Genomic DNA, 57671 nt, shown 5'->3' on the forward strand with positions numbered 1-57671 from the left:
GCGGGTGTAGTTTAGTGGTAAAACCTCAGCCTTCCAAGCTGATGATGAGGGTTCGATTCCCTTCACCCGCTCCAAAACTAGGGCCTATAGCTCAGCTGGTTAGAGCGCACGCCTGATAAGCGTGAGGTCGATGGTTCGAGTCCATTTAGGCCCACCATAAGTTCGTTTTTACTTGTTCCGCAGTAGCTCAGTGGTAGAGCTATCGGCTGTTAACCGATCGGTCGTAGGTTCGAGTCCTACCTGCGGAGCCATTCTTATTGCATAAGGAATTATTCAAGAGGCTAAAGAGTTACATCTATCAATAGTATAGGCAGAAGTCGAGCGGATAGTTTAAGTCACTTCTTTCTATTAAATATTACATAATTTTAAAAAACTTACCGAAGAACTAATCCGTATAGGGTTAGTTCTTTTTTGATTTTGAGTAATCGATTTACTAAATAAAATAGTTTAATGTAAACTGAAGTTACTTGATTATTTTGAAAGAATATCGATTTGAGCAACAGAGAAATTTTATCAATCAATTTAAAATAATAAAATAAGGTGGAGTTCCATGACGAAAAAAGAGTTGTCATTAGAGCAAGGTGAAGAGTTACTCAAAGTATTAAAAGTGCGTTTTGAGAAAAATATGAACCGCCATAAAGGCTTTGAATGGGGTGAAATACAAGCAAGATTGGCTGAAAATCCTGAAAAACTGTGGTCACTCAATGAAATGGAAAAAACTGAAGGTGAACCTGATGTTGTTGGTTTTGATGAAGAGAAATATGAATATATTTTTATGGATTGTTCAGCAGAAAGCCCTAAAGGTCGTAGAAGTGTTTGTTATGACCAAGAAGCACTAGAGTCAAGAAAGAAACATAAACCTGAAAATAGTGCAATTAATATGGCGACTTATATGGGGATTGAACTTTTAACTGAAGAGCAATATCGAGAGTTGCAGAAGCTTGGAAATTTTGATATAAAAACTTCAAGTTGGGTGCAAACGCCTACTGATATTAGAGAACTCGGTGGGGCACTTTTTTGTGATTTTCGCTTCGGTCACGTCTTTGTGTATCATAATGGAGCGGACTCTTACTATGCTGTTAGAGGATTTCGTGGATCACTTAGGATATAATCTATTGGGTATATGGAAGAGGGAAAGATCAGTAGAGATACTGGTCTTTTTTTAAAAAAATTCTAAAAATATATTGGGATTTACTTAAATACCTATTATAATAAAAGTTGTAAGTACAAGATTCGTTTTGTTCAGAAGAATCTTGTAAGTACATGTTATGTTAGTTTTCTCTATTATTATATTAAAAATTCATACATTAGATTTAACTTCAGCAAAGGAGAGTATCCATGACAAAAATTAAAAATAGACTCATTGCTCATTATCGTTTTAATGATGCAGAAAATATCGGAAAAGATCTCTCAGGTCTTGGGAATGATGCAGTACTAGAAGGAACATCAAAACCAATAATAGAATCCGTAGGTGGGAGATTAGCAATAACGCTTGCAGGAGGAGAAAATGGCTCTTCTTATATGAAACTTCCGGCAGGTTTTCTAAGGGATATAAATGATGCTACAGGAATTACAGTTTCTACCTGGGTTTACTTAAAAAAAGGAACAAATGTATGGGAGAGGCTTTTCGATTTTGGTAAAAATGCATCTGGACCATACCTTTTCTTATCACGAAATTTACGCGGTGTTTGTTTTTCAGACGGAGATCTCGTGGCTGATGCCGGGAGAACTTACGCTTCTGGAGAATGGATACATGTGGCAATGTCGGTAAAAGGAACAGAAGGCGGAACATTGAGTAGCGCTGGACCTGTTATATACGTAAACGGTGAAGTAGCTGCGGATGGAACGATCAGTCAAACTTCGAGTGGTACATATAAAAAATTACGGAACTGGTTCGAAACGTTCTCAGATCCAACAGGCTACGGCAATAATTTTATTGGACGTTCACAGCATGAAGTGGACCCAGATTTTAATGGTTCTTTAACAGATTTTCGCGTTTATAAAGCCGGTTTAACGCAAGATGAAGTCATTGAAGTTATGTGTGAATCTCTTACTGATGGTGAAATCGTTCAACTTGCAAAAGACAAATATTTATCTTTTCCTATCACAGTTGTTACAAAGGACGTTTCTTTACCATCATCACTTATGGGTGGGAAAGTTTCTGTATCTTGGAACTCAAGTAATCAAGCTGTCTTATCAAATGAAGGTGTAGTAGGGGACGTTACCATTCCAAAAGGTGTGACATTAACAGCCATTTTAAACAAAGGAGATGACACGACTGAAAAAGCTTTTTCTGTATCAGTACTTCCTAAAGGGGTTCCTTCACACCATCTAACCATTGACGGAAGCCAAGATGTGATAGATATTAGCAAAACATTATATGGATTGTTTTATGAAGATATCAACAATGCAGCTGATGGTGGTATTTATGCCGAGCTTATTCAAAATCGCTCATTCGAGTCATTTGTATTTGATACCTATTCACATGCTTCTGGTGAGTGTGGCTGCTCTTCAGGTAGAAACCATGAACCATTGCATGCTTGGTTTGGTGATATTGAAAACGTAATCGTTAACAATACGGGAGGTTTAAACGAATTCTTTGGGATTACCGACCAAGATGTGAACTCTCATTATATAACCGTACCGAATGGTAGCACGATAACTAACAGAGGATTTACTGATTCTAACAATCATTGTGCTATGTTTATTAGAAAAGAGAATTTATACGATTTTACGATCTGGGCTAAATCTGAACATGGAGGATCCATTACACTGCAGCTACAAAATCAGGATGGTGATGAGATTAGTGATAGTATAACAGTCCAAATAGAAAGCGGTAACAATTGGAAGAAATACGGTGTTGAATCCAAAATTTCATTAACTGGTAGCAAAACAGTACTAGGTCAGCTTGCTTTAACTTTTTATGGTGAGATTTCCATCGATATGGTTTCCTTAATGCCTAGAGATGTGTGGGGAGCTGGTGAGGAAGAACGATCAACTACAGCTCATACAAATTATAAGGGAAATCCAAATTATCGATTAAGAAAAGATTTAGTGAATGCTCTAGTAGACTTACATCCTACATTTCTACGTTTTCCTGGTGGCTGTATATCTGAAGGCTCCTATATTTGGGATAATGTATATGAATGGAAAGATTCTGTAGGCGATATTGAGTTACGGAAAGAGAACTTTAATGTATGGGGTTATATGATGACGATGGGGTTAGGATATATGGAATATTTCCAATTAGCTGAAGACCTTAATGCAACTCCATTACCTGTTATGGCTTGTGGTGTACTTTGTCAGGCACGTTCAGATTATGTCCATCCTGCTGGTGGAGAGCTTAGAGATACGTTTGTTAAAAGTTTTACAGATTTAATTGATTTTGCAATCAATACTGATTTTGAACAGAACGAATGGGCAGCTTTACGTAAAAGTATGGGTCATGCAGCACCGTTTGATCTTCATTATTTAGGTGTTGGAAATGAGAACTGGGGTACGGAGTTTTTTGCGAACTTTGAATACTTTAAAGCGGCTATTGATGAATATATGGACAAGCATTATCCTGGCTATGAATTGCATATTCTCTCAACAGTCGGGGCACAAGCAGATGATGATGCTTATCAAGACGGTTGGAAGTTTCTAAGTGGAAATTTATCCGGATCTGCAACCGTGAATTTCACAGACGGTAAGACGGTAACAGAAGAAAAAGTTACTTGGTATGAAAAACAACCGAACTATATGGACACAATAGCTGACGAACATTATTACCGTTCTAATGAGTACCTGTTAAACAATGCAGATCGATACAATTATTATTACAGAGCTTATCAGCCGGACGGAAATCTTGATGAAAGAGAGACCTCGAAGGTATTTGTTGGCGAATTTGCTTCAACAGATAAAAATACATTAGCAGGAGCGATTGCTGAAGCAGCGATAATGACTGGGTTTGAAAAGAATTCAGATGTGGTAAGATTAGCTGCCTATGCACCGTTATTTAACAAAGTGTTAACAGACGGAACATATCGCTGGACACCAGATTTGATTTGGTTTGACGATGAAAGTGTTTGGTACACGCCGAACTATTATGTTCAGCATCTGTTTGCCAAATATCTTGGTGATAAATTGCTTGGTACTTTGTTTTCGTCTTACCAAAATGGACGTCTAACAGAGCTCACTCCACGTGGAGGTATTGAAATTGCGGCAGGTAATGCTGAAGTCCATGTGAAGAGTGTAAGAGTGATAGATAATAAGAGTGAAAAAATACTTCTCGATCATGACTTCACAAAAGACTTGAATGCCGCATGGGAAATCATTCCTGGTTCAGTTGGTTACAAAATTGACCGAGAAAAAGGGTTGGTTTTACAGGCTCAAAATGGTGGATTAAACGGGTTATATATCATAAACGAAAGTTGGACCAACTATAGAGTTGAAGTGAATGCAACAAAAGCTGGTGGTTCCGACGGTTTTTATGTAGGGGTAGGTCTTACAGATATTTCTCCTGAGAAAAAGAATGTTCTAGAATATGCTATAGGTTATAACGGAAATGCTACTGGTGTGAAAGTTTATAAAGAAGGCGTTCAAGGGTATATGCTAGGTGACTATTCATCAAGTACAGCAGCTGGTAATTTGCGATCAAGCTGCTATGAAGAGCTGACAGATCATACTCCATACACTATTACCGTTCAATATGGAGGTGAAACAGGGGACCGACTTATCTGCTCATACACAGATGGCACGTTTACAAGTAAGGTGCTAGATTATAAGTTAGAGGCTTATAACAGTGATATTTTCAATTCGGTTACAAAAGATGACCAACATGTTTATGTTAAATTAGTAAATGCCGATCCATTTGAAAAAACAACGAAGATTTCATTGAAGGACATCCATGTAGCGGCTGATGGAAAAATGGTAACAGTGACAGGAGATGAATCTCTTGTTCACACACCAAATGTTAACAAAAAGAACGCTGAGAAGGTTGTGCCATTTGAATCAACCATTAAAATTGATAACCACTCTACCGTTGTTACGTTAGCAGCAAATTCAGTTAATATCATTGTATTAGATAAACTATAAACAGTATCAGAGGATATGATGTTCCACCTAAGAGCATCTATCCTCTTTTTTGTTCAAAAAAAGAGAGGAACAATCCTCTCTTCTAATCAATTGTTATCTGCCAACTTCGGCATAGCCTTCATCGCTTCTTTGCTTTCAATAATATCATCTGCTTGCTTCGCTCTCTTAATGAAGAATGCTAAGAAAAGGGCAAGTGCAGCAATAAATACGGAAATATAGAAAGCAAAGTTAATACCGTCTAATGTTGATTGCATCATAATTTGTTGTTTCATTTGGGCAATTTGCTCAGCTGTTGGCTGTGTCGTCATGCTACTAGCATTTTTGGTTGCTTCTTCAGCTAGCTCTTGACCTCTTGTTTCAGCACGATTTGACATGGCTGTAACAAGGAGTGCTGTCCCAATTGCACCTGAGACTTGTTGAAGTGTATTGTTCATCGCAGTTCCATGTGGGTAATACTTTGCAGGTAATTGATTTAAACCATTAGTTGATACTGGCATCATAACCATAGACATACCGAACATACGAACTGTGTAAAGAATGACTAAATTTGTGTATGTTGTTTCTAGTGTTAACTGACTAAAGAAGTAGCTTGTTATGACAGTAATAGTTAAGCCGATAATGGCTAAAACACGACCGCCATATTTATCAAAAAGTCTTCCGTTAATAGGTGACATCACTGCCATCATAATGGCACCTGGCAATAACATTAATCCAGCATCAAATGGTGTGATACCACGTAAGTTTTGTGTATAAATTGGCAATAAAAGCATCCCAGAAAACATGGCCATTGTTACAACCATTGAAATGGATACAGACAGTGCATACATTGGGTATTTGAATATTTTAAAGTTCAACATCGGCTTTTCTTGTCTAATTTGTCTTAAGATAAACCATGCTAAGCCAATCACTCCAGCTGCGATTGTTCCATAAACATATGGACTGTCCCAGCCTTTGTTTCCTGCAGAGCTAAATCCGTAAAGTAATCCCCCGAACCCTACGCTTGAGAGGACCACAGAAAAATAATCCAACGTAATATTTACTGTTTGCTTTTTGTCTTTAATTAAAAATATACCTAATAAAAACACGATTACTGCAATTGGAGTAACAAAGTGGAATAACATTCTCCAATTATAATGTTCTACAAGCCAGCCTGATAATGTTGGTCCAATTGCTGGAGCTCCCATTAAGATCAGTCCGAATACTCCCATTGCTGCTCCTCGTTTTTCAACAGGGAAGCTTACTAACATGACATTCATTAATAGTGGCATTAAAATGGCCGAGCCTGATGCTTGCGTCATTCTCCCTATTAATAAGATTGAAAATTCATGAGCAACCCCAGCTAAAATTGTTCCAGTTAAAAATAAGCCTAGCGCTGCAATAAAGAGCTTTCGCACGGAATATTTTTGAATTAAAAAAGCTGTTGTTGGAATTAAAATTCCATTTACTAGCATATAACCAGTTGTTAGCCATTGAACAGTTGAAGCCTCAACCTTTAAATCGTTCATAATCGATGGCAGGGCAATATTCAATAGTGTATTATTTAAAAACGCTATGAATGCAGCAACCATTAATACAGCTAATAGGCCATATGGTGGTCGTTGTTCTTGTTGTTTATTTACTGTTTGTTCCATACTTTCCTCTCCTATACAATCAGTATAAATAGTTGAACCGTTTGTTCACATAGACTATATCTTATTACATCTAATCTATTTTTGTCTACAAAAATGTTTTTATGAGTTTGTGTAAACGCAATAATTAAGATAGGATAAAAAAGATGTAATTATTTTTGTTTTCTAAAAGGTGATAAAATGAATGAACGAAAAATACGGGTGATTAAAAAAGCGCATCAATTATTTATTGAAAAAGGATTTCAAGCAACATCCATACAAGATATTTTAGATTTCAGCAATATTTCTAAAGGAACATTCTATAATTATTTTTCTTCCAAAAACGAATTGTTAATTGCGATTTTTTCATCTATTTATAAAAAAATTGAAGAAGAGAGAAGCTCCTTATTAATTGGAAAAGACCCAGCAGATCTTGAAATCTTTATCGATCAAGTAAAGCTTCATATGGAAATAAACCGAAAAAATAATCTCTTCAAACTCCTTGAGGAAGTTACGTTCATTAAGGATGAGGAATTAAACCAAGCAATTAAAAAGGGACAATGGCTAACGATAAGATGGACGTACAAGAGGTTTATCGAGTTATATGGGAAAGAAAAACAACCTTATCTATGGGATTGTGCAATTATGTTTTTGGGGATACTTCAACAAAACATGAGGTATTATTCATTAGCCTATGAATCAAACCGTGATTATGATTTTGTTGTAAGGTACAGTGTTAAGAGAATGAAATCAATAGTAGATGAAGTATATGAAAAGAAAGAGCAACTATTTAAGCCTGAACTAGTTGAAAGGCTAATAGGAGATAAAAATAACAGTAAATATTCACAAGAATTACTAATCCAAACTATTTCAGACTTGAAGAAAATAATCCAAGTGGAAGAAAACCATAATAAATACACCGAGCTTCTCGAATTCATACAAGAGGAATTAACAGAAGCAAAACATCCAAGACAACACCTAATCGCAATCTCTCTCGATAACATAAAGGCAAACGAACAAATTGCACAAACAGAAGAACTCCAAACACTAGAAAAGTTTATAAAAGGGACATAGGGACAGGTGAACTGTCCCGTTTTTAATCGAATTTCAAAGCCTAATAATCCCTATGCTACATTCAATTGAATACTTATTTGCTTTTAATTACTTTTTATATATCTTAAATTGGTTTTAATAAGTTTGAGAGGTTACTATTTTCATAAAATATATAAAATTATGGGGGAAAATAGTGAAAGGCTGTAAGAACGTTGTTACTCCGAGATTTTTATTTAGGTTTATTTTTTATATAGAGTAAAAGTTTATTATTGTAAAATTAAGTAGTGAAAGCGCGTTCAAATTAAGTTTCAGAAAATTAAAACTGTTTGTTGACACCTATGATTTATGGAGGTAGAATAAAAACAATTAATAAACGCGTGTTCACGAGAGAAGGGAAAGACATTGAAAAGAAACAATAAAATAAACAGCACACAAATTGCTCAACTTGCAGGTGTTTCCAGAAGTACTGTAAGTAGAGTCATAAACAATTACAAAAGTGTTCCACCAGAAACAAAGGAAAAAGTAATGAAAGTCATTAAAGAATATAATTACTTCCCAGATATGTCTGCGCAAGTTCTTGCAGGCAAAAACATGAGGAATATTGGATTATTTATTATTGATAAAGGCAGTGTTTCGAGTGATCCAACAAGCAATACTCTAATTACTAGTGTGATAGAAGAAGCATCGTCTCATGATTATTATGTATTAACCAATATAATACAAGACTGCAAATCTCCCAAAAATATCGAACGAATCAAAACCGTTTTTTATCAAAATCGAATTGATGCGGGTATTTTTATGGGTGCTGATAATCATGAACCTTTCATTGAAGAACTGATTGCAGAAGGGTTTATTATCGGAATTGTTGATCAAGATTTACCAGGCCGTAATGAACCAAATCGTATTGTTTATAGCTTTGATAATGAAAGTGGTGCTATGAAAGCAGTCGACTACTTAGTTAGTTTGAATCATCAGAAGATTGGCATTATCAATGGTGATATTAAAAGGCACGCCGGATTAGCCCGATATGAAGGCTATCTTAAAGCGATGAAGCAACATGGTTTACCGATTAGAAAAGAATGGATTTTACAATCTGACTTCAGCAGTACAAGTGGCTATACAACAATGAAAAATTTCTTAAACACAAATCCTGAATTGCCGTCTGCGTTTTTTGCAGCAAATGATAGCATTGCATTCGGGGCCATTCGAGCTCTTAACGAAAAAAAGATCCAAGTACCATCAGATGTATCCATTATTGGTATTGATGATCACGTGTTAAGTCAGTTATATCATCCTCCATTAACAACGTTTAAAGCAGATTTTACTGGAATGATGCAAAGACTTACTCAAGATGTAATCACCACAATTGAACAAGATAATAAAGAGGGGATTAAAGTGGTAATGGGTTCTGAGTTGATTGAAAGAGAGTCATGCATTACTCTTTAATCTGCATCCTTGCTAATAAATGTATGCGTTTACTTTTTAATTAGCAAGGACTCTATCTTTGTATACAGTAATCTCTACACCCAAAAATAAACGCGTGTTTACAAAAACTTTAAAGGGGGTGTTTACTGGGGAAACATAATTTTCTTGTAAACAATGTCACTTTTGTAATGTCTGGGGGAAATTTTTTCATAAAATAGGGGGTTTAGTCATGAAGAAAATCGTCTCAATGAGTTTTATTTCGTTCCTTGTCTTTATTTTAGTCCTTTCAGGTTGTTCGAGTTCAGATTCTTCCTCTTCATCAACATCTAACGAAAACTCCAAAGAATTTACATACTGGTATCCGTGGGGAGGAGATTCTGAAAAATGGGATAAAGATCGAATAGCAGCATATGAAGCAGAAGAAGGAGCAAAGGTGAATGCTGTATATGTTCCAGACGGTATAACAAATGGAAAGCTGTTATCGGCGATATCTGGAGGAAATCCACCGGACTTAGTATTAGGAGATGGAAATGACTATCAACTTGCTTATAGTCTAGCAGCTCAAGGTGCTTTAGAACCACTGGATGATTATTTAAAGGAAGCAGGTTTTGATGAAAATAGTGTTTTAGATGGATTCAAAGATTTAATGAAATCATCTGATGGAAAAACATATATTCTTCCACAAGACTCCAATGTAAACTTACTCTACTATAATGTTGACATGTTTGAGGCAGCAGGACTAGATCCAGATAACCCACCAAAGACAATTGAAGAGCTTGATAAGGCTGCTGAAGCTTTGACGAAAGTAAAAGATGATGGAAGTTTCGAGACGTTAGGGTTTATTCCTTGGATTGATGCAGGTGAAGATCCGTACACATGGCCATGGGCGTTTGGTGCGACTATGTATGACACAGACGCGAAAAAGGTCACATTGAATGAGCAACCTATGGTTGAGGCATTTACATGGATGGACACTTATGCGAAGAAATATGATCCAGAGAAAATTAAATCATTCACTTCAGGATTTGGTGGGGCATTTTCTCCAGACCATCCATTCATGAAAGGAAAAGTAGCCATGACTGTGAATGGAAACTGGTTTGCAAATGCGTTGAAAATTTATTCTCCAGATACCAAATATAAAGTAGCACCAATTCCTAGCCCGCCAGATGGAAGAAAAGATGCTAGTGTGTTTGGAACAAACGTCTTTTTTGTGCCAAAAGGAGCAAAAAATCCACAAGCCGCTATTAACTTTGCTTTATATGGAAACCAAGACAAAGTCTTAGCGGATAACATTAATATTTGGCGATCCATTTCCATATGGAAAGAAAAATCAGATGCGATTGAATGGGAAAATGATCCAGTATATGATACCGTTCTAAAGGTTGCTGCATCCCCAGATTCAGGGCATCCTGCTCTCACATCAGTAGCAAGTGAAATGGGTGATGAACTAACTAGTATACGAGATGGTGTGATCTATAATCATGATGATCCTGCACAGCTTCTTCAAAAGGCTCAGGATAAATTACAAGAAACTTTAGAGAAAAAGTAAAGTAGAGCAACCGGATTTTGCTAACTAACTAAAATCCGGTGCTTTTTTAAAAACGGTAAGGAGGGAGACATTGAATTATGACACTTCCAGCGGCTGAAACAAATCATCAACGTGACGTTCACCCTAATCAACAGCAAGCAACCACACTAAGGAAAATGAATAAAAAGCTTAATAAGTTAGCAGTATACTTGATTTTGATTCTATTTTCGTTAGCGTTTATTGTACCATTTGTTTGGCTCATATCAGGCTCATTGAAAAGCAGTACGGAACTTTTTGCCGATCCCCCCATTTGGATTCCTGAGGTTCTAAATTGGTCAAATTATACTGAGGCTTTCACCGCATTCCCATTCTTTTTATATCTAAAGAATACACTCATCATTGTCTTTTTTACATGTATAGGTGCAGTTCTTTCTAATTCTCTCATTGCCTATGGTTTTTCAAGAATTGATTGGAAATATCGTGATGGCATTTTCATCGTCGTTTTAGCAACATTGATGCTTCCTTTTCAAGTTATCATGATTCCTTTATTCCTCTTATTCAAAGAAATTGGTTGGATTGGCACTTACTATCCATTAATTGTTCCACACTTTTTTGGAAACGCATTCTTTATTTTTCTATTACGACAGTTTTTCAAAGGCATACCAAAAGAATTATCTGAAGCTGCTAAAATGGATGGCGCAAATGAGTTTATCGTCTTCTGGAAAGTCATTTTACCACTATCAAAGCCGATTCTAGCAACAGTCGTGATCTTTCAATTTATTGAAGCGTGGCGAGATTTCCTTGGACCGTTAATTTTCTTAAGTGACAATAGCCACTACACATTATCATTAGGTGTTCAGCAAATTATGTCACAAAATGATCCACGATGGGGCTTACTTATGGCCATCGGTGTGGCTATGACTCTACCAATTATTATTATCTTTTTCTTCCTACAACGTTATTTTATTGAGGGAATTACATTTACAGGGTCAAAAGGGTAGAGGAAGGTTCCTGTTTAAAAGGGAAACGTCCGGAGGCAGGCGCAGTCCCGTGACCGTGGGTAATTTTAATTAGTAAACTCTATCAAAAAACAGGAGGTGTTATTTTATGAACTCACAAAAACGAAATATGAGAAATGGTTTGCTATTCATTTCTCCATGGATTATCGGTTTTCTCTGTTTTACAGCTTATCCCATGTTTAGTTCTCTCTACTATTCGATGACAGAGTATAACTTAATCTCTGACCCATCATTTGTAGGGTTCAACAATTATAAGCAGCTTCTATTTGAAGATGATTTGTTTATAACCGTTCTAGGAAACACCATGTATATGATTTTTGTGGGATTAACACTTACAACTGTCGTGACAATCTTTATTGCGATTCTATTAAACACAAAGGATATTAAAGGAATTTCATTTTTTAGAGTTGTCTTCTTCATTCCAACGCTTGTTCCATTTGTTGTTCTGGCTATTCTGTGGATTTGGGTGCTACAACCAGATTCTGGTGTGGTTAACTCGATTCTTGGTCTTGTCGGGATCGATGGGCCCGGATGGTTTTCAAGTCCAACATGGGCAAAGCCAGGGTTTATTATTATGGCGATTTGGATGTCTGGAAACATGATTTTGATTTACTTGGCTGCACTTGGCGATATTCCGAAATCGTTGTATGAAGCAGCTTCAATAGATGGGGCAAATGTTTTTCAAAAAGTGTTTCATATTACGTTACCGGGTTTACGACCAGCGATTTTGTTTAATTCGATAACAGGGATGATCGCCGTTTTTCAATCATTTGCAGAAGCGTTCATTATCACAGATGGAGGACCTGATAACTCAACGCTATTTTATTCTCTCTATCTGTACCGAAACGCATTTCAGTATTTCAATATGGGCTATGCTTCAGCACAGGCCTGGATTTTGTTAATTATCGCCTTGCTGATGACAATGACGTTTTTCAAACTATCAAAAAGATGGGGATTTGAAGATTAATGTGAATGACAATGGTATATTCCATTGTTCATATAAATGACTTTCAAAAGGAGAGAAAAAAGATGTCAAATAAAACTCAATCTCAAAATGGTGTGTTAGGTACAAATGTAATCGCTCAAATTGGTATTTTAGTTCATGATATTGAAACCGTTTCACAAGCTTATGCTGATTTCTTTCGAGTTGAAAAGCCGCAATGGAATTGGACGGATTCATTGGATAAGGCTCAAACAGAATTTGAAGGAGCGTTTTCTGAAGCACGTTCAAAGCTTGCATTTTTTGATATGGGATCTCTTCAGTTAGAATTAATTGAACCGGATGAACATCCGAGCACATGGAGAAATCACCTGAATGAACATGGAGAAGGACCACATCATATTGCGTTTGTGATCGATGGAATGAAAGAAAAAGTAGCCGTAATGGAAGGGCAAAATATGCCTTTAGTACAAAAAGGGGAATACACTGGTGGACGCTATGCCTATATGGACACGTTCAAAGATTTAAAGATTATGTTTGAGCTACTTGAAAATGACAAATAGGGGGATGCAGTTTTGAATAAAATAGAAAACAACAATTTGATAAAAATTGGTTTAGTCGTGGACGACATTCATGCTGCTGCAAAAAACTTTTCTAAACTATTCGGTGTTGAAATGCCAGAGATTATGCTACCACCTGAAGAGTACACTCCTGACCCAACAGGTGAAACGTACACGGTTTTCCGGGGGGAACATGTTCCAGCCCGAGTGAAATTAGCAAACCTTCAAATGGGCCCTGTTACAGTCGAGCTTTTAGAGCCACTGGACGAAGCAAGTCCTTATACAGAGTTTAAGCAAAAACATGGGCAAGGTGTTCAGTTTATTACGTTTACGGTTAATGGATTTGAAGAGCATATTAATTTTGTAGAAGAAAAGGGTGTTCCTTTAGTACATAAAGGAGAATATGGAGTTGGGCGTTATTGCTTCTTCGACTCGGTTCCACAGCTTGGTGTTATGTTAGGTCTGCAAGAACTAGGACGAAAATCAGGAACAAATTAAGGAGGCTTTTATGAATTTATTCATTACAGGTGCTAACCGTGGGCTAGGTTTGGCACTTACGACAGAAGCGGTAAAGAGGGGACACACTGTTTTTGCAGGTGTAAGAATTCCGCAGAAACATAGTGATGCCCTAAATCATCTAAGCTCTCTTTTTCCAAATAAAGTTCAGCTGGTACAACTTGATGTAGCCTATGAATCAACCTGTCAAGCAGCAGCGGAAAAGCTGAGAGCAGATCACATCTCGCTTGATGTGATCGTTAACAATGCAGGAATTTTAGATGAGCGTTCAAAAACGATTGAAGAAATTGATTTGAATAAGGTGGAACAGACCTTTAATATTAATCTTTATGGACCGATGCGAGTAATTAAGCATTTCCTGCCACTTCTCCACAAAGGACCAGATTCAACGATCATTAACATCTCATCTGAGGCGGGAAGTTTTCAAAATGCCTATGGTGGAGATTATCCATATGCACTTTCGAAAGGCGCATTAAACATGTTTTCCGAGCAGCTTAGAAAATACCTGAAAAATGATGGAGTTTCTGTTTATGCGGTCCATCCTGGGTGGATCAAAACAGATATGGGTGGAGAAAAAGCTCCGGGTACACCGGAAGAATCGGCTCATGGTATTATGGATATTATTGAAAGAAAAACGAAAATCATTCATAACTCTTCTTTTATTAACATTAAAGGAGAGGCAATGCCACAATAAAAGATTGACCCTCAAACACTGTTTGGGGGTCAAAAAATGATGATGGGAGGAATTAGGATGAAAAGAATTGTTGCCCTTTTAGGAGATTATTATCATCCAAAGGATAGGAGTAAAGCTTCTTTAAACAAGGCGTTAACGTTATTAGAAACAATAGAATGTAAGGTCATTCATACGGATGAGATCCTAGAAGAACTATCAAAAAAACCTGACGCTGTGATTTTATTTAAAGAAGATCGCCTTAATCCAACCGACGAAAACGTAGAAACTTGGATGACTGAGGAATTAGCTGAAGCCATTGTTCAATATGTCAACCAAGGAGGCGGTTGGTTAGCGTGGCACTCAGGACTTGCCTCATATTCAATCGAAAGCAGCTACACAAAAATGCTAAGAGGCCATTTTGAATACCATCCTGTTGAACATGCTCAAGTAAAATATACGAGTTTAGAAGGAAAAGAGTTATTTGGTTCTGTTACATTTGAAATTTTAGATGAACATTATTTTGTGAAAGTAGATGAAGAACATACAAATGTCTTTTTAAAGTCGAAATCAGTAGATGGACACTCAATAGGAGGCTGGTCACATGATTTTGGTGAAGGGCGGGTATGCTGTCTGACACCAGCTCATAACGAAGAAGGATTGGTACACGAAGACTTTATTCAAGTTCTTGCCAATACGATTAAATGGGTAAGTGGGACTTAGGGACAGGTGAACTGTCCCGTTTTTATTGAAATGAAATGACGAGCATCATTTAATTCTCTTCCAGCTTCCTCTGTTGCCAATACCTTTGAAATCTTTTGTAATGGTGATTTAAAGATTTCTATTATAGCTTATCAAAACACATCTCTATAAATAGATGTGTTTTTTTCGTTTTGACACACATATTAGAAATTGCTAATATATTGTTAATCAAACATATTAGAAATTTTTAATATGATGGGGGTGTCAAAATTGTCGAAAGAAATGAATCTTGATACAAAAGTGAAGTTTTTACAGGGTTTTGCCCATAAAATCAGAATTCAAATTCTTGAGTGCATTAAAGATGAGGAAAAAACGGTATCACAAATCGTAACGGATTTAGAAGGTAATCAATCAAATATTTCTCAGCATTTGGCGTGTTTAAAAGGCTGTGGGTTAATTGTTGGAAGACAAGAAGGAAAGTATATTTTTTATAGTATAAGCAACCAGCAAGTAAGAGATTTATTAAAAATGTTCGATAACGTTCTAGAAACCGTACAAAATGACGTTGCTTGTTGTGAAAACCATATCGTTTAGGGCGTGAGAGAAATGTCAGACAAATGTTGTAGTTCCAAAGAGAAAGATAGAGTAGAAGATAGAGAATCTACAAGTTGTTGCAGTGGAGATTCCAAGGTGGAGGAAACAACAAGCTGCTGTAGTAGTAACACAAAAGTCGTAGAAAACACCACTAGTTGTTGCAGCAGTAATAAGGAAGGCAGTACAAATCAAAACACTATTATAAAAGGGGAAAAAGCTGAATACCGTATTTACGGTATGGATTGCCCATCATGTGGTTTAACGATTGAAAAAGGTTTAAGAGGCTTAAAAGACATTCAAGAGGCAAAGGTCAATTACAATACAGCAAAGCTGACAGTCGTTGGAATGAATCACTCTGCTTTTGACAAAATTGAAAGTGAAGTGAGAAAGCTAGGATTCACAGTCGAACCGTTAAAGCAGAACAAAAATCTTCGAATATATAACGTCGAGGGCATGGACTGTGGAAGCTGTGCTAAAAGTATTGAAAAACATCTTAACACAATTGCTAGTGTGAAAGATGTGAGTGTTAACTTTTCGACGGGAAAAATGAAGGTTGAGCACGAAAACAGTGTAGATGATATTATTTCTGAGGTTTCTAAAATTGGCTTTAAGGCATCCCTTAATTCTAATGATCGTCAATCTAATCAAACACCTCAAAAGAAAGAAGGATATGGGTACATTACCCTTTCTGGGATATTAATCTTACTCGGTTTTATTGGATCTTTCACGGGTATTTCAGGTCTAATGGCCACAATCTTATATGCTGCAGCGATGTTTATAAGTGGCTATAAACCTGTTAAAAGCGCGTTTTATTCGATTAAAAGTCGTTCTTTAGACATGAACGTATTAATGTCTGCTGCAGCAATTGGAGCGGCACTTATTGGTGAGTGGCTAGAAGGAGCAACTGTTGTTTGGTTGTTTGCTTTAGGAACCACTCTACAAAATATGTCGATTGAGAAAACAAGAAATTCGATTCGTAACTTGATGGATTTGGCACCTTCTGAAGCTTGGATTAAAGTAGGATCAGAGTTAAAGAAAAAGCCAGTAGAAGAAATATCGGTTGGAGATATTCTTGTTATAAAACCTGGTGAGAAAATTCCGTTGGATGGAAAAATTATCAAAGGTGAGTCCAGTATCAATCAGGCGCCTATTACGGGCGAATCAATTCCAGTTGATAAAGAAACAGGAGACACCGTTTATGCAGGTACAATAAATGAAAATGGATCACTTGAAGTAAGTGTAACCAAGTTAGAAGAAGACACAACAATCGCGAAAATTATTCATTTGGTAGAGGAAGCACAAGAACAAAAAGCTCCTACACAAGCGTTTGTGGATAAATTTGCAAATATTTATACACCAATTGTCTTTCTATTAGCATTAGTTATTATGGTGCTTCCTCCTTTATTTGGTTTTGGAACCTACGGCGAATGGTTTTACAAAGGCCTTGAGATATTAGTTGTAGCTTGTCCTTGTGCACTGGTCATTTCAACGCCTGTTGCGATTGTTTCAGCCATTGGTAATGCGGCTAAAAACGGGATTCTTATTAAGGGCGGAACATTTTTAGAAAGAGCAGGTAGTATTACAGCGATCGCCTTTGATAAAACAGGAACATTGACTGAAGGAAAGCCAAAAGTTTCAAACATTAAATCGTTTACTACCTCAGAAGAAGAATTATTATCTATTGCGTTAACATTAGAAAACTATTCAACACATCCGATTGCAAAAACAATTGTTGAATACACAACTAACAAAGGAATTCAGCCTAAAGAAGCAGAAGCGTTTAAAAGCATCGTCGGCAAAGGTGTTCAAGCAACTATTAACAATGAGATATTCTACGCGGGTAATGCTAGGCTTTTTGAGGAACTAAATATTCCATTAAATACAGTTTTTTCTGAAGTGAGGGATATTCAAAGCAAAGGAAAAACAGTAGTAATCATTGGTACACAGCACGAAATTCTAGGAGTTATTTCGGTTGCTGATACAATTCGAACTACCACTGTGAATGCATTAAATGGATTAAAGCAAGTAGGAGTTAAAGAAGTTGTCATGCTTACCGGTGATCATGAAGGGACAGCGAAAATGATTTCTAAAGAAGCTAGTGTTAGCCGTTATTTTGCTGAGCTATTACCTGAAGATAAAGTAAATGCAATTAAGCAGTTACAAAAAGAAGGTCATAAGGTAGCCATGGTAGGAGATGGCATTAATGATGCACCAGCACTTGCAACTGCAGATTTAGGAATTGCTATGGGCGGAGCAGGCACAGATACTGCGATGGAAACAGCAGATATAGTGTTAATGGCAGATAATCTTGAAAAGCTTCCACACACAATTCACTTAAGTAGAAAAGCATTGGCCATTATCAAACAAAATATTTGGTTTTCGATTATAATAAAAGTCGTTGCTTTAGTCTTAATTTTTCCAGGTTATCTAACACTTTGGTTAGCTGTATTAAGTGATACTGGAGCCGCAATTATCGTTATTTTAAATGCTTTACGTCTCTTAAAGGTTAAATAAAAATGGTAAACTTACAAAAAAGCACATTTCTTGTGGGATGTGCTTTTTACTTATTCAATTAAATTTCATGGTTTATACCGTTAAAGAATTAAGTAAGGAGTGTTAAAAATGATTAGTGCACTATTGCTGTTTATTCTAGCAGGAATTGCTGAAATTGGTGGAGGGTATTTAATCTGGTTGTGGTTAAGAGAAGGAAAGCCTTTCTACTGGGGAGTAGGTGGAGGGATAGCTTTGGCTTTATACGGTGTTATTGCAACTTTTCAATCCTTCCCATCATTTGGAAGAGTGTATGCAGCGTATGGAGGTGTGTTTGTGATTCTGTCTGTCCTATGGGGATGGGGAATTGATAAAAAAACACCTGATGTCTATGATTGGGTTGGTGCGGGGATATGTTTAATAGGAGTTTCCGTGATGTTACTTGCACCTCGTCATTAATATTGATGTATTCAGATAGTCTCCCTCAAAAGTAGGTGACTCTTTAACATAAATTCAAATAAGAGCATTCCTTGTACTTAGGATGCTCTATCCTTTTGCTTGAATTTAATTTGTATAGTAATACTTATTTGAACCTACCTGAAAAATTCCGTCAAACAAATCATTGTAATAAATCCAAAAATAAAGGTAATAGTTGACGCTCTTTCATTACCATCTCCATGACTTTCTGGAATTAATTCCTTGTAAACTACAAATAACATAGAACCTGCCGCAAACGCTAATCCATATGGTACAACAGGTTGAAAGAATTCACCAAATAAATAACCGAACATTCCCGCAAATAATTCTATTAATCCGGTCACAGCAGAAAACAAAATAGCTTTCATGCGATTTATACCTTGTGTAACCAAGAATAAAGCTACTAAAAAACCTTCTGGAATGTTTTGTAAACCTATTGCAAAGGCAACTAAAGATCCTACCTCAACATTACTACTTACATTAGATATTCCAACAGATAATCCTTCTGGGAAATTATGAATCGACATAGCGATCATAAATAATAACACATGAGCTTGTCCTACGGGATGTTTAGAGTGGTCTAAATCCGTGTGAGGAATTACACTTTCTATTAAAGTAAGAACAAAGGTACCTATTAAGATACCAATAACTAAAGTCGTAATATCTGAGAGCTTTATAGCAGATGGAATTAACCCATATGATGAAGCCGCAACCATGATCCCAGCCGTAAAAGCTAATGTCACATCTTTTCCTTTATGTGAGATGTTTTTAATAAACAAAACTGGAAGAGCTCCAATGCTTGTACAAATGGAAGAAACAACGATAGGCAAAAGGGACATAGATCATCCTCCGATATGGTAATTGCTATATATTATGACTGCACCTAGAGGAAAATGTTATTTATTGTAAATTAGATTACGATTAGGTTTTGGTTCCCAGTTTTTTTTTAAAAAAAGGTTGCCCGCTCGGTAAAAAATTTATTGAAGGCGAGGGTAAATTTAATCATTTTTAGACCTATAGTATTTTAAATTGGTAGTAGAAACTTAATATCCAGTCAATTACATTGGATGCATTTTAAATATGAATTGGTGCCTATGTGTCATGAAAGTATTCTTTCTAGGTATTCACACAATTTTCCAAGTACAAGTTTATAGACGAATGTCCAATGAATAGGATGAAATTGACAAAAATCTAGGAGTGATTTTTTTGTATCCAACTCATGAGCAGCTATATTGGCAGGGGATCTATGAACAGGATGATTGTTCGTGTAATGGGGTCTATCAAGCAAGTGATTTTTCTTATAATACTTATGATCCAAGACAATTTATGCCAGGTTTTCCTAGTTCACCGCCTCCTTTCACATCCCCGGGTCAGGGGACACCAGGAGCACCGCCAATGTCACCCCCAGGTTTAGGAACACCAGGAGCACCGCCAATGTCATCCCCAGGTTTAGGAACACCAGGAGGAGCGCCAATGTCATCCCCAGGTTTAGGAACACCAGGAGCACCAACATCACAACCAGGTCAAGGAACACAAGCAGGACCACCATCATCACCACCGCCATCTTTTGTACCTCAACAAACACAGCAAGCACAAGCATTTGCGGTGGACCCAGGTAGTATTAGAAGATGTTTGTTTAGATTTACTTATGTGTGGCTAAGCGGTAATCAACAATTTTGGTTTTATCCAATCTTTATCGGTCAACAATCGATTTCCGGGTACCGCTGGACCGGATTTAGATGGGTATTTTTCGGTATAAGCTTACGGCAAATTCAATCGTTTACCTGCGTATAAGGACGTAAATGAAAGGGAGGATTATGAATATGATGACAAATTACTATTATGATAATGATCAGTTATATCTATCAGATGAAAGATTTGGTTTTGGTAGACCCGGATTTGGTTTCGGTCGCCCGTTTGGATATGGGTACGGAAGACCTGGTTTCGGTTTTGGAAGACCGTTTGGATTCGGTTTTGGATTTCCGTTTTTGACTGGTTTAGCAGCGGGAGCCTTGTTAGCACCACGACCGTTATTTTATCCATACCCACCATATCCTTTTGTGCCATATTATTGATAATGATGCTTGTAAAAGAGCTTTGTCTGAAAGTAGGCAGAGCTCTTATGTTTTATTGACGTAAGTAGGTGGAAGTCCTCATGATACATACATATTGACAAAGAAATATTTCGCGTATATAAATAGTTTATATACATAAAGTGTTGTGGAGGTATCTCATTGCAATGGAACGTGAAATGTATGTGAGAGAAGCATTTGAATTTCTCTCTAAGGTGAATTCAAAAATGGTCATGGAATTTAACTCATTATTTAATCATGAAATTACACAAAAACAGCTTTTAATTCTACAAATAGTTCGAGATGCTGAAAACATAACAGTTAATGAAATCAGCCAACAAACGGGATTATCTTTAAGTTCAGTTAGTCAACTTATTGGAAGACTAGAAAAAGAAAACTATTTAAAGAGGGAAGTAAATATCAACAATAGAAGAGAGGTCTTTGTATCTCTTGATAGCGAAGCGGGTCTTTTATTTGAAAACTATAATAGAGTAGACAGCTATCTTATTGAGAAATATTATTCGGAATTTTCCCTAGAGGAAGTAAAGCAATTTAGGAATCTTGTAAAAAAACTTTACAATGTTATGGAGCAAAAAGGGGAAGAAAATAGAGAATGATGGGGGAAATTGTAAATGGGAGCTTTAGAATTTGTTTGTGATTACAAGGAAAAAGATGACTTGAGACACAGCTTCAATGAATTAGCAAACAGCATTTTCGGTATTACTTTTGAAAGCTGGTATGAAAATGGGTTTTGGACGGAAAAGTATATTCCATTTTCATATACTGATGGAAATAAGGTGGTTGCTAATGTTTCAGTTAATCTAATGAACATGCTAATAAATGGAGAAACTAAGCGGGGCATTCAGATAGGGACGGTTATGACTCATCCTGATTATCGCAATAAAGGACTTTCGAAAAGATTAATGAACAAGGTATTGGAAAAATATGAAGACTTATATGATATCATGTATTTATTTGCAAATCATTCAGTATTGGACTTTTATCCGAAATTTGGGTTTAAAAGAATAGAGGAAACACAATTTATTTCTAACATCGTTAATTCACATCATACTGAAATAGAAAGTACTGATTTTAAAAAGTTAGATGGTAAGAATATAAATGACCTACAATTTATCTATCAATTTGCTAAAAATCGATTACCTATTTCAAATGATTTTGCAGTCATGAACACAGAGGAGCTGCTATTATTCTACTGCCAAAATGCTTTCCTAAATGATATTTATTATTTAGAAGAAGAACAGGTAATTGTTATTTTCAAAATAACCGAAGAAGAAAATGAACTCCCATATTTATGATGTGATTAGCCAAAAGGAAGTTGACCTATTAAAGATCGTAAAATATATCTCGGTGGAATCTATAAAGAAAATTTACTACCATTTCACTGTTGATGGTTTACATACAGAAAAGAAGACATTTAACGGAAGTGAAGTCTTATTTATTCGTTGCGAAAAAGAAATGAATCTCCCCAAAGAACTAAAGCACCCTTTAACTTCACAAGCATAAGTGGGACAAAGGGACAGGTTTTCTGTCCCAGTTAAATAGAATCACTAGAAAAAAAGGGTAGTGGGACAGTGAACCTGTCCCCGTGTTATTTTAATAAAGATTCAGCTCCATCAATAAAAATCTCCGTTCCTGTAATATGTGATGATAGGTCGGAGGCCAAAAATGTTACTAAGTTAGCAACTTGTTCCGAATTCCCTGGACCATGTTCAAGTGGTTGATCTCCTTCAGGATAAATAATAGGAATTTCCACTTCTTTTACATCAGGGGAGTGGTGAATCGATTTTTGGATGTTTGTTTCAATCGCACCTGGACAAATCGCGTTTACTCGAATTTTATAAGATGCAAGCTCTAATGCAGCCATTTTCATAAAAGCAAGTTGTCCTGCTTTTGACGTACTATAAGCGGTAAACCCAGCTTGAGAGAAAACACGACTTCCACTTACAGAGCTTGTAATAATGATGCTACCACCATTTTCTTTCATATAAGGAATCGCATGTTTCACGGTAAGAAAAGTACCTTTTAAATTTGTGTTGATCGTGCGGTCCCAGTCATCCTCATTCATCGTCTCAATTGGAGCGAGTTCTCCAGCTATACCTGCATTGGCAAATAAAATATCCATATGACCCCAATGATCGTGCGCCGCCATCATTCCTTCTTTTATATCTTTTGATGAGTTAATATCACATTTTTTCGCTAGGGCATTGCCACCAGCTTCCTCAATTTGTTTCTTTACCTTATTTACATGTTCTACATTCACATCTAATAAACATACATTTGCACCTTCACTTACTAAACGGAACGCAGCCGCACGCCCCAATCCGGAACCAGCGCCAGTAATAACAGCTACTTTATTCTTAAGGTTATGATTGCTTAACATACCTTTTTCCTTTCTTATTTTTACTAGTATCTTTTACAGAATTTTTAATGAGTAAACCTAACGTTTCTACTTCTGGGTATATTAGGAGGTTTCCTATATGTGCCGAATGGGACAATGAACCTGTCCCTATGTCTCATTCCAATTATGAAAAAATAATAAAATTTAAGAGCGTTTGATATTTTTTTATGTTATTTTCATAATGACAAGAACAGGGTTGACCACTTTCTAATTTGAGTGGTTAGCCATTTTAACAAAATGGTGAGGATGAACGAGATGAATGGTTCAGTAAATATTTTAGTGATTGAAGATGATGAAGATATTAATCGATTACTTTGTAATATTATAAGCAAAAGCGGTTATACTCCTAAACCGGCTTACTCAGGAACAGAGGCAATGATTTATTTCGAAAGTCAAAAATTTGATATGATCTTGATTGATTTAATGCTCCCTGGTATGTCTGGTGAAGAAATTCTTAAGATAGTGACAAAAGAGAGTCATGTACCAGCCATTATTATTTCGGCAAAGTTAGAAACACAAACAAAAATTGATGCACTAAGAGCAGGTGCGGACGACTATATAACAAAACCCTTTGATATTGAAGAGGTTTCTGCCAGAATTGACTCTTGCTTACGAAGGTATCGTAGATTATCAGATTTGCCAATAACGAAAGAAATTCACTATAAAGATCTTGTTATGGATACAGATGCAAAAAAAGTCTATGTGAATAAGATAGAGTTAAAATTAACAGCACTTGAATATGAAATTTTGTTTTTATTAGTATCCTCCCCAAAGAAAGTGTTCACGAAAGCCAACTTGTTTGAAAGTGTTTGGAATGAGGAGTTTTATGGAGATGAAAATACAGTTAATGTTCATATGAGTAATATAAGAAGTAAACTTTCTAAAGCAAATCCGAATGAAGAATATATCGAAACAATTTGGGGAATGGGCTATAGACTTAAAACTTAAGTTTTTCTTAAGATTTATCTTAAGCTTTTCTTATGTTTTCCTTCTTATAGTAAAGCTATGTTCAGTTTAAAAGAAAGTTCTAGATAGAATACCCTTGAATTCTTTTGAACAGGATGAAGGAAGGAGGAAAAAGTTTATGAATGATTATGTTCTAAAAACCAATTCTTTATCTAAAAAATACCATAAAAAAATGGCACTTAATCATGTCAATGTATCTATTAGAAAAGGGTACATTTATGGATTTATCGGGCAAAATGGGGCTGGAAAATCAACACTCATTCGTCTTGTATGTGGACTAGCCTATCCAACAACAGGAAGTATTGAGTTATTCGGAAAAACCAATGAACAAGAGTTGATTGAAGCAAGAAAACGAATCGGGACAATTATTGAGGGACCTGCTTTATATCCGAATATGACAGCTGCAGAAAATTTAGAAGCGCATAGGCTCCTTAAAGGCATACCTGGGAAGGAATGTATTAATAAAACACTCACTCTAGTAGGTTTACAAAATACCGGGAAAAAGAAAGCGAAGAATTTTTCATTAGGGATGAAACAGCGACTTGGCCTTGCAATTGCACTACTTGGAGATCCTGAATTTTTAATTCTTGATGAGCCTATTAATGGACTAGATCCAATGGGTGTTGTCGAAATGAGGGAATTATTAAAAAAGCTTAACCAAGAATATGGGATTACGATCTTAATTTCAAGTCATATACTAAGCGAACTTCATTTATTAGCATCTCATTATGGAATCATTCATAATGGAGAACTAATAGAGCAATTATCAGCTGAAGAACTAAATGAAAAATGTCAGCAATATTTGCATATTAAGGTTGATAATCCAGATAAAGCAGCAACTGTTATTGAAAGACATTTTGGAACAAAGAATTTTGAGGTAATGCCAGACGGAACAATTAAGCTATTTGCCTTTGTTGACACCCCAGGGGAAGTATCTAAAGCTCTCACAAACGAAGATTTGGTTATTGAACAATTTATGCCAATGGGTGAGGATTTAGAAACCTACTTTACTCATCGGATTGGAGGTGTACAACATGGGTAATCTGATCAAATCAGAAGGCTATAAATTAAGAAAAGATCGCGCATTTCAGTTACTAACATGGATGTTAATTGCTATTTCTTTTTTGTTTCCTCTATTAGAGTTTGATAGAGAAGGTTCAGCTCTGCCGATTGTTAATGACTATTATCGAAATGAAATTCTTGGTGTTCACACGAATATTGTTAAGCTTATTCCAAGTATATTAGCAGGTTTCTTTATTACAAGCGAATACTCAATGGGAACAATGAAAAGCATCGCTTCTTCCGGTAATAGCAGGCTGAGAATTTATTTTGCTAAGTTAGCGATGTTTTCAGTTGGAGCAATCGTGATTTCATTAATATTACCGATGATCATGACAGGTGCTAGTGCTATATATTTTGGTTTTGATGACATGCCTGAATGGACATATTATCTTCAAACGATTGGATTAATTATTCTTTATTCAGCAGCATTTGCTTCAATCATGGCAGTCTTTTCGATTCTGTTTACCGACAGTGGTAAAACAATAGGTTTCCTACTTTTGTTTTTTATGTTCGTAGATTGGCCACTTCAGGTTTTAGCAGCTAAAGCTCCATTTTTTGAACCAATGATTAGTCATTCTGTATTTAAGTTAGTGTATGATATTGTTGTCATCGATCAGTTGAAGGGTACTGAGGTTCTAATTATTGTCGTGATTCCAATTTTGACATTTGTAGCTTTCGGACTTATAGGTAGCTTTATTTATCAAAAAAAGGAAATTAAGTAAGAAAGAAAGGTGGGTGAGATGTATGCTGTATGTAATGATTTTCTTTATTTTTAGTTTCGTATATGTTCTCACCCGTCTAGTTTTACTAAAAAAGGAAATCAAAAGTTCAACGAGACAACTTAATGAACTAAACAAAGATAAAACAGCAACGAAAGTAACGATTAGCTATTTTGATAGAGATTTTGAGAAACTCGCAAAGGAAATAAATAACCAAATCGATTTAACTAAGAAAGCTAATGCAGAAAAACGCATATCTGAAAATGAGTTAAAACAGGCCATTTCCTATATATCACATGATATTCGGACACCAATGACTTCGATATTAGGTTATATTCAATTATTAGAAGCAGATAACATAGCTCCAGAGACTAGAAAAGAATATACAAGTATCATAAAAAATAGTGCTGGAAGATTAAAGGTTTTACTAGAGGATTTTTTCGAGCTTTCGATTATAGAACAAGTAGATTACCCAGTAAAGATTGAAAAAATGAAATTAAATCATGTGATAGTAGAGGTATTAGTAGGATTTTACGAAGAATTTCATAAAAAAGGTCTTGAGCCAATCATAAAGATACCCAATGATGATATGATTATTATCACAGATTCTTCTGCTGTTAAACGTGTGATTGAAAATTTAGTTGTAAACGCGATCAAACATTCAAACGGACAAATATCTATAAGGCTTGAAAAGGCTGATTCATCCATTAAACTAACCATTAGTAACTCAGTAAGCAACTTAAATGAACTAAATGTACAACATATGTTTGACCGATTTTACAAAGCAGACCAAACAAGAACTGAAAAAGGCACAGGCCTCGGTCTACCAATCGCAAAAAGTTTAATGGAAAAAATGAATGGTACTCTAACAGCTGAATTAAAGGAAAATCAATTGTTTATGCAATGTGTTTGGTACATAACATAATAATTAGCTGAGCTGCCTAATACGAACAGGATATCAAAATAATTGTAAAGAATGTAAAGTGAAAAGGTAGAAAAAAATTGCAGTATAATGTGAAAGGGAGTGTAAAGCAGTGGAATTAGAAACAGTTATGCAGGAGCTAGAAGCGCTCGGAACGGAACGAACTAAAAAAACTTACATAGGTAATGGGGCAAAAGAGCCTCTTTTTGGTGTGCCTACAGGTAAAATGAAACCGCTCGCAAAGAAAATCAAGAAAAATCAGCCTTTAGCTGAGCAGTTATATGCTACAGGGAATTATGATGCCATGTATTTTGCGGGTGTTATTGCCGATCCCATGACAATGACTGCGGATGATCTTGAACGATGGATAAAAGACGCCTATTTTTATATGCTATCTGATTATGTGGTTGCCGTTACACTAGCTGAAACGGATCTTGCCCAAGAAGTTGCTGATAAATGGATTGCAAGCGGGGAAGAACTTAGAATGTCAGCAGGCTGGAGCTGTTACTGCTGGCTCTTAGGAAATCGTCCTGACTCTGAATTTAGCCAAGATAAGATCACAAATATGCTTCATCAAGTGGAAAAAACAATCCATGATTCTCCTGCTCGTACGAAGTCTTCCATGAATAATTTTATTTACACTGTCGGGATTTCTTATTTGCCGCTACATGAAAAAGCAGTTGAAACTGCAAAGTCTGTTGGGTCAGTTGAAATAAAGCGAGACAATAAAAAAAGCAGTGTTGTGAATGCATTTGATACTATTCAAAAGGAAATTGATAAAGGAAGAATAGGATTTAAACGAAAATATGTAAGATGTTAGTATACCATACTATGGTTGCTAAAAATCATCAAAAACTGGTCACTTTTGTGGACCAGTTTTTTTATGGGACAAAGGGACAGGTTCCTTGTCCCATAATCACACAATTGATGAAAAAAATGTAACTCCCGTAACAGGAACGAGAACGCCTATTTTTTGGGACAACGAACCTGTCCCCATGCCCTTCCCCATGCCCTTTAATAAATATTTATTGTAAATCGATAAATATTATGTTAAATTCAATATGAAAACAATTATGTGAGGTGTGTTTTATGAAACTAATGTCAACACTTTTTCTGAAAATAGCAGTTATTTTATTGGGATTACCGGTACTTGCTATATGCATTTTTTTGGTGCCTGAGTTAGGGGATGTTTCGGCAGAACTACTGCCTGATATTGCTTTTATTAAATATCTCGTTTCCACCATTTTTTACGCATCTGCATTACCTTATTTCTTTGCGTTGTTTCAGGCTTTTAAACTTTTACAATATATTGATAAAAATGAAGCTTTTTCTGATTTGTCTGTAAAAGCCCTAAGAAAAATCAAATATTGTGCCATTACGATCAGTGGGTTGCATGTGCTAGTGTTACCGCTTTTCTATCTATTTGCGGAAATCGATGATGCCCCAGGTGTTATCTTTGTTGGATTAATTGTTCCATTTGCTTCGATGGTAATTGCAGTCTTTGCTGCTGTTCTTCAAAAACTGTTAAAAGAAGCGATTGATATAAAATCAGAAAATGACTTAACGGTTTGAGGTGATAAATATGGCAATTATTATCAATGTTGATGTGATGTTGGCTAAAAGGAAAATGAGCGTAACAGAGCTATCGGAGCGAGTTGGTATTACAATGGCGAACCTATCGATCTTGAAAAATGGAAAGGCAAAAGCCATTCGCTTATCAACTTTAGATGCAATTTGTAAGGCGTTAGATTGTCAGCCCGGCGACATTCTAGAATACCGAAATGATGAAGAGAACGATTAAATAGGAGAATTTTAAAAATTGGAGGCAGCGAGTATGAGAGCACTAAAACAGCTTGTTCGTTTTGGCTGGGAGCAGGCATTATCTTGCTTGTTTCCTATCGTTATTTTTGCCTCTTTGGCTATTACACAAGTTGTTCCACTTCCTTTTATTCCACGTTATGATTGGCTGCTTATTATTTGTCTTTTCATGCAGTGGGGGATGGTACGTTCTGGACTGGAAACAAAGGATGAGCTAAAGGTAATCACAGTATTCCACTTTATTGGACTTGCACTTGAACTATTCAAAGTACATATGGGTTCATGGTCTTATCCTGAAGAAGGGTATTCGAAAATCTTTGGAGTTCCTTTGTATAGTGGATTCATGTACGCAAGTGTAGCGAGTTATCTTTGTCAGGCATGGAGAAGACTTAATGTTGAACTCGTAAAGTGGCCACCGCTTGCGGCAGTTGTACCACTTGCAGCTGCGATTTACTTGAATTTTTTCACTCACCACTTTTGGCTGGACGTTCGTTGGTGGTTATCTGGACTTGTAATCATTGTCTTTTGGCAATCATGGGTTTTTTATGAAATAAATGGGACTCGTTATCGCATGCCAATCGCACTTTCTTTTGTTCTTATCGGATTTTTTATATGGATAGCAGAAAACATCGCAACCTTCTTTGGAGCCTGGAAATATCCAAACCAAACTGAAGCTTGGAGTCTCGTCCACCTAGGGAAGGTGAGTTCATGGCTTTTATTAGTGATTGTTAGTTTTCTTATCGTAGCAACGTTAAAGCAGGTGAAGGAGAAGAGAAAGGATGATTCCCGTCAATCTTTTAGCTTTAATTAATAAGAATTGTTCAATATGACATGTCCCCTAAACCAGGATATGTCTTTTTTACAAGTTACTACTTTTGTACTGTTTATACTAAGTTACATGATCAAAATGTTATTTGGATATGCTAAATAATATTGAAAAATGTAAGGTTGGTGATAGGCATGACTTCAAAGAAACACAAACTATTCAATTTATCGATCATTGTCATCCCATGGTTATCTGTACTATTTATAGGTAAGCAAAGTTTGAAGAGATATTCTTTTTCGAGTGCATTAATAGGTATGTATGAGATTGTTAGTCATATCAATGGACGTAGAAAAAAGTACTGGACCTTTTATGATAAGCCAAAAAAATTTGTAAGAGATGAGCTTCCTTTTGATGTTGGTCCATACATACCAGCTTCAATGTGGATCCTTAAGTATACATATGGAAACTTTAAAAAGTTTGTTTTTGTAAATGCTATTTTTAACGGATTATTCGCTTATCTCTTTATTCCATTTCTTCACAAAATAAAAATCTTCCGCTTGAATCGATTAAGCTATCCTAAATTCTTTCTATATATTCACTACAAAGCGTATTTGTTATATGGAGTACAATATTTAATAGAAAAAGTAAGAGGAGCAGAAGGAGGAGGTGAAAAAGTATGAAAACAAAAGAAAAGTTCCAAGAGGGAGCAAAAGTAACTGCAGATAACCAAATCTTTGGTACTCCTAACAGCAATGCTAAAAATGGCACTGGTGACTCACCAAATGACAATGTTCGTAAAAAATAAAGGGACACCGGGACAGGTTCATTGTCCCGGTGCTTAACCTGGGACAATGAACCTGACCCCTCGTCCCACCTTATGCAAATCGATAGTAAATTAACAAGAAAGTTGATAAAACAAAAATGAAATTTAAGAAAACAAAAATCATTTGATCCCATCTTGTTTTATGAATTTTAATCGGAGGTTGATAGAAGGATACGCCTTCAATAATAAAGATAACAAGAATTACGTGAATCATTGCATGTCCAATTACTTCGGTAACTCCAAATAGCATGGTTGTGAGAACAAAAACAATTGTCACAACCAAACCTAATAAACGATTTAAAATCCCAATGACTAACAAATATCCTATTAAAAATTCGATAAATGCTGCCAACACTGTGAATGAAACAGGATCAAAGTCAAATGTAGGCACTCCATGGTGATGAATAATATCCAAAGTCATTGTAGGATAAACCCATTTTTCTACCGCCACCCAGCATAGGCTTAAACCAGTTCCTAAATATAAAAAAGGAAATCCCCAGTTTTCAAATTTTGTATGTCCAATTAAAAGTACCCCAATAATTGCAATATAAAATCCATAATCTAGCATATGAAACCAACCTGTATTGATCCAAATATAAGAAAATAAAACAAACATCATTGTCGCTCCAAGCTTTGTCGCGTAATGAGAAGGAATCACTAAAGCTCCAATCGTCATCCACATGAAGATCATTTGCCATGTATGTTCGATATGAAATTCTGGTGCAAACATCGTCCCACTAATTACTTGGATCGTTAAACATAGGGCCGTACCGTATTTTAAAATATACCTTGAGTATCTTCGCCAATCAGATAACATTGTGTCTAATTTCTTAGCAAAAGGAATGACTAGCAATTTATCCATTATTTGTGGTAGTAATGCTAAAATAACTGCACTAAGTAATGCAACACCTATGAATAAAGGTGATAAGATCTGTTCAATTGAAATTTTCTCAGGCTCTAACTTCGTAAACCACTTCACATGTGCTCCTACAAAGCTAGGTGTTAAAAATATCATGATGAAAAATAAAATGGATAGAAATGACTTTTTCATTTGTAAATCTCCTCTGATGTAAAAAATATAATTCATTAGAATGATAAACTGATTATAGCTTGTAGGCTCAGAATGAAGATGTGACAAAAGTCACTCGAACAGGGACAGGGGGACAGGTGCTTTGTCCCTGTTCAGGAAAATGGTACCAGTACTCAGAAGAGAGTGTAACGTTTTATATCTAATAAAAAAATGTTTACAACTAAAGTAGTAGGAGAATTTCAGGCAAATGATCGTAATGATATTTATTCATTAGCTTTATTATTATGATATAAGAATTTAAGAGGAGAGAGTAATATGAAAAATTTCGTCCAATTTCGAATAGCAAGACCAACGGATAAATTCGAGGAAGTGATCACTTTTTATGAAGTAGGTTTAGGTTTAAAAAGAGTAGGTTCATTTGAAAATCATGATGGGTATGATGGAGTAATGTTTGGATTACCTGATGTAGACTATCATTTAGAGTTTACTAGGCATATGAAAGGTAGTCCATGTCCCGCGCCTACAAAGGATAATCTGCTTGTATTTTACCTACCTGAAGAAGATGAAATACAAGTTGTGAAAAATCGATTATCTTCACTTGGATACGATGAAGTTGAACCAGAAAATCCTTATTGGAGGGATAAAGGAGTTACCATTGAAGATCCAGATGGATGGAGAATTGTTTTAATGAATTCAGAGGGGATAAGAGGGTAGAGGGACAGGACACTGTCCCGTTTCTCTAAGACAACGATTCTAATCCTCACGTACTAAAGTAAGTAGTAAAAATATTATTCTCCTAAAACAGCATTCATAAAATCTATGATTCCATCCTCAACTTCATCCCTAATATCCCTGTAATTATGGATTTCATGTCTATAGCCAGAATAAACCTTCGTTTGGACTCTATGACCAGTTTCTCCCAACCAATTAGATACGGCATAAACACCCTCACCATAGAGGCCAACCGGATCTTGATCTCCGGCAATAATGTAAACGGGAATGGAGACGGGGACTTTTTTTGCCCACTGTGTCCCAACAATAGTTTCCATCATCATACCGAAATAATACAATGAACGGATATTTGGCGGTGATGTAAAGTTATTGAATGGGTCATTCGCGTGGTCGGCAACCACGTCAGGATCACCGGCAATCCAATCATTTGGTGTAGAAGGATTTTCAATTCGCTCTGTCATCCAACCTAAAAATTCTCCTAACAAATCAGGGTTAATTTCTTCACCTTTTCCTTCATCTATAAGCTTCTTCAACAGGGGGACCATTTCAGCTGCTTTTGGAAAAACACCAGAAGTTCCACATAAAAGAAGTCCGGCCATTCCTTCTCCATAAGTAGCGGCATAACCTCTAGCAATCATAGACCCCATACTATGTCCAAACATGAAAAAAGGTAAATCAGGATACTTCTCCTGGACAATAGTACGAAGTGTATGTTCGTCTTCTGCCATTGTCATATACCCTTTATCTCCCCAATCACTCCAGTTACCTGAATCAAAGGCTGTTTTTCCGTGAGCCACATGATCATCTGCTGCTACGATGAATCCAGCTTCATTTAATTTCAAAATCATGTGCAAGTATCGTCGCGAATGCTCACCAAAACCATGGACAAGCTGAACAATTCCTCTTGGCTTGCGAATAGGGGTGTAAATCCATGCCTTAATATGATCTTTTCCGTTAAACGATTGGAAACTTAGTTCTTCAAATGCCATAATGAGCCTCCTAGTTTTGGTATAGTAGTAGATTTTTTTCTACGAAAACCACAAGTAGACACACTACATAATTTCTTAGTCGTTATCTAGTGTGTCTCCGGGGTCTCTTCACATTTATTAACTTAAATAAAGTATAATCGTGGAATGATAACGCTGTCAATTAATTGGGGAAGTGGGAATGACTGTTTTTAACTTGTTTTTTATCAAATTTAAGATTCCTATATAAATGATGAAATATGATTCCAACTACAATATTAAGTAATAATAATATTGTTTGTATTAATTTTGCTGAAAAGCAAAAATTACCTTCCCATTTGTACTAATTTTAACCAATATAAGATAAAATGAATGGACTAGTATCATAATGGCTAATTTTAGGAGGGAATCTCTTGAACAAGAACCATCCGTTTATTCCATTGTTTATAACGATAACTGTTTGTTTATTGATTATATCTGGATGTTCCAACAGCGATAAACAACAAGAAACGTTTGATCAGTTTTCAAATCTATTATCAAATCAAAAATATGATCAGTTATACGGTTTATTATCAACCGAATCGAAAAGAACAATAACAAAGGAAGAATTTGTTGAAAAATATACGAATATATACTCAGGTATCGAAGCTGAAGATATAAGCGTGAGTAGAATAGAGAAAGAGCATGAGGAAAACGTCATTCCGTTTTCTATTAACATGAACACGGTTGCGGGAGAGGTGAGTTCATCGTCTTATCAGTTACCTTTAGTAAAAGAAGAAAAGGAATGGAAGATTACATTTAATGAAAGCTTGATTTTTCCCACAATGAAACCAGGAGATAAGGTTAAGGTACGTACGATTAAAGCCTCAAGAGGCAGTATTCTTGATCGGAATGGACACCAAATTGCGAAAGATGGAGAAATCAAAACAGTTGGTATCAATCCAGAGGTTTTTGATAAAAGCAATCGAGAAGGGAAAATAAAGGAGCTTGCAACAATTTTAGACATAAATGAAGAAAGAATCGTTAAAAAATTAGAGCAAAATAAAAATCCAAAATATTTTGTTCCAATAGTAGATATGATGCCAGATAATGAAATTTTGAATACATTACAAGATAGAGGTGCTGATGGTATTTTTATAAACAATAAAACGTCAAGGACCTATATCAATCACAAAGCTTTCGGACGTCTACTTGGATACGTTGGAAGTATTACCGCCGAGGAACTGGAAAAGAACAAAGAAAAAGGATATAGTACAACTTCGCTTATTGGAAAAGCTGGTCTTGAGCAAGTATACGAAGATACATTAAGAGGATTTGATGGAGTAGAGATTTATATAGTAAGAGATCAAGAAAAGGTAGAAACAATTGCAAGTAAAGAACCACAGCATGGGGAGAATATTACATTAACAATCGACTCGAATTTACAAAGTATCATCTATGATGAAATGAATGAAGAGAAAGGGTCAGCAGCAGCTGTTCATCCAAAAACCGGAGAAGTCCTTGCTTTAGTCAGCTCGCCTTCGTATAACTCAAATCGTTATACAACATATGTAACAAATGAAGAACAACAAAGTCGAGAAGAAAGTGATTTCGCTGATGAAGTGAATCGATTTAGTAAACTCTATTCACCAGGATCTGTTTTTAAATTAGTGACTGCTACGGCGGGACTCGAGAGGGGAACAATTGATCCGGAGAAGCAAATTTCGATCAACGGCCGTTCCTGGCAAAAAGATTCTTCCTGGGGGAACTATAGTATAACAAGAGTAAATACTCAATCCTCTGTGAACTTAAAAGATGCAGTAAAATATTCAGATAATATTTATTTTGCTATGAGTGCTCTAGATTTAGGGAGCGATACATTGATTTCAGGTGCTAAAAAATTTGGTATTGGAGAGCCATTAGAAATGGGTTATCCATTGGGAGATAGTCAAGTTTCAAATAGTGAAAGCATTAAAAGCGACATCCTTCTAGCTGATTCGGGATACGGACAGGGAGAAGTATTGGTTACAACATTAAATATGGCCCTTGCTTATAGTGCATTATCCAACGATGGAAATATTATGGCACCATCATTACTTCAAGAAGAAAATCAAAACATAAAAATTTGGAAAGAATCAGCTATAGCTTCTGCCCATCTCTCTACTTTGCAGCGTGCCTTTACGGCTGTTATCAATGAAGAGGGGGGAACAGCTAATGATGCAAAAATATCAGGAATTACTTTAGCTGGAAAAACAGGAACCGCCGAAATTAAAGCATCTCAAGTTGATGAAAATGGAACGGAAAACGGCTGGTTTATTGCAACAGATTTAGAAACTGCTAAAATCTCTCTTGCAGTAGTCCTTGAGGATGTAAAAGAGAGAGGTGGCAGTCATGCAACCTTACCTATTATTAAAAATACATTATCAGATTATTTAAAATAAAGTGATACAATAAATGAATCAAAAAAATTCCCTACACTATATAAGTGGGGAATTTTTATATTATATATACAATCACAAAATGAACAATGCATAGACTTACAAACAAAAGCTGGGACAATTAACCTGACCCTTTGTCCCAGCTGTGTTGTTTTCGGTAGTCACTTGGAGTCATGTCGAAAATTTGTTTAAATTTTTTGTAGAAAAAAGTTACGCTTGAGTAGCCTACTTCATCAGCGATTTCAGGGATTGGTAAATTGGAGTTTACGAGCATCAAGCCTGCTTTGCTTATTTTTTGAAGCTGCAGGAGGTCTTTGAATGATTTTCCAGTTCCTTTTTTTAATAAGTTAGATAAATAGTTTGGATGGAAATTAAAATGCTTTGCCATTGAAGTTAATGTGCAATCTTGATAATTCTCCTCAATGTACTGCAAAAAGTCAATCAAAGTATAATTATTTGAATTCGGTATGTGAGTATGACGTTGACTAATTTCATCCTCGCGAATCAGTTCTGAGAACAAAATCACTAGATACGAGTTAATAATTTCATCAGAATAAATCCTTTTATGAAAGTATTCCCACACAATATTATTGACTACTTCAATAATTTTTTCTTTTTTTCCACTGTTAAATAATAAATAGCGGTTTGACTCTCGACTTTCCATTAATAAATCAACAAGAAATATAGAGATAATACTGCTCGAGGAAAGTCTACTTAAAAAACTAGGAGATAAATAGTCTTTTTTTAATGTAATGCTTAAAACGATATCATCTTTACTAGTAGCTTCCACAGTATGAGGTGTATTTTTGTCAATCATAACAAGAGTTCCTTCTGTTAGAGGAATAATTTTATTATTAATCACAGTATTGCATTTGCCTTTGAAAACATAGGTAAGTTCGATGAATTCATGAACATGAACAGGGATCTCAGAAGAAAAAGGTTGTTGCGTAATAACAATGCTATCCTCAATAAATGTATTTTTCATCGCATCGATTGTGTAATTATATAGATAAACCTCTTTACCATCTATTAAAATGGTCTTTGCAGGTATGAGTTCTTCAATTTCTTCTCTTCTTTTAGTAAATTGCCTATCCATTAAAAATTCAGTTAATTCCATTTCTATCATTGTCTCCCCTCGACAATTATCCAAGCCTTAGCTTAAGACATTTTTATCACTACTTATTACCTAAGTCAAGAAAGGATTTGAAGCTTAAAATAACTTTCTCACAAAAGTTATTATGAATCTTTGAAATGAGCAATGAATATCTTTTTTTCTAACATTAAGAGTTGTGTAATAAATTGATAAGATAGGAATCAAATAGAGAATGAGGTGAAATTTATGGAGCATCGTTTTCCACATAATTTTATATGGGGATCAGCAACGGCAGCATATCAAGTAGAGGGAAATAACGTTAATAGTGATTTTTGGGCGGAAGAGCATGCAGAGGGCTCTCCTTATAAAGATAAATCAGGCGATACGATTGATCATTACAGATTATATAAAAAGGATATTGAATTAATGGCTAGTTTAGGATTGAAAGCCTATCGTTTTTCAATTGAGTGGGCGCGAATTGAGCCAGCAAGAGGGCAATATTCACAGTCTGCAATCGAACATTATCGAAATGTTTTAGAAACTTGCCATGCACATGGATTAACTCCAATTGTAGCTCTTCATCATTTTTCTTCACCGCAATGGTTAATGAGATTAGGAGGATGGAATAGCCCTTTAGTTCCTGAGCTTTTTTCTAACTACTGTGAAGTGGTGATGAAAGAAATAGGACACTTAATTCCTTATGTGTTAACGATGAATGAAGTGAATTTACCCGTCATGCTAAAGGAGATTTTCTCAAAAATAGGATTTGTTCCTCTTGTTGGAATTGATAGAGATTCATGGGTTGCACCAAAGTGGAGACAGTCTGCTGCAACGTTATGCGGTGCAGATCCTAGTCAATATTTTACGTTTCACATGATTTCAGATGAAGAATCGATCAATCTCATGAAAGAAGCACATAAACAATCTCGGGCCGTTATTAAAAAAGTTCAGCCAAATGTTAAAGTTGGATTCTCGATGGCACTCCCTTTTATTGATTCAACTCCAGGTGGAGAATTAATAGCAGAAGAGAAGTGGGGGAATTATTTCCGCCAATTTTTAGACATGATGAATGAAGACGATTTTTTCGGTCTACAAAATTATACTCGTGAAATCTATGGACCAAACGGACAAATACAACCAGATGAAAACACTGAAACAACGCAAATGGGATATGAATACCATCCTGAAGCTTTAGGGAAAGTTGTGGAAGAAGTAGCAAAATCTATTAATATTCCAATCATGATCACAGAAAATGGAGTTGCTACTGCTGATGATAAAAAGCGTGAAGAATTTTTAGAAAGAGCACTAAATAGCTTGCATGGCTGTCTGGAGAAAGGCATTGACGTGATCGGTTATCTCCATTGGTCAACCTTTGACAATTTCGAGTGGCAATCAGGCTATGGCATGCAATTTGGATTAATTGAAGTCAATCGTCACACACAAGAAAGACTCCCAAAGAATAGTGCGTATTATCTAGGAGAAATCGCAAAAGAAAATAAATTGGTCACGAATGTGAAAGTCCGATAAATTTAGGGGCTTTTTAATAAATTGAAAAATATTTAAAGGTATAATGGTGCTCTTTTAGAGTCATTATACCTTTTTTCATGTTCAGCAATCAGGCCAGATTGACGAACAATACCTGTCTACTCAATTGGGTATTTATGTTAAAATGTAAGTGATTTGTGAAAATATGTACTTAAAGTAACGGTGCAGATTTCTTCACACGGTCCCTATATATTTTCTATTTCGTAAAAATATATAGGGTCCGTATGAGGAAGGAACAGATATGCTCTTTCACAATTAGCAAATAAGGAGGAGTTCGGATGATTTGGTTAGGATTAGGAATTGTCATAGCAGGTTATTTAATTGGGGATGGATTAAAAAATTTTAAAAATCCAAACTCAAAAAATATTTTAGAATCTTTAGATGAAAATGATGATCACGAACTAATCAATGAGAGTGATGTTCATCATTTTGTCGGTATTTCCAAGGAAGATGCAAAACATTTGATTGCCGAACACCCAAGTATTCCGCATATTCTAATTAACAATAAGGTGTACTATCAAAAAGCCAAATTACGTGAATGGTTAATGAAAATAGGAAGTTGACTAGTTTTAGAGATACTCTTGTTTATTTCTCGAAAGGGTGCTTTTCTTAAATACATACGATTTCAGGTGATAATATGCTAGGTTTATTTTGTAGTAGTTTTTGTCATTGCAAGATTAGTTAGTTTTATAGGTAGTTTCAAATGGATGCCAACAGTAAGAACTACTCCAAAGATGGATGCGATAGTGGCATTTTTTTGGCTTTATTAATAGTAACCCTAATATAAACACTCTTCAAGTAACAAAAGCGCCTTTATTTAAAATAAATATACGGCGTCTTTTTGTTGTGGTATAGACCTATACTGCGAAGCTAGGAATTTTTATTTTAAGGGAATTTTTGAAATGCACTTTTAGTATAGAAACACGACAGTTTAACATCACGCAATCGTGTATGATTGTGTTAATAAAAAGCTATTGAAAAGGAAGATAAAATTGCAGAATAGATTTTCAATTGGGGAAATGGCTAAACTCCATAATACCACGATAAAAGCACTTCGATATTATGATGAAATTGATTTATTGAAACCTATACATACGGATGGAAATAACGGTTATAGATATTATTCAACAGAACAATTTGAACACTTAAACACCATTCACTATTTAAAGGAATTGGGCTTTTCTTTAAAGGAAATCAAGGGACATCTGGATTACAGGGATATCGATAGTTTTTTATCTCTATTAGAGGAGCAGAAACGTTTAACAGAAGATAAAATTAAAGAACTAAAAGGGGTTAAACAAAGGTTTCAAAATCGAATCAATGACATTAAACTGGCACGAGAATCAAAGGAACTAGGAATTCCATTTATAAAGATGAAGGAAGAGAGAAGAATAGTAAGGTTAATGGAAAAAATAAGTTCAGAACCAGAGCTTGAAGTTTCCTTGCGACGATTAGAGAGTCAATCAAATAAGAGCTCTTCTATATTCATTGGGGGAGTGGGTCTTACTGTAAGTATTAATAATCTTGTAAACAACAAGTTTAATGAGTATAACTCGATATTTATTTTAGCCGAAGAAGATGATATTCAGGGTCCTTTAGTGGCAACACTTTCGGAAGGGAAATATGTCTGCATTTATTATAACGGTAATCATAATGATTCCCCAGAACATTATAGATCCTTACTAAATTTCATTCGAGATAACGGTTTTGAAGTGAGTGGTGATTCGATTGAAAGGACAATAATTGACCATTATATATCTCGTAGAAAATAAGATTATCTGACAGAAATACAAGTACCGATAAAGTGTTGACCCTCCCCTTACTGGAGGGTCTATATTTTTAGATAGGATTAATAGTTAAAAGGAGAAATGATTATGTTTGGAACAATATTCAATACAATGATGATACTAGTCGGTAGCATTGTGGGTAGTATTTTCAAAAAAGGGATAAAAGATGAATATCATAACATTTTAATGCAGGCTATGGGGTTAGTGGCGTTAGGGTTGGGTATTAATGCATTAGTACAACATTTACCTTCCAGCAAATATCCTGTACTATTTATTGTCAGTTTAGCTGTAGGAGGGTTACTTGGTCAAAGGTTGGATTTAGAATCAAAATTTAATACCTTTGTTAATAAGTACTCAAAGGGTAATTTAGCTGAAGGGTTGGCGACTGCGATTCTTTTATTTTGTGTTGGAACTCTATCTATTTTAGGTCCTGTAGAGGCAGCGTTAAATGGAGACTATACTTATTTGCTTGCTAATGGGATGTTAGATGGAATTACTTCAATTGTTTTAGCATCCACATTTGGCATTGGTATTGCTGTTTCAGCAATTGTTTTATTTTTTTGGCAAGGTTCTATTTATCTAATTTCTAATTTTATGGGAAATTATATAAATCAAGATCTTTTAAACGAAGTGTCGATTATAGGAGGGATATTGATAATAGCATCAGGTTTAAGCATTTTAGGGATAAAGAAATGTAATACCTTAAATCTTCTACCATCAATCATGATTCCTCCTGTAGTATTTTGGGTGATGCATTTATTCCAATTATAATGTTTTAAAAAATTCGCACTTAGTTAGAAAGGTGAAAAAAGTCATCATTAATGCGTAGTACAAATAAAATGTGTAGGTGAAAGACAAGTGATCGATATGGTCAATCAATATAGAAGTGAACTAAATAGCATCTTCAAAAAAATAAATGATATACTTTCCTTACAAGTATTTTCCACCTCAGATATTCAGGCAAACATGGAAGACGCACAAATGAATAGAGAAAAAAACAATAGAAGCGATACGAAGCTAATGGGAATCATGATGAGTTTAATTTGGCTGAGTTCTCTGGTTATCATGATTTACTTCGTGCCAAATACGGATTTGAACCAGTAACTGGATTAGAGCTGAGACTAGATGAACGGTTGAATTATGCATTGTTAACGTATATTAGGTTTGGTTCTAGACCTGCCGTGGAAGATAGAGAAAACTATGAAACTGTTGAACTCACAAAAATTCCTCTTACAAAAGAAGAATTTGAAGCAATTCAAGAGGAACCCGTAGAATTTGTAGAGGTAATTGATGACGCAAAAGGAGAAAACTCTGGTGACTATTATGTATACGGAAATGGTTTAATTATCAGAGTATATGGGAATGTTTTTGAGAAAGTAAATAAGATACCACGGATACACAAGGTGTTGTAAAAGGATTAGATACCTTTTTTGAAGGAACCCCTTTAGCAATACTAGAAACTGTAGTAAGTCCGAAGAATATCATTAAAAAGTTAATAAACAACATTATAAAAAAACAAGTAAGTAAAGGTGCTTCTAAGCTTATTGTAAAACCCATTTCAAATATGAATGAGTTTTTTGATATGGAATTTGGAAAATCAGTAAGTAACTCCTTATCTAAATCTAAAGTAAAGTACGATGGACAATCAATTTATAAGGTAGAAAAGAAAACTGATAACCAATATCTAAAAAAGGGTTATGGAGTTTATCTTGACGCATTACACAAAGACCATTTAGAAGTAATAGATAAGACAGGGAATGTGAAGTATGTCTTGAATTTAGATGATTTTCTTTATAAGGCTTTTATTAGGACATCTTCAGCAATAAAAGCGCCTTTCTGGAACAAGGAAGGTGCTTATTTAAGTTCAAGGTCAGATTATTGAATATTCAAAAAACAGGAAAGTGTTAAGATTAAGAAGATATTATTACCTTTACTTTAATCTTAGGTGTAGATATTTACAATTAAATGTATTTCCAGTATTTCCACTTACATGTTTTTGATATTAGGAATAGGGCATTGATCCAACCTAGGATTGATGTTTTTTTATTTCTTTAATTTTATTGTTTAAAACGTGACTAATGATTTTTTATTTGCGTCTAAGTGATAGATACAGAATAAAGGGGGATCAGTTTTGGAACAAGTAGAATTAACTGAATGGTTCAATAAATATGGTGAATCGATTCTAACTTACATACTTTTAATGGTACGAGACTATCAACAAGCTGAAGATTTGACACAGGAAACTTTTATAAAAGCTTATAAACATCAAAAGCAATATGAAAAGAAATCCTCTGTTAAAACATGGTTGTTTTCAATTGCACATAATGTGACAATGGACTATTTTCGGAAGAAGCATCCGTTACAACATTATTTAGGCTTAACATTGGAAGAGAAAGATGGCGAACCAACACCTGAGCAAATCGTAGCAATGAATTTTCAAACAGAACAATTATATAGGGCCATACAACAATTAAAACCGTCTTATAGACAAGTCATCATTTTGCGGAAGTTAAAAGAATTTTCAACAGCAGAAACAGCCCTCGTCTTAAATTGGTCAGAAAGTAAAGTGAAAATGAATTTAAAAAGAGCTTTAGTTAAACTGAAAAACGAATTGATTAAAGGGGGATTTTCTCATGCAATTCTTAGATAAACAATTTAAGGACTTAGAAGAAGAACTAAAGTTAACTGACAAAGCCAAAGAACAACTTAAAAGTAAGATAATGTATAATTCACATAAAACTAAAAAACGAAATAAAAAATATTACGGATGGGTAACTGCAGTGACCTGTATATTATTAATCATCACTTCCCCTTTGTATTCATCAAAAATGGCAAGCATGGCAAGCAAAATTTTACCTATTTCTATTTTGCCTAATTATTCAAATGGTCAGGAAAATCCAGATTTAACATCACAACTCTTTGAATTAGTCGAAAAGGAGGGTTACATTGTTAATTCAGTTGGGATTACGCCATCACCATATACAATCGAAATTTCCCTCTTCTTGAAGGATTCTACATTGAAACAAGCAGCAGAAGATCTAGAACCAAAGGTGAAAAGTTATTTATATGAAAATGGGTATGACAAATATGAATTAAAGGTTTCAGAAGCAGCTGAAGCAGAAGCACTACAAGAAGGTCAAGGAGATGAATCAAGTATTGTTTATGAAAAGATAAGTGAAATTGTGAAGGAGGTATTCGTGTCATATGGCTATTCCAAAGAAGCAGATTATGAGTTAGCAGGGTTTAAAACTTCAAAGGATTCTAACATTGTCACAATTGATATGCCTGATCATATTCAAGAGTCGACTGAAATTGTTAAAGAAATAGAAAAGAAGATAGAATCAAAAAAATTAGATGTAGAAGATATTGAAGTGAATACTTTTAACTTTTCACATCGTCAACAAGATGATCGTTGGGTATATATAGCATCAGATATATATGATGCAATGGCAGGAAAATCCACTTATCAACTAACAGGAGTATCTCATGAGGTTAAGGATGGACATACTTATGTTTCTATTAAGACAGATTTGGAAAAACAGCCTTCTAAAGAAATAATTCAAGAAATTGAATTGGCCATACAAGAATATTTAGTTTTACCAGAAACAAAAGAGAAAATTGTTAATGACAATTATTCAATTCAATTTTTACTAAAAAATAACAAGTCATTTGTTAAAATAACAAACTAAAAAATATGCCAAACACTTCTTTGAGGAGGTGTTTGGCATTAGAGTTTTTATTTAGAAATTAAGGTGTTATGGAAGGAGGTACTTTATTTTGAGGTATCTTATTTTATGTTTTAATAGTGTAATTTTTAAATAGAAAATAAGGAGTATGGAGACTACTTAGTGTTCAATCAACCTGAATTCAGTAATTTTACTGCCATCAATGCTTATATTGATGTTGATATGTATGTACATTCATTTAATGAACCTGAAGAATAAACAAATAATTTACCGTATGAATATGATATGGAATTTCAACCTAAATAACGTTTCCAAAACGGGGCAATAATGTGCAATAAGGATTACTATTTTTAATCATTGAATGCTTTTTAAGAATCTTAAGAAACGAGGTGTGTTATGAAAAAGTATGAAAAAATGTTAATGGCGATAAAGAATGCTGAATTTAATTGTTTTTCAAACAAAGGTGATTGGCTTTACATTGCAAATAATAAAGATACAAAAAAAGGACTCTTCAGAGTACCTAACTATATACATTACTTTGTATCAGTTAATGAACAACGTATGCCTTCTGAAATTGGAGTAGTAAAAAAAATTAATGGTCATATCACTGCAAAAGAACTAGCCGAACTCGACTATAAAAGCAGGAAAAAGGACTTAACACTATTAACTACTGAAACTGTAAAAGAATATGAATGGTTTTTAGAAAGAATTAACGCTCAACCAGAGCATACTCCAATGGCAGTAACTTGGTTGGAAAAAACATTCCCAAGAAAAGTGAAAGAACTGAGAGTACATAAAAAATTCTTTACAGGACTATCGAAAGAGGAAAAAAAGGAATTGTTTGAATTCTAATACTTAATATTAAAGTAACGGGTGCTTTAAAAATGATCTTCCACAAAGCGCCATTCTTGAATAAGGATGTCGCTCTTTTTCATTTAAAAGTACAGATAGTGGGAAAACAATTAAAAGATTGTGATGAAATATACTTAAACAAACGTAGCAAGTTTAGTGAAATAAAGCTAAAAAGACAACCTTGAATTCCTTTTGATTTTTAATACGAAAAGATAATATGGTATAAAAGGAGTGTGTTTATGTTAAAAAGGACTAAAAATTTTGGGATGGATGAAAATGAATTCTGGAAGGTAATAGATATGTTTGAGTGGAAACACTCAGGCGATGATGAAAAAGTATTAAAGAAAGCCATTAAATACTTATCAAAGAAGTCTGATGAAGATATATATGTGTTTGCCGATATTTTATCAAAGTTGTTATATGATTTAGATGGGATAGTATATGCAGGAAATATTGGTGAAGGTGCATATACAAACGACGAAGATAAATATTTTTCAGTCGATGAATTTCTTTATTCGAGATGTGTTGTAGTGGCAAACGGAAAAGAATTTTACTACGAAGTTCTTAATAATCCCACTTCTATGTCAGAGGATATGGAATTTGAAGCTCTTCTTTATTTACCGAGTGATGCGTTCGAACTTAAACATGATGAGGAGTATGATTACGTACCAAAATTTGATTATGAAACGTACAGCAACAAGAATAAGTGGAAAGCATAATCATATTTCATTGAGGGAACAATTTAGGGATCTTTTTAAACAGGTTATTTCTGTTAAAAATTAGACTAAACTCAGAGATTCAGAAAGGAGATAAATATTTTGAAGTATATAAAATCGCAAATGCAACAACTAATTAAGGAAAATAAAGAACTGCATACACGCTTTAAAGAAATAAAGGTAGAGCATGGTCTTGAAAAAAACAATGCCCTTAAGGCCTTGTACCATTCAGAAGTTGCGGATGGAGGAAAGTATCAGGTAGCTTACCAAGCACTTGATCAGCTCAAAAAGTAGACTCTTATTTCTTATTTACACTTACTAAAAATTCTGTTATTAATGCTGGATGATATAGTGGATTAAGTTAGTGACCAAAATATGAAGTAGGTTGCTGGGTAGTACAAGGTTTCTATTCAATAGATAAATGATATTCTAAAATCAAAGCGCTTTTCTGGAATTAAGGAAAGGTCGCTTAACAACATATTAATAATTTGCCATAAGTGAATAAGGTAAAATAGTATATTCTTGAAGGGGAAGTCTAATTGAAAAAGATGGATTAATCTGACGTTTAATCATAATCTTAGACGTAACTGATATCTTATCAAGATAAAAAAACAAGAGAAAAAAAACTCCATTAAACGAAGTTTTACTATCTTGCCGAATGTAATTTTTATTTATCTGTTTTTGGAGTCAATATAATATTCTCTTCTAACTGATCACTCCACTCAATTGAAAAAGTAATTTTATCATTTTCTGTAATTATTATTTCTCTAAGTGGTTCCTTTTTAATTATACTACCATCAGTTAGGGATTCTTCACCACCTGTACTGAACCTATTACCATTAAGAAGCCACTTCACTCTTTCTGGAGCTTCTCCTTGAGCAAGATAGGCTATCTCTATAGTGAGAGAATATGTTTCATCACCTGTTTCAACCAATTTTGCTGATATACTCCAATTTTCAGAGTTTCCTTCAAAATAATGCTCTTCACTAATGTAATCGCCTTTGTAAATAGTGCTGGCCACAATATAAATTGCAACTGCTATAATAATAGAAATTATCACTAAAACCAAAGATGATTGTTTCATAAAATCTCCTTAATTATATTATATATATCTATAATAATTAATGAGAATTATATGTCCAATATTATTTAACTATGTTCTTTATTTGTAAAAACTTATAGATCATTTACTTATCATACTTTTGTTGGGTCATTTTTTGGGCAAACAACACTCTAGAGTGAATTTATTATTATCTTCCGTTACAAACACCTGCAAACCTTTATAAATTTATGGAAAGAGTTTTGAAGATGCGCTTCCTTTAAAGATAAATTTTGAAATTTGGTTGGATCGCTTAATTATGGCTCAAGGAAGAATTTGGTATTGCCCTATTTATCAATTTTAATAAAAGGAGTAGGTCAATTTGTTGAATGTAGATGAAATAATGCTCAAATTAAAGTTAGTATTTCATAGCTTAATCTCATTCATAGGCTTCATTAGCGTTGTATTGCATATCGTTTATTCTCCTGATTCTTTGATTTCTACGACAAAACTCACTATTCATACTAATCTTATCGTTTCCATAACATTCTTACTCAGCAGTTTAGCTATTTTATCAAAAAAAAACGAAATACCCTTTCTCGATTTTTTAAAGAACTGTTCAATCATTTATATGTTCGTTGTTATTTTTACCTATCACTTCCTTCTCGCTAGTGGTGGGGAATATGTTGGAGTTCGGATTATCACTAACTTTACTCTTCATTACTTAATTCCGATACTCGTCTTTATTAATTGGATAGTTTTTGAAATTAAGAAAAAATACAGCTTGAAATTCATCTTTTATTGGATGTTTTATCCTTTACTTTATACTGCCGTTTCATTGTTGAGAGGCTTGTTTGATGGGTTTTATCCTTACTTCTTTTTAAATCCTAATGGAGAAATTCCAGTAGGCGTTGGCAGTTATTCTAATGTCGCATTATTCATTACCGCTTTTTTATTTGTTTATCTAATTCTGGGTTTTTTATTGATCTCTTTAAATAGGATAATTCTATACTTCAATAATAAAAGCAATATATATTCTAAACAAATGTAAGTAAAACAAATGTGCTTTGAATCAACATCGAACATATTTACAGATATCATTACTTCAGGCAATCCTTCTTTTGCTATGGTATAAATAAGAAACAATTCTTCCATTAATTTTAAAATATAATTCTAAATAATGGTGTAAAACATTTTAATTTTCGTAATAAACATTTAATCCTCTTATTCAACAAAAGCGCGATTATGATAGAAGCTAAAAATCTAATAATTAGCGATCTTCAAAAGTAGAGGTGCATTTCATGCTGAGATGTGCCTTTTAAATATTGAAAGCAAAGATATTAAGTATCACAGAATTTAAGAGGAAATGAAAAATAACTGATTCAGATTCCATTAATGTAGGTAATTATAATGGTAAGAGCTACAACTTTTACAAAGCGACATCCTAGAACAAGGATAAGCGCTCATTTTTCACTTTAGGGGGTAGCGTCAGGAAAAAGCGCAAATTAAAAAGCCCAACTTCTCTGCAAAACAAAATAGGGAAAGTGAGCTTTTCAGTTACTTCATTATTTTTATTTGAACTAATATAAAACTGCTAAGTTGATTTTTTAGCTCATTTATTTATTGAATTCATTAACTGGAAGAAGTATTCAGGTTTATGAGTCTTATTTAGGTTATACCATGAATGTAATGTATCTGGTGCAAATACATCTAATTTTTTCAGTACTTCCATCGCAAATTCCAGAGGAGCTATTCCTGATGCAGTAACTAAATTCGTGTCAGTTACCGCAGATCCTACCTCATAAAACTTTTCTCCTTTATAGTTAGGACATACCATTTTAGTGTATTCTAAATTATTACTTGTATGCTTTCTAGTATCTAAGTATCCCATATTCGCAAGGGCTTCAGTTGCACCACAAATTGCAGCAACAATAGTGCCAAGCTTTAAGGCTTCGCCGATTATTTCCAATATAGGTTGATGAACTTCTTCATTCCAAGTAGTCCCTCCTGGTAAAATTAAAAGATCCTTACTCTTAAGAGTACATTCATCAAGGGAAATATCTGGTTTTATGCTCAGTCCTCCCATAGTAGTAATCATTTCTTTATTAGCTCCTACTGTAACTACTTTTAAAGGTGCTAGATCTTTTTTGAAATATCTTCCTGAGTTTAGTTCAGCAATTAAATATCCATATTCCCAGTCCGACATTGTATTAAATACATATAGAAAAACTTTCTTTGTTTGCATTCAATAACACTCCAATCACAATTGATATAGCTATTATAATAAAACTTCCCTGACAGTTAACGTCAGGGAAGTTATCATACTTGATGAAATTTTATTAATTCCGACAGAACTTCAATAAGTCTTTTCTTAAGACTTATTGGCTCAATAACTTTAATAGATTTATTGTACGGTAAAAGTAAATAAGGTACATATGTATGTATCATATCTTTTTCAAGAAGAAAAACTGCTTGATTTGAAGTCCGTTCTTGTAAATAATGTCCTAAAAACCAATGTTGGCAAACATCATTAAGTGTACTTTCATTTCCATTAATAACTAAAGAAGTAATCCCTTCCTTATCTTCTATAGTTGGAAGGAGGTTTTTCATAAAAAAGTCACGTGCTGAAAAATTTTCTGGCTGGTTAAACTTATTTTCAGTCAGCATTAGACTTTCAATTCGATCTACTCTAAAACTACGGATATCATTCCTAAGACGACAAAATCCAATCACATACCACTTATTATTCCAATAGATAATTCTGTACGGATCGACCAATCTATCATTTAATTGCTTTTCGCCACTTTTATGGTAAAGAATTTTTACTGAGTACCCGTCAGCTACGGCCTGCTCCAACTCCTTCAAAAGAGGTTCCATAGAGAGTGAACTTAATCGACTTATTACTTCAAGACTAGTTAAATGTTGGTTTATCTTTGATTTTTGCTCTTGATTTGAGTATTTACTTAGTTTTGAAATGGCCCTATTTAGTGCTTCACCTCCGTAATATCCGGCTTCTTCTGCAAAAACAGCAGCGTGAAATAGTGAAGTTTGCTCCTCAAAATCAAAAAAAAGAGGAGCCTCAATAAAATTGTTTAATAAAGTGTATCCACCGTTATGTCCTGGTTCTGAAATTATAGGTACGCCACTTGTTGAAATTGTATCAATATAACGATATACAGTCCTTATATTAATTTCTAACCTTTCTGAAATTTGTTGTGCAGTAATTTTTTCACCTGAATGAAGCATCCACAGAATTGCTAACATATTGTCAATTTTAGGCATATAATTCCACCTCTATATGAAATTTATTTTCTATTTAGCCAACTAATAAAAATCAAAATTAATTTTGTCTATTATCTCATTATTTCATAGGATAAAAGATATATTTTTACTAATCTTATTGAAAGTCATTTATTTCTTGTATCTATTTACAGTTAGCTATAGATTTAAGGTGATATTTGCCAATATCTTTAATTTAGATTTACCAAATTATCTGTGGGAAACACATGGAGTAATCTACAGAGTATACATCCTTACCTATGTTACTAACATCTATAGAGTAAGTATGAAATTTCCCTTTTACAGGTTTTACTAGATCTTTTCCTTTTTCAGCTTCACTTATCTGAACTGACTACTGCTTTGAAGATTGTTTAACTGGTAATTCATCAAGGTTAAGGCTTTCGCCTTTAAGGATGTTGCCGCAATCAATAAGAGTAATAAGGTACATATTGAATTTGTTACACATAATTTCCATCCTTCCATTAGATAAAGCCTTAATTTTTCCTAAAATGAATATATTAATAAATAAACATTTTGTAAAAATATATAAGTTAGTTGACTGTATGTAGTACCTTAATCTTTGAGATATTAATGATTTTCGACATTGACATTGATCTTAAGCAAACGAAGCACTGTTTTTGAATAAGAATGTGGGCTCTTTATCGTGTTAAAGAACAAGTTATTGAATATTACAAATGGATTTTTATGTTAAAATGATTATGAGCTTATGAAGAAATAGAATCAAACAAATGGGCAGATACAGAGGAAGTTAAAATCAATTTAAGTAGGGGTATAATGAAACTATTTAGTATATGGTCAATAATTTTTATCTTTTTAAGTTTATTATCTTTTGGCTTAAACTTGCTATTAGATGGTTATTTTGAACCAATTGCACTTATAGGGGGTATCTTTTTATTAATAGGAGTTATCCTTAGCTTTATTGCTATTACGAAAAAGGAAAATGGGAAAATAAAGTTCATATCACTCGCCTCATTTTTTATAATTTTATTATTAATAACTTGGTTTGAACCATTTCAAGTTGTTCGTATAATGACTTGGCTTATAAATATCTCTCAACTGTTAGCTTAATTTTAATATGAATAACTCAAAATAGAAAGCGCCATTCCTCAGGTAAGGATTTGCGCTCTTTACCATTTTTTAAGGGCGATATTATTGACAAACAATGATGTAATTCATGTTAAAATTAGGAAGCAATTATGAAATTGCTGTTTTTTGATTAAAGTAAGTAATATCATTATAGTTTCAGGGGGAATAATGATGAGCTTATATCTCTATAATTATTCTAAAGTGCTTAAAAAAAACTTTATGTTAGTCATTGTGGCCTCATTTTTGTTACCGTTAACATTTTTTATATGGGCTGGCGTTCCTTTTTTTATAATTGGGAGTACAGTGGCAGAATTCACCTCTAACTTGGTGATTATCCATCTTTGTATCGCACTTTCAGGAGGTTTTTTGTTTTCTCTGTTTTTTGTGCCAATCAATTTACAAGTTGCAAAAAATATAGCTGAGATTAAACAATGTAGTGTGTGAGATTCTTTTATAAGCATAGAAGTAATTTGGTTATTAGTAAGTTCTCTAATATTTGAATTAATTTTTAGTATAGTTGTTAGATTATAGAGTGAAGCGGGACATTTATAATAAATACAATAAGTGGATATTAGATTACGACAAATAGATAAATTGTCAATGGAAAGGTGCTATACAAAGTCTACTAGGACATGAAAAAGTGAAACAACCAGGGTTTATGCTCAGTTAAGTGGAAAGTTAAGGCATCAGCTCAATAATCAAATACTTTCAAAAAGATATTTAACGAAAAAGAGCACAGTAATTTGTGCTTTTTTTCATTAAGGCCAAATTGTTTAATAATATGGGTAGATAATTACTAAAAAAATAGGAAGAGTTTTGAAAAAATATATTAAGAGGCAGAATACTGAAGAAGGATTTCTTATTTCTTTATAGAATATTTTTATAATGTTAGCCGAGTTTAGTTGAGTTGAGAAGAGAAAGGTGAGATGAGAATGGGACAAATTAAAATTTATGGGGTTAAGGACAGGTTAAATCCAATTAAGGAAACATTATCGAATGTTATTCATTCGTGTATGGTGGAAGTACTTGAATTTCCTTCGGATAAGAAATTTCATCGATTTTTCCCTATGGACATTGAAGATTTTTATTTTGCAAGCGGGAGAACTGAAGCATATACCGTAATTGAGGTTAGTATGTTTGAAGGTCGATCGGTAGTAGCTAAGAAACAATTACTAAAGCTACTATTCGAACGTATAAATAGTGAATTGAGTATATCTCCTAAAGATGTTGAGATCACAATTTTTGAAACACCAAAACATAACTGGGGAATAAGGGGATTACCTGGAGATGAGTTAGCCCTGAATTATAAAGTTAATGTATAAGTAAAAGGCGGTCAGTTCTTGACCGCTTTTTAGCTTATTCAAGTACGGTATTAAACTAACCAGGTTAGAAAAAAATAGAGTTTACATCGACTTTTAGAATTTTTATTGTTTAAAACAATATCTGACTATTATATGCTTATATTTCATTATGTTTGGGTTTTATACCAAAGTAAAATGGATAAGATTAACCAATAGGTACCTTAACGTACAAGAATAATGGAGTTGATTCTATGAGTAAATCTAAGGGTAAAGGCGGAACAGGCAGAGGAACAGGTAAGAAAGGTTGGAATCGTTGGCAAGCTAGTGCAAATAAGACAAAGAGTGCCAAACCCTACAAAAGTAAAGGTGTTAAAAATCGCGATGGTACAAAGACAACTGGCAATAATACTGGTGATACCTCCGAAAAATAGTGACTGTTGCTAAATAACTATCATTTCTAAATGAACTAATGGATGAAATAGTTGAGGAGGATCCAGCTGCCAATTAAAGAATTATTATTCAACTAATGGAGTGCATTCCTTCAACAAGCGGGCAATCAAATCGCGAATGTGTAACATTCGTGTCTTTTTTATGTAAAAGACCATATTCTGGAAGAAGCTCATCTCACCAATTTTATATTTACATATTATGTTAATGTCATGGTAATATAGTTTTAATAACAAATGCGATGAAGAGAAGAGTAGATAAGATTCATTCTTTCTAGAGAGCTCCGTTTGGTGGAAAGGAGTAAGGGTGTTTTATTGAATCAAGCCTCTGAGTATCATATTGGAACCTTTTAGGGGATAGTGTGACGGGAGCTCCCGTTATAGAGCTAAGGTAATAGTTTTTTGTACCTGATAAGATTAATATGGTGACATATTAATAAACTGGGGTGGCACCACGATTATTAAATCTCGTCCCCAAGACATTGATCTTGGGGGTGGGATTTTTTGTATTGTTCCTGGGTTATTTATATACGGAAAAGGTAAATATTTGTTTTTTGTAGATAGGATTCTTTAGTTTTTGTGTTAGAAAGGAGAGTGGTAGGAATGGTTTTGAAGGGGAAAATTTCGTCTTGGAAATATCCCTCAATCCTATTACTTGGAATTGGGGTCTCGAATTTGGGTGAATGGATTTATTTCATTTCTCTTAATTTAATCGTTTTGGATTTGACTGGTTCACCTCTTGCGGTATCAGGACTTTATATCATTAAACCACTGGCTACTTTATTTACGAATTTTTGGGCTGGTAGTATTATTGATCGATTAAACAAACGAAAACTAATGGTTTTTCTTGATATATTCCGAGCTGTATTTATAGCTTTATTACCTTTTATGTCATCCATTGCACAAATTTATTTAGTAGTATTTATTATAAGCATGGCGAGTTCTATGTTTAGTCCAACTTCAATGACATATATTACAAAGTTACTTCCTCAAGAACAAAGAAAACAATTTAATTCCCTTCATAGTCTAGTTACTTCTGGAGCATTTTTAATAGGGCCAGCAGTTGCAGGGTTATTGTTCTTTATTGGAACTCCAATTTTTGCAATCTATACAAATGCAATTGCGTTATTTATTTCAGGTATGATTACATTACTAATGCCTGATATAGAAAAACAAACAGTTATATCATCAACTAATAATAAGCTATCGATGGAAATAATTAAAAGGGATTGGTATGCTGTAGTTGAATTTAGTCGCGGATCTAGTTACATTATGATGATTTACTTTTTGTTTAGTTGTGTAATGGTCATTATGGCAAGTGCTATAGATTCTCTTGAAGCAGCTTTTGCCAAAGAGGTATTATTTTTGTCAGACAGTGAGTATGGTTTTTTAGTAACCATTGCTGGGGCAGGTATTGTAGTTGGAGCATTAATTAACTCTTTAGCAGTTAAAAAACTAAGAACCTCATTTTTAATTGGTTTAGGTTCAGTACTAGTGTCAACTGGATATATGATTTATGCTTCTTCAAGTTCATTTATTATTGCAGCACTGGGGTTTTTTATCCTAGCTTTTTTCATCGCTTATGCTAATACAGGCTTTCTAACATTTTATCAGAACAATATACCAGTTGATGTTATGGGGCGTATTGGAAGTGCTTATAGCTTAATCCAAGCGATTTTAATTATAACTGCAACTAGCATTATGGGAGTTGTAGCTCAAATTACTTCAATTCAGGCAGTTGTGTTTTTTGGTGCTTCAGTAATGTTGGTATTATCCATAACGTTGTGTCTATTTAGCTTATTACCTTCAAAAAAACATTTTTATGAAGCTGATGCTGAATCTAATAGAAGTATTAGTCTTTAAGCAGAAAATACAATAACCATTGTATTAATCTTCAGCAAGAGTAGCGCCTTTCTAGAATAAAGAAAGGTGCTTATTTTGTTTAAAACCATTTTTGGCATAAGAATTGAGAAGACTTTTATAAATAGAAGCAGTACCCTAAAAAAATAATAATATGTAAAAACAGCCTGTGTGTCAAAATGGAAAAAATAGGGTGGTGGGATGATGAGAAGGTTATTAGTAGCTCTTTTATGTATAGTTATTTTATCTGGGTGTAGTGAAGATCTATCCTTCTCTGAAGTAAGTAAGGATGTTGTTAATAAAGACATCAAAACGTTTATTAGCAATGTTAAAAATGAAAACGGAATATATCTTTACTTGGATAAACAAAATACTATTTATGTCTATTTGAATGCTTCAAATGTAAAACAAGGGGAGAAGGCTAATCATTTTAACGATTTTGATGTTCAAGGAAACGGTGATACTTTACATATTCTTTATAACAGAGATAAAACAGATGACTATTCGAACCAGTCTTTGAAGTATGAACTCTTATATAAGGTGAATGCAGATAAAAAGTACGATAATATTAAGTCTTATAGTAATGGTGAGGAGGTTCCTTTTGATCTAGTTACAGGGAAACAATAATTACTTTGCTAAAATAACACATACTTTGTCTATATAATGATCCTCTACAAACAAAGCGCGTTGACTGAACAAGTAGCCACCTTTTTGACCGGGTACAGGTTAGGTTAATGCATTATGAAAAATTATGATAAGGTTATTACATAGATAGAACAAAGGGAGAGTTTTTTAATTATGATAGAAATTATAGGAAATAAAGTTGTTTTAAAAGGGGCAACAAATAAGGACATTGAAGAACTATATTTTTGGAAATTTGAAGAAAAGGAACAAGAGGCTAAAAAGTGGAACGGACCTTATATTCCAGAAGAGAAAATTACTAAAGATGAGTACCAAAAAGATTGGGAAAAGGAAATCTTTCCAGACATACCTGCTTCACTTGTTATAAAATGCGAAGGAAAACCTATTGGTTATGTTGGGTCTTATTGGGTAGATAAAAACACAAACTGGCTTGAAACAGGGATTGTTATTTATGACAGCAATTTTTGGAACGGAGGCTTTGGTACAGAAGCCTATGAACTTTGGATTGATTACCTTTTTACATCTACTGATATACATAGATTAGGTATGTCTACTTGGTCAGGAAACATAAGGATGGTAAAGGTTGCAGATAAATTAGGAATGAAAGAAGAAGCGAGAATAAGAGATGCAAGAATGGTTAATGGTGAATATTTTGATGCAATTAAGATGGGAATTTTAAGAAAAGAATGGGAAGAGATAAAAGGCATTTAATTTTCACTTTATCTTCAACAATAGTTGAAAAGGAAGAAACCCATTATCATAAAGGAGTGGAAGTAAACTTCTAAAAGAAGGTGATTGATTTGAAGAAGAGTTTACTAGTTATAGTCATTCTTGCAGCCAGTTTAGCTGCAGCTGGATGTGATGTCCTTCAAAAAGATGCTTATGATTATATGAGCGAAGTGCGATCTACTGAATTGCAAGATGAATCAACTAATGGGGTAAGTTTAAGAGATAATTCTGAAAGTGTAGAGAAGAACCTAGGGAAACCCAAGAGAATTGAAAAAAGTGATTCAGTCACTCATTTATCATATGGAAATGATGGTCTCTCTATTACATTAGATGATGATATAGTCGTCGAATACCAGATCAATAGTAAGGTGTATCAAACGGTTAAAGGGATCAAAGTAGGTAGTAGCAAAGAGGAAGTCATCCAGCAGTACGGATCGAACTATTATACGAATAAAGAAAATAAAAGCTATAAGAGGATCGGTTACTTTGATAAAGAATCGAATCGACATATTGAATTTTTCTTAAAGAACAATCAAGTTATATATATAACAGTAGTCGATATTTCTTAAGTTCTCGACTTGAGATAGTCTTTGATGAAGAATAAAATTAAGCGGTATGATAAATCTGATGATATCTTTAAAGAGAAATTAGATGTGAATATAAAAGAAGTAAAAAAAGATATTTATGCTTCTAGCAAACAATAGTCTGAGGGAGAGGACCTAAGCTTTGGTCCTCTTGTTCCTGATAAATTATAAGTAAAAACTATTTAAAAAAGCACCATATTTCCGGTTTCTTTTGCATGTTTCTCTGCCTTTTTTAAAAGGGTAACAGAAATTACTGTCAAAAGTGCTAGCACTCCAAAAAGAACAGTGAATTGTCCTGTTAATTCTAAAATTCCCTTACCATTAAGTATTAAATCACGGAATATATCAAGAACATAAGTTAAAGGGAAAATCAAAGCAATGATTTTTCCCCATAGTGGAAAGGCAAGTACAGGTATTCTTACACCTGAAAAGAACTGCATAGGTTCTTCGAAGATGGTAAACAAAATTCCTGCATCTCGTGAGAATAGAAAGACAATATTAAGAAAGCCACCCCACACAATAGCGGAAATGCTGAGTAGTAGTAAACCAAGAGGTACATTCCACCAATGGATATTTCCAGCATTACCTGTTACCACAAGTACAAGTAGAGTAAACACAGTAAAAAGCCATACAGCTTCTATAAGATTACCTGCAGCTCTTGAAAACATGACTACTATACGTGAAACAGGAGTTAAAAAAATCAATTCAAGTGTTCCTGCTTGACGTTCATATGACATTCCCCAAGCCGATTGAACAAGGCTCCAAAAAAATATATACCCTAAATAGCCCGTTAATAAAAACATCGTAATTTGGTTAACACTCATATAACTAGAGAGTGAACTAGATTCAGATAAATTAAATGGTTTAAAAGAATAATAAGATGTAACAAATAATAGAGATGGCCAAACCAGTAAAGAAAAATAAATAAGTTTGTTATGAAAGTTATGTTGATGACTTTTTAGTGTCTCTGCAATTAGAACTTGAAGGAACTTCATGCCAATTTCTCCTTTTAATGTAAGAATTGCATCCTCTAGGCGCGGTCGTTTCAATTCAAGCTTTTGAATGGCCACTGCTTCCTTAATGTAAACACTAATAATAAGTGCAGTCGGATCAAAAGGTGCAATAACATGCATTTCCGAAGAATCAACACGTTCAGAGAATTCAATTGAACAACCTGTAAGGCTTTGTTTGATTCTATTTTTTTGAGAATTAGATAAAGAACTACTTTCAATTTTCACATGATAATTCTTTACGACTGAGGCAGTAATATTTGCAGGAGTATCATGTAATATTAAAGAACCTTTTTCGATGATATACACTCTGTCACAAAGTTCTTCTACTTCTTCAAGGTAGTGACTAGTTAATAGGATTCCTTTCCCTTCACTTTTAGCTAGTTTTTTAACCATATCTCTCAGTTGTTTCGCCACTGGAGCGTCAAGCCCCAGTGTTGGCTCATCCAAAAATAAATACTTTGGATTATTAATGAGTCCCCGTGCAATTTGTAGCCTTTGCTTCATTCCTTTTGAGTACAGTTCTACTGGCGTATCAGAGGCTTCTGACAAACCTACTTCGTCTAATAAACTTATAATTTGACCTTCTAATTCTTTTCCTGATAATCCGTATAGCTTACCAAAGTA

At 34.4% G+C, this 57671-nt stretch carries 62 protein-coding genes, 3 tRNA genes, 1 pseudogene and 1 other annotated feature (1 of these 67 running past the window's edge); of the genes and pseudogenes, 55 read left to right on the forward strand and 11 right to left on the reverse strand.

What is annotated here, in order from left to right; translation table 11 throughout:
- From ACEWK1_RS08405 to ACEWK1_RS08425, 5 genes are all read left to right on the forward strand, one after another.
- Positions 1-74: transfer RNA gene (locus ACEWK1_RS08405), tRNA-Gly, on the forward strand.
- 6 nt (positions 75-80) lie between these two features.
- Positions 81-157, forward strand: a tRNA-Ile gene (locus ACEWK1_RS08410).
- 19 nt (positions 158-176) lie between these two features.
- A tRNA-Asn gene (locus tag ACEWK1_RS08415) sits at positions 177-251 on the forward strand.
- A gap of 299 nt (positions 252-550) precedes the next feature.
- On the forward strand, positions 551-1111 hold the full coding sequence (locus ACEWK1_RS08420; protein ID WP_251406453.1) for a DUF4256 domain-containing protein: 561 nt from the start codon (positions 551-553) through the stop codon (positions 1109-1111).
- Between the two features lie 227 nt (positions 1112-1338).
- Positions 1339-5076, forward strand: a complete 3738-nt coding sequence (locus ACEWK1_RS08425) for an alpha-L-arabinofuranosidase C-terminal domain-containing protein (RefSeq protein ID WP_416635959.1) — start codon at positions 1339-1341, stop codon at positions 5074-5076.
- Positions 5077-5162: 86 nt separating this feature from the next.
- On the opposite strand, the gene ACEWK1_RS08430 is transcribed toward ACEWK1_RS08425, so the two are convergent.
- A complete protein-coding gene (locus ACEWK1_RS08430; protein WP_121662231.1) occupies positions 5163-6707 on the reverse strand; it encodes a DHA2 family efflux MFS transporter permease subunit in 1545 nt (514 codons plus the stop codon).
- Between the two features lie 177 nt (positions 6708-6884).
- Between ACEWK1_RS08430 and ACEWK1_RS08435 the strand changes: the two genes are divergently transcribed.
- The 12 genes from ACEWK1_RS08435 (at position 6885) to ACEWK1_RS08490 (ending at position 18639) form a co-directional block, all read left to right on the forward strand.
- The gene (locus ACEWK1_RS08435) at positions 6885-7757 is read left to right on the forward strand and encodes a TetR/AcrR family transcriptional regulator (protein WP_416635960.1); all 873 of its coding nucleotides are present in this window, start codon (positions 6885-6887) and stop codon (positions 7755-7757) included.
- Between the two features lie 381 nt (positions 7758-8138).
- Positions 8139-9182 carry a LacI family DNA-binding transcriptional regulator gene (locus tag ACEWK1_RS08440; protein ID WP_212138648.1) on the forward strand — a complete coding sequence of 348 codons (1044 nt, stop codon included), beginning with the start codon at positions 8139-8141 and terminating at the stop codon, positions 9180-9182.
- 208 nt (positions 9183-9390) lie between these two features.
- Positions 9391-10710 (forward strand): ABC transporter substrate-binding protein, encoded by a 1320-nt coding sequence (locus ACEWK1_RS08445; protein WP_212138647.1) that lies wholly within the window; start codon positions 9391-9393, stop codon positions 10708-10710.
- A 77-nt stretch (positions 10711-10787) separates the two neighbouring features.
- Positions 10788-11690: a carbohydrate ABC transporter permease gene (locus ACEWK1_RS08450; protein ID WP_231307583.1), complete on the forward strand. Its 903-nt coding sequence runs from the start codon at positions 10788-10790 to the stop codon at positions 11688-11690.
- A gap of 106 nt (positions 11691-11796) precedes the next feature.
- Positions 11797-12675: a carbohydrate ABC transporter permease gene (locus tag ACEWK1_RS08455; RefSeq protein WP_212138646.1), complete on the forward strand. Its 879-nt coding sequence runs from the start codon at positions 11797-11799 to the stop codon at positions 12673-12675.
- Positions 12676-12737: 62 nt separating this feature from the next.
- Entirely contained in the window at positions 12738-13211 is a 474-nt protein-coding gene (locus ACEWK1_RS08460; RefSeq protein WP_212138645.1) for a VOC family protein, read from the forward strand.
- A gap of 12 nt (positions 13212-13223) precedes the next feature.
- Positions 13224-13706: a VOC family protein gene (locus ACEWK1_RS08465; RefSeq protein ID WP_212138644.1), complete on the forward strand. Its 483-nt coding sequence runs from the start codon at positions 13224-13226 to the stop codon at positions 13704-13706.
- 10 nt (positions 13707-13716) lie between these two features.
- Positions 13717-14418, forward strand: coding sequence for an SDR family oxidoreductase (locus tag ACEWK1_RS08470; RefSeq protein WP_212138643.1), 702 nt, complete (start codon positions 13717-13719; stop codon positions 14416-14418).
- 57 nt (positions 14419-14475) lie between these two features.
- Positions 14476-15117 (forward strand): ThuA domain-containing protein, encoded by a 642-nt coding sequence (locus ACEWK1_RS08475; protein ID WP_212138642.1) that lies wholly within the window; start codon positions 14476-14478, stop codon positions 15115-15117.
- A 261-nt stretch (positions 15118-15378) separates the two neighbouring features.
- Positions 15379-15690 (forward strand): ArsR/SmtB family transcription factor, encoded by a 312-nt coding sequence (locus ACEWK1_RS08480; protein ID WP_232273920.1) that lies wholly within the window; start codon positions 15379-15381, stop codon positions 15688-15690.
- 12 nt (positions 15691-15702) lie between these two features.
- Complete coding sequence (locus ACEWK1_RS08485) at positions 15703-18204, forward strand: heavy metal translocating P-type ATPase (protein WP_416635961.1); 2502 nt, start codon at positions 15703-15705, stop codon at positions 18202-18204.
- A 108-nt stretch (positions 18205-18312) separates the two neighbouring features.
- On the forward strand, positions 18313-18639 hold the full coding sequence (locus tag ACEWK1_RS08490; RefSeq protein ID WP_416635962.1) for a YnfA family protein: 327 nt from the start codon (positions 18313-18315) through the stop codon (positions 18637-18639).
- A gap of 134 nt (positions 18640-18773) precedes the next feature.
- On the opposite strand, the gene ACEWK1_RS08495 is transcribed toward ACEWK1_RS08490, so the two are convergent.
- Positions 18774-19496 carry a ZIP family metal transporter gene (locus ACEWK1_RS08495; RefSeq protein WP_416635963.1) on the reverse strand — a complete coding sequence of 241 codons (723 nt, stop codon included), beginning with the start codon at positions 19494-19496 and terminating at the stop codon, positions 18774-18776.
- Between the two features lie 358 nt (positions 19497-19854).
- Here ACEWK1_RS08495 and ACEWK1_RS08500 point away from each other — a divergent pair, with 358 nt between their 5' ends.
- The 5 genes from ACEWK1_RS08500 to ACEWK1_RS08520 all read left to right on the forward strand — a co-directional run bounded on the left by ACEWK1_RS08500 (position 19855) and on the right by ACEWK1_RS08520 (position 22253).
- A complete protein-coding gene (locus ACEWK1_RS08500; RefSeq protein ID WP_416635964.1) occupies positions 19855-20451 on the forward strand; it encodes a hypothetical protein in 597 nt (198 codons plus the stop codon).
- Between the two features lie 23 nt (positions 20452-20474).
- Positions 20475-20732 (forward strand): spore coat protein, encoded by a 258-nt coding sequence (locus tag ACEWK1_RS08505; RefSeq protein ID WP_232273922.1) that lies wholly within the window; start codon positions 20475-20477, stop codon positions 20730-20732.
- 164 nt (positions 20733-20896) lie between these two features.
- The gene (locus tag ACEWK1_RS08510) at positions 20897-21346 is read left to right on the forward strand and encodes a MarR family winged helix-turn-helix transcriptional regulator (protein WP_121662225.1); all 450 of its coding nucleotides are present in this window, start codon (positions 20897-20899) and stop codon (positions 21344-21346) included.
- Between the two features lie 15 nt (positions 21347-21361).
- A complete protein-coding gene (locus ACEWK1_RS08515; protein WP_212138638.1) occupies positions 21362-22045 on the forward strand; it encodes a GNAT family N-acetyltransferase in 684 nt (227 codons plus the stop codon).
- Positions 22026-22253 (forward strand): hypothetical protein, encoded by a 228-nt coding sequence (locus ACEWK1_RS08520; protein WP_416635966.1) that lies wholly within the window; start codon positions 22026-22028, stop codon positions 22251-22253. Before ACEWK1_RS08515 ends, ACEWK1_RS08520 begins: the two co-directional genes overlap by 20 nt.
- An 85-nt stretch (positions 22254-22338) precedes the next feature.
- Here ACEWK1_RS08520 and ACEWK1_RS08525 read toward each other — a convergent pair whose 3' ends face one another.
- Positions 22339-23130, reverse strand: coding sequence for an SDR family oxidoreductase (locus tag ACEWK1_RS08525; protein ID WP_212138637.1), 792 nt, complete (start codon positions 23128-23130; stop codon positions 22339-22341).
- A gap of 273 nt (positions 23131-23403) precedes the next feature.
- Here ACEWK1_RS08525 and ACEWK1_RS08530 point away from each other — a divergent pair, with 273 nt between their 5' ends.
- The 10 genes from ACEWK1_RS08530 (at position 23404) to ACEWK1_RS08575 (ending at position 30206) form a co-directional block, all read left to right on the forward strand.
- A complete protein-coding gene (locus tag ACEWK1_RS08530; protein ID WP_212138636.1) occupies positions 23404-24096 on the forward strand; it encodes a response regulator transcription factor in 693 nt (230 codons plus the stop codon).
- Positions 24097-24232: 136 nt separating this feature from the next.
- Positions 24233-25156 (forward strand): ABC transporter ATP-binding protein, encoded by a 924-nt coding sequence (locus ACEWK1_RS08535; protein ID WP_416635968.1) that lies wholly within the window; start codon positions 24233-24235, stop codon positions 25154-25156.
- Positions 25149-25898 carry an ABC transporter permease gene (locus ACEWK1_RS08540; protein WP_416635969.1) on the forward strand — a complete coding sequence of 250 codons (750 nt, stop codon included), beginning with the start codon at positions 25149-25151 and terminating at the stop codon, positions 25896-25898. Before ACEWK1_RS08535 ends, ACEWK1_RS08540 begins: the two co-directional genes overlap by 8 nt.
- 22 nt (positions 25899-25920) lie before the next feature.
- Positions 25921-26820, forward strand: coding sequence for a sensor histidine kinase (locus ACEWK1_RS08545; RefSeq protein ID WP_416635971.1), 900 nt, complete (start codon positions 25921-25923; stop codon positions 26818-26820).
- 109 nt (positions 26821-26929) lie between these two features.
- Positions 26930-27637 (forward strand): DNA alkylation repair protein, encoded by a 708-nt coding sequence (locus tag ACEWK1_RS08550; protein ID WP_416635972.1) that lies wholly within the window; start codon positions 26930-26932, stop codon positions 27635-27637.
- 269 nt (positions 27638-27906) lie between these two features.
- Entirely contained in the window at positions 27907-28389 is a 483-nt protein-coding gene (locus tag ACEWK1_RS08555) for a DUF2975 domain-containing protein (protein WP_212138631.1), read from the forward strand.
- Between the two features lie 10 nt (positions 28390-28399).
- On the forward strand, positions 28400-28618 hold the full coding sequence (locus ACEWK1_RS08560; RefSeq protein ID WP_121662217.1) for a helix-turn-helix domain-containing protein: 219 nt from the start codon (positions 28400-28402) through the stop codon (positions 28616-28618).
- Positions 28619-28651: 33 nt separating this feature from the next.
- A complete protein-coding gene (locus ACEWK1_RS08565) occupies positions 28652-29446 on the forward strand; it encodes a DUF817 domain-containing protein (RefSeq protein WP_251399974.1) in 795 nt (264 codons plus the stop codon).
- Positions 29447-29595: 149 nt separating this feature from the next.
- Positions 29596-30081: a hypothetical protein gene (locus tag ACEWK1_RS08570; protein ID WP_416635973.1), complete on the forward strand. Its 486-nt coding sequence runs from the start codon at positions 29596-29598 to the stop codon at positions 30079-30081.
- On the forward strand, positions 30078-30206 hold the full coding sequence (locus tag ACEWK1_RS08575) for a hypothetical protein (RefSeq protein WP_257536022.1): 129 nt from the start codon (positions 30078-30080) through the stop codon (positions 30204-30206). Before ACEWK1_RS08570 ends, ACEWK1_RS08575 begins: the two co-directional genes overlap by 4 nt.
- Before the next feature lie 70 nt (positions 30207-30276).
- Here the strand turns inward: ACEWK1_RS08575 and ACEWK1_RS08580 are convergent, their stop codons facing one another.
- Positions 30277-31275, reverse strand: coding sequence for a hypothetical protein (locus tag ACEWK1_RS08580; RefSeq protein WP_180320422.1), 999 nt, complete (start codon positions 31273-31275; stop codon positions 30277-30279).
- Between the two features lie 294 nt (positions 31276-31569).
- Between ACEWK1_RS08580 and ACEWK1_RS08585 the strand changes: the two genes are divergently transcribed.
- Entirely contained in the window at positions 31570-31968 is a 399-nt protein-coding gene (locus tag ACEWK1_RS08585) for a VOC family protein (RefSeq protein ID WP_416635974.1), read from the forward strand.
- Positions 31969-32042: 74 nt separating this feature from the next.
- Here the strand turns inward: ACEWK1_RS08585 and ACEWK1_RS08590 are convergent, their stop codons facing one another.
- The gene (locus tag ACEWK1_RS08590; protein ID WP_416635975.1) at positions 32043-32975 is read right to left on the reverse strand and encodes an alpha/beta fold hydrolase; all 933 of its coding nucleotides are present in this window, start codon (positions 32973-32975) and stop codon (positions 32043-32045) included.
- 389 nt (positions 32976-33364) lie between these two features.
- Here ACEWK1_RS08590 and ACEWK1_RS08595 point away from each other — a divergent pair, with 389 nt between their 5' ends.
- On the forward strand, positions 33365-35371 hold the full coding sequence (locus ACEWK1_RS08595) for a penicillin-binding transpeptidase domain-containing protein (RefSeq protein WP_416635976.1): 2007 nt from the start codon (positions 33365-33367) through the stop codon (positions 35369-35371).
- A gap of 118 nt (positions 35372-35489) precedes the next feature.
- Here ACEWK1_RS08595 and ACEWK1_RS08600 read toward each other — a convergent pair whose 3' ends face one another.
- Complete coding sequence (locus tag ACEWK1_RS08600; RefSeq protein WP_121662209.1) at positions 35490-36494, reverse strand: AraC family transcriptional regulator; 1005 nt, start codon at positions 36492-36494, stop codon at positions 35490-35492.
- Between the two features lie 213 nt (positions 36495-36707).
- Here ACEWK1_RS08600 and ACEWK1_RS08605 point away from each other — a divergent pair, with 213 nt between their 5' ends.
- From ACEWK1_RS08605 to ACEWK1_RS08655, 11 genes are all read left to right on the forward strand, one after another.
- A complete protein-coding gene (locus tag ACEWK1_RS08605; protein ID WP_416635978.1) occupies positions 36708-37988 on the forward strand; it encodes a glycoside hydrolase family 1 protein in 1281 nt (426 codons plus the stop codon).
- A gap of 296 nt (positions 37989-38284) precedes the next feature.
- A complete protein-coding gene (locus ACEWK1_RS08610) occupies positions 38285-38569 on the forward strand; it encodes a DNA-binding protein (RefSeq protein WP_121662207.1) in 285 nt (94 codons plus the stop codon).
- A gap of 429 nt (positions 38570-38998) precedes the next feature.
- Complete coding sequence (locus ACEWK1_RS08615; protein ID WP_416635979.1) at positions 38999-39778, forward strand: MerR family transcriptional regulator; 780 nt, start codon at positions 38999-39001, stop codon at positions 39776-39778.
- Positions 39779-39880: 102 nt separating this feature from the next.
- Positions 39881-40564 (forward strand): DUF554 domain-containing protein, encoded by a 684-nt coding sequence (locus ACEWK1_RS08620; RefSeq protein WP_416635980.1) that lies wholly within the window; start codon positions 39881-39883, stop codon positions 40562-40564.
- Positions 40565-40836: 272 nt separating this feature from the next.
- Positions 40837-41205, forward strand: coding sequence for a hypothetical protein (locus ACEWK1_RS08625; RefSeq protein ID WP_416635981.1), 369 nt, complete (start codon positions 40837-40839; stop codon positions 41203-41205).
- A gap of 170 nt (positions 41206-41375) precedes the next feature.
- The gene (locus ACEWK1_RS08630; protein ID WP_257536021.1) at positions 41376-41675 is read left to right on the forward strand and encodes a hypothetical protein; all 300 of its coding nucleotides are present in this window, start codon (positions 41376-41378) and stop codon (positions 41673-41675) included.
- 249 nt (positions 41676-41924) lie between these two features.
- Positions 41925-42443 (forward strand): RNA polymerase sigma factor, encoded by a 519-nt coding sequence (locus tag ACEWK1_RS08635; protein ID WP_121662203.1) that lies wholly within the window; start codon positions 41925-41927, stop codon positions 42441-42443.
- Positions 42427-43482 (forward strand): DUF4030 domain-containing protein, encoded by a 1056-nt coding sequence (locus ACEWK1_RS08640; RefSeq protein WP_416635982.1) that lies wholly within the window; start codon positions 42427-42429, stop codon positions 43480-43482. The genes ACEWK1_RS08635 and ACEWK1_RS08640 overlap by 17 nt, the downstream gene beginning before the upstream one ends.
- A gap of 393 nt (positions 43483-43875) precedes the next feature.
- Positions 43876-44331 carry a hypothetical protein gene (locus tag ACEWK1_RS08645; RefSeq protein WP_416635983.1) on the forward strand — a complete coding sequence of 152 codons (456 nt, stop codon included), beginning with the start codon at positions 43876-43878 and terminating at the stop codon, positions 44329-44331.
- Between the two features lie 239 nt (positions 44332-44570).
- The gene (locus ACEWK1_RS08650; RefSeq protein WP_212138618.1) at positions 44571-45050 is read left to right on the forward strand and encodes a DUF4240 domain-containing protein; all 480 of its coding nucleotides are present in this window, start codon (positions 44571-44573) and stop codon (positions 45048-45050) included.
- 99 nt (positions 45051-45149) lie between these two features.
- Complete coding sequence (locus tag ACEWK1_RS08655) at positions 45150-45341, forward strand: hypothetical protein (protein ID WP_416635984.1); 192 nt, start codon at positions 45150-45152, stop codon at positions 45339-45341.
- Between the two features lie 373 nt (positions 45342-45714).
- Here the strand turns inward: ACEWK1_RS08655 and ACEWK1_RS08660 are convergent, their stop codons facing one another.
- On the reverse strand, positions 45715-46131 hold the full coding sequence (locus ACEWK1_RS08660; RefSeq protein WP_416635985.1) for a hypothetical protein: 417 nt from the start codon (positions 46129-46131) through the stop codon (positions 45715-45717).
- Positions 46132-46468: 337 nt separating this feature from the next.
- Between ACEWK1_RS08660 and ACEWK1_RS08665 the strand changes: the two genes are divergently transcribed.
- Positions 46469-47137, forward strand: a complete 669-nt coding sequence (locus tag ACEWK1_RS08665) for a Pr6Pr family membrane protein (protein ID WP_416635986.1) — start codon at positions 46469-46471, stop codon at positions 47135-47137.
- Between the two features lie 561 nt (positions 47138-47698).
- Here ACEWK1_RS08665 and ACEWK1_RS08670 read toward each other — a convergent pair.
- Positions 47699-48331 carry a type 1 glutamine amidotransferase family protein gene (locus tag ACEWK1_RS08670; protein WP_121662183.1) on the reverse strand — a complete coding sequence of 211 codons (633 nt, stop codon included), beginning with the start codon at positions 48329-48331 and terminating at the stop codon, positions 47699-47701.
- A gap of 74 nt (positions 48332-48405) precedes the next feature.
- Entirely contained in the window at positions 48406-49368 is a 963-nt protein-coding gene (locus tag ACEWK1_RS08675; protein ID WP_416635987.1) for a helix-turn-helix transcriptional regulator, read from the reverse strand.
- A 792-nt stretch (positions 49369-50160) separates the two neighbouring features.
- Here ACEWK1_RS08675 and ACEWK1_RS08680 point away from each other — a divergent pair.
- The 9 genes from ACEWK1_RS08680 (at position 50161) to ACEWK1_RS08720 (ending at position 56019) form a co-directional block, all read left to right on the forward strand.
- A complete protein-coding gene (locus ACEWK1_RS08680; protein WP_212138612.1) occupies positions 50161-50454 on the forward strand; it encodes a hypothetical protein in 294 nt (97 codons plus the stop codon).
- 189 nt (positions 50455-50643) lie between these two features.
- On the forward strand, positions 50644-50916 hold the full coding sequence (locus tag ACEWK1_RS08685) for a hypothetical protein (RefSeq protein WP_416635990.1): 273 nt from the start codon (positions 50644-50646) through the stop codon (positions 50914-50916).
- Positions 50917-51004: 88 nt separating this feature from the next.
- Complete coding sequence (locus ACEWK1_RS08690; protein ID WP_373995123.1) at positions 51005-51061, forward strand: DUF3885 domain-containing protein; 57 nt, start codon at positions 51005-51007, stop codon at positions 51059-51061.
- A gap of 343 nt (positions 51062-51404) precedes the next feature.
- Positions 51405-51794 (forward strand): tautomerase family protein, encoded by a 390-nt coding sequence (locus ACEWK1_RS08695; protein ID WP_212138611.1) that lies wholly within the window; start codon positions 51405-51407, stop codon positions 51792-51794.
- 230 nt (positions 51795-52024) lie between these two features.
- On the forward strand, positions 52025-52204 hold the full coding sequence (locus ACEWK1_RS08700) for a DUF3934 family protein (protein ID WP_416635991.1): 180 nt from the start codon (positions 52025-52027) through the stop codon (positions 52202-52204).
- 248 nt (positions 52205-52452) lie between these two features.
- Positions 52453-52698, forward strand: a binding site (T-box leader).
- A 130-nt stretch (positions 52699-52828) separates the two neighbouring features.
- Positions 52829-54082 (forward strand): MFS transporter, encoded by a 1254-nt coding sequence (locus ACEWK1_RS08705; protein ID WP_416636007.1) that lies wholly within the window; start codon positions 52829-52831, stop codon positions 54080-54082.
- Between the two features lie 201 nt (positions 54083-54283).
- Positions 54284-54706, forward strand: coding sequence for a hypothetical protein (locus tag ACEWK1_RS08710; protein ID WP_416635992.1), 423 nt, complete (start codon positions 54284-54286; stop codon positions 54704-54706).
- A 171-nt stretch (positions 54707-54877) separates the two neighbouring features.
- The gene (locus ACEWK1_RS08715; protein WP_416635993.1) at positions 54878-55432 is read left to right on the forward strand and encodes a GNAT family N-acetyltransferase; all 555 of its coding nucleotides are present in this window, start codon (positions 54878-54880) and stop codon (positions 55430-55432) included.
- Between the two features lie 89 nt (positions 55433-55521).
- Entirely contained in the window at positions 55522-56019 is a 498-nt protein-coding gene (locus tag ACEWK1_RS08720; RefSeq protein WP_416635994.1) for a hypothetical protein, read from the forward strand.
- Positions 56020-56216: 197 nt separating this feature from the next.
- Here ACEWK1_RS08720 and ACEWK1_RS08725 read toward each other — a convergent pair whose 3' ends face one another.
- Together ACEWK1_RS08725 and ACEWK1_RS08730 are read right to left on the reverse strand one after the other, a co-directional pair.
- Positions 56217-57029, reverse strand: a complete 813-nt coding sequence (locus tag ACEWK1_RS08725; RefSeq protein WP_416636008.1) for an ABC transporter permease — start codon at positions 57027-57029, stop codon at positions 56217-56219.
- Positions 57030-57539: 510 nt separating this feature from the next.
- Positions 57540-57671 (reverse strand): annotated as a pseudogene (locus ACEWK1_RS08730) (ATP-binding cassette domain-containing protein) (its annotated part continues 330 nt past the right edge of the window); the annotation flags it as partial.

The organism is Metabacillus sp. YM-086 (assembly GCF_048059995.1).
GTDB classification, from domain to species: domain Bacteria; phylum Bacillota; class Bacilli; order Bacillales; family Bacillaceae; genus Metabacillus; species Metabacillus litoralis_B.

What these genes read in the sequence shown, in the direction of transcription:
- ACEWK1_RS08420 (WP_251406453.1), top strand. Translation starts at nt 551, where the DNA reads ATGACGAAAAAAGAGTTGTCATTAGAGCAAGGTGAAGAGTTACTCAAA.
- ACEWK1_RS08425 (WP_416635959.1), top strand. Translation starts at nt 1,339, where the DNA reads ATGACAAAAATTAAAAATAGACTCATTGCTCATTATCGTTTTAATGAT.
- ACEWK1_RS08430 (WP_121662231.1), bottom strand. Translation starts at nt 6,707, where the DNA reads ATGGAACAAACAGTAAATAAACAACAAGAACAACGACCACCATATGGC.
- ACEWK1_RS08435 (WP_416635960.1), top strand. Translation starts at nt 6,885, where the DNA reads ATGAATGAACGAAAAATACGGGTGATTAAAAAAGCGCATCAATTATTT.
- ACEWK1_RS08445 (WP_212138647.1), top strand. Translation starts at nt 9,391, where the DNA reads ATGAAGAAAATCGTCTCAATGAGTTTTATTTCGTTCCTTGTCTTTATT.
- ACEWK1_RS08450 (WP_231307583.1), top strand. Translation starts at nt 10,788, where the DNA reads ATGACACTTCCAGCGGCTGAAACAAATCATCAACGTGACGTTCACCCT.
- ACEWK1_RS08455 (WP_212138646.1), top strand. Translation starts at nt 11,797, where the DNA reads ATGAACTCACAAAAACGAAATATGAGAAATGGTTTGCTATTCATTTCT.
- ACEWK1_RS08460 (WP_212138645.1), top strand. Translation starts at nt 12,738, where the DNA reads ATGTCAAATAAAACTCAATCTCAAAATGGTGTGTTAGGTACAAATGTA.
- ACEWK1_RS08470 (WP_212138643.1), top strand. Translation starts at nt 13,717, where the DNA reads ATGAATTTATTCATTACAGGTGCTAACCGTGGGCTAGGTTTGGCACTT.
- ACEWK1_RS08475 (WP_212138642.1), top strand. Translation starts at nt 14,476, where the DNA reads ATGAAAAGAATTGTTGCCCTTTTAGGAGATTATTATCATCCAAAGGAT.
- ACEWK1_RS08480 (WP_232273920.1), top strand. Translation starts at nt 15,379, where the DNA reads ATGAATCTTGATACAAAAGTGAAGTTTTTACAGGGTTTTGCCCATAAA.
- ACEWK1_RS08485 (WP_416635961.1), top strand. Translation starts at nt 15,703, where the DNA reads ATGTCAGACAAATGTTGTAGTTCCAAAGAGAAAGATAGAGTAGAAGAT.
- ACEWK1_RS08490 (WP_416635962.1), top strand. Translation starts at nt 18,313, where the DNA reads ATGATTAGTGCACTATTGCTGTTTATTCTAGCAGGAATTGCTGAAATT.
- ACEWK1_RS08495 (WP_416635963.1), bottom strand. Translation starts at nt 19,496, where the DNA reads ATGTCCCTTTTGCCTATCGTTGTTTCTTCCATTTGTACAAGCATTGGA.
- ACEWK1_RS08505 (WP_232273922.1), top strand. Translation starts at nt 20,475, where the DNA reads ATGAATATGATGACAAATTACTATTATGATAATGATCAGTTATATCTA.
- ACEWK1_RS08510 (WP_121662225.1), top strand. Translation starts at nt 20,897, where the DNA reads ATGGAACGTGAAATGTATGTGAGAGAAGCATTTGAATTTCTCTCTAAG.
- ACEWK1_RS08515 (WP_212138638.1), top strand. Translation starts at nt 21,362, where the DNA reads ATGGGAGCTTTAGAATTTGTTTGTGATTACAAGGAAAAAGATGACTTG.
- ACEWK1_RS08520 (WP_416635966.1), top strand. Translation starts at nt 22,026, where the DNA reads ATGAACTCCCATATTTATGATGTGATTAGCCAAAAGGAAGTTGACCTA.
- ACEWK1_RS08525 (WP_212138637.1), bottom strand. Translation starts at nt 23,130, where the DNA reads ATGTTAAGCAATCATAACCTTAAGAATAAAGTAGCTGTTATTACTGGC.
- ACEWK1_RS08530 (WP_212138636.1), top strand. Translation starts at nt 23,404, where the DNA reads ATGAATGGTTCAGTAAATATTTTAGTGATTGAAGATGATGAAGATATT.
- ACEWK1_RS08535 (WP_416635968.1), top strand. Translation starts at nt 24,233, where the DNA reads ATGAATGATTATGTTCTAAAAACCAATTCTTTATCTAAAAAATACCAT.
- ACEWK1_RS08540 (WP_416635969.1), top strand. Translation starts at nt 25,149, where the DNA reads ATGGGTAATCTGATCAAATCAGAAGGCTATAAATTAAGAAAAGATCGC.
- ACEWK1_RS08545 (WP_416635971.1), top strand. Translation starts at nt 25,921, where the DNA reads ATGCTGTATGTAATGATTTTCTTTATTTTTAGTTTCGTATATGTTCTC.
- ACEWK1_RS08555 (WP_212138631.1), top strand. Translation starts at nt 27,907, where the DNA reads ATGAAACTAATGTCAACACTTTTTCTGAAAATAGCAGTTATTTTATTG.
- ACEWK1_RS08560 (WP_121662217.1), top strand. Translation starts at nt 28,400, where the DNA reads ATGGCAATTATTATCAATGTTGATGTGATGTTGGCTAAAAGGAAAATG.
- ACEWK1_RS08565 (WP_251399974.1), top strand. Translation starts at nt 28,652, where the DNA reads ATGAGAGCACTAAAACAGCTTGTTCGTTTTGGCTGGGAGCAGGCATTA.
- ACEWK1_RS08570 (WP_416635973.1), top strand. Translation starts at nt 29,596, where the DNA reads ATGACTTCAAAGAAACACAAACTATTCAATTTATCGATCATTGTCATC.
- ACEWK1_RS08575 (WP_257536022.1), top strand. Translation starts at nt 30,078, where the DNA reads ATGAAAACAAAAGAAAAGTTCCAAGAGGGAGCAAAAGTAACTGCAGAT.
- ACEWK1_RS08580 (WP_180320422.1), bottom strand. Translation starts at nt 31,275, where the DNA reads ATGAAAAAGTCATTTCTATCCATTTTATTTTTCATCATGATATTTTTA.
- ACEWK1_RS08585 (WP_416635974.1), top strand. Translation starts at nt 31,570, where the DNA reads ATGAAAAATTTCGTCCAATTTCGAATAGCAAGACCAACGGATAAATTC.
- ACEWK1_RS08590 (WP_416635975.1), bottom strand. Translation starts at nt 32,975, where the DNA reads ATGGCATTTGAAGAACTAAGTTTCCAATCGTTTAACGGAAAAGATCAT.
- ACEWK1_RS08600 (WP_121662209.1), bottom strand. Translation starts at nt 36,494, where the DNA reads ATGATAGAAATGGAATTAACTGAATTTTTAATGGATAGGCAATTTACT.
- ACEWK1_RS08605 (WP_416635978.1), top strand. Translation starts at nt 36,708, where the DNA reads ATGGAGCATCGTTTTCCACATAATTTTATATGGGGATCAGCAACGGCA.
- ACEWK1_RS08610 (WP_121662207.1), top strand. Translation starts at nt 38,285, where the DNA reads ATGATTTGGTTAGGATTAGGAATTGTCATAGCAGGTTATTTAATTGGG.
- ACEWK1_RS08620 (WP_416635980.1), top strand. Translation starts at nt 39,881, where the DNA reads ATGTTTGGAACAATATTCAATACAATGATGATACTAGTCGGTAGCATT.
- ACEWK1_RS08630 (WP_257536021.1), top strand. Translation starts at nt 41,376, where the DNA reads ATGGAATTTGGAAAATCAGTAAGTAACTCCTTATCTAAATCTAAAGTA.
- ACEWK1_RS08640 (WP_416635982.1), top strand. Translation starts at nt 42,427, where the DNA reads ATGCAATTCTTAGATAAACAATTTAAGGACTTAGAAGAAGAACTAAAG.
- ACEWK1_RS08645 (WP_416635983.1), top strand. Translation starts at nt 43,876, where the DNA reads ATGAAAAAGTATGAAAAAATGTTAATGGCGATAAAGAATGCTGAATTT.
- ACEWK1_RS08650 (WP_212138618.1), top strand. Translation starts at nt 44,571, where the DNA reads ATGTTAAAAAGGACTAAAAATTTTGGGATGGATGAAAATGAATTCTGG.
- ACEWK1_RS08660 (WP_416635985.1), bottom strand. Translation starts at nt 46,131, where the DNA reads ATGAAACAATCATCTTTGGTTTTAGTGATAATTTCTATTATTATAGCA.
- ACEWK1_RS08670 (WP_121662183.1), bottom strand. Translation starts at nt 48,331, where the DNA reads ATGCAAACAAAGAAAGTTTTTCTATATGTATTTAATACAATGTCGGAC.
- ACEWK1_RS08675 (WP_416635987.1), bottom strand. Translation starts at nt 49,368, where the DNA reads ATGCCTAAAATTGACAATATGTTAGCAATTCTGTGGATGCTTCATTCA.
- ACEWK1_RS08680 (WP_212138612.1), top strand. Translation starts at nt 50,161, where the DNA reads ATGAAACTATTTAGTATATGGTCAATAATTTTTATCTTTTTAAGTTTA.
- ACEWK1_RS08685 (WP_416635990.1), top strand. Translation starts at nt 50,644, where the DNA reads ATGAGCTTATATCTCTATAATTATTCTAAAGTGCTTAAAAAAAACTTT.
- ACEWK1_RS08695 (WP_212138611.1), top strand. Translation starts at nt 51,405, where the DNA reads ATGGGACAAATTAAAATTTATGGGGTTAAGGACAGGTTAAATCCAATT.
- ACEWK1_RS08700 (WP_416635991.1), top strand. Translation starts at nt 52,025, where the DNA reads ATGAGTAAATCTAAGGGTAAAGGCGGAACAGGCAGAGGAACAGGTAAG.
- ACEWK1_RS08710 (WP_416635992.1), top strand. Translation starts at nt 54,284, where the DNA reads ATGAGAAGGTTATTAGTAGCTCTTTTATGTATAGTTATTTTATCTGGG.
- ACEWK1_RS08715 (WP_416635993.1), top strand. Translation starts at nt 54,878, where the DNA reads ATGATAGAAATTATAGGAAATAAAGTTGTTTTAAAAGGGGCAACAAAT.
- ACEWK1_RS08725 (WP_416636008.1), bottom strand. Translation starts at nt 57,029, where the DNA reads ATGAAGTTCCTTCAAGTTCTAATTGCAGAGACACTAAAAAGTCATCAA.